The sequence below is a fragment of the Janthinobacterium foliorum genome, assembly GCF_978021625.1.
On sequence record NZ_CDXDQE010000012.1, the window covers coordinates 1 to 55,047 of the forward strand.

Genomic DNA, 55,047 nt, shown 5'->3' on the forward strand with positions numbered 1-55,047 from the left:
GTGCGGCCGCTGCCCTCGGCCATTAGGGGTTTGTAGCTGGGCGGGCAGTTGGCCACGGCGCACAGGTCGCCCGCCTCGTCGTAGATGCCGATTTCGCGTATCCACCAGCCGCCCACGTCTTCGGGCAGGACTTGCTCGACAATGATCTGGCTGGTGTTGGCCGGGTCGATGGTCAGCTGGTTCAGCCCGGCACGGCGCACTTCGCGCACCAGCGCCTTTTGCGTGCGCGCTGGCATGGGCAGATTGCCGTTGCCGTCGCCCACGGCCATGGTTTTCAATTTCAGGGTTTGGCCCAGGGCGATGGCGTTGGCCAGCTTGGCCTCGCCCACTTCGGTCAGGATGGCAAAGTATGTGCTCATGGATAGATGGTCAGGGTGTCGATGGTATGGGATGCGCCGGCTTGCAACAGCGTGCCGCGCACTTCGATGGTTTCCGCGATCCAGGGATACACGGTCATGGCGTCGCCGTGGTAGGCGCAAGCGCCCGCGTAGATGCTGCCGCGACTTTCCAGATAGATGGCCAGGCCCGTCATGTGCCGGCTGACGGGCTTGGCGTCAGCGATCAGGCGTTCCATTTCCTGAAACATGGCGTCGGTGATGCCCGAGTCCAGCACGCCGACGTCGAGGCGGAAGGTGCCCGGCACGCCGGCCGGCGTGGTCTGCCACCACTCGGTGATGCGGATCAGGTAGCCCAGGGATTCCACCACGCGGCGCACGGCGGCGATCGTGCCCTTGTGCTTGTGGATGAAATAGGATGCTTTGATGGTGCCGCGCTTGGTCGATTCGGGCCAGGCGTCATCCCAGCGGTCGACGGAACAGGCCCACGCCAGGAACGGCAGCAGGGCGACGGGGCAGCGGTCGGCGTTCCACAGGTCGCGCAGCGGCACGGGCACGTTGACCAGCTCCGCGCAGGCCACGGCAATGGCGCGTTCCAGCGCCGTGCTGTTGGGCGGCAGGGTGGGCACTAGCTTATTCATCGAGCACCACGACATTGAGCTTGATGGCCGTGCAGCGCGCGGCCTGGGTGGCGTTCAATTCCATATCCGCCGCCGGTTTGGTCAGCTCGACTTTGCGCACGCCCTCGACGTGCACGGCGGCGCTGCAGGCAGAGCGATAAATGCTGTGGCCCAGCGGGCGGCGCGGCTGCGACACGCGCACGGCGTTGGCGCGGGCAGCATCCAGCAGAATCGGCACTTCCGGGCCGACGCCGATAAACAGGGTGGCCTCGATCTGGTAGTCGATGACCTGGGCGGCCTGCACGCTCAAGCGGTCGCCCAGGGGGCGTACTTCGTCGGCGTTAAGCGCGCGCGCCACGGTGGCCAGCAATTCGGCGCTGGCGATGCCGGTCGCATCGTTGGCCAGCACCGTGACGGTGACGCTGGCCGGCGCGGGGCTGGTGGCGCTTGCGTCCTTGACGCGGCCGTCGCTGCTGCGGGCGTGGAATTCGTACGACGCCTTCGGGCCGGCGACGGACAAGCCGTCCGGCGCTTCCTGGATGCGCAGGCGGTAGGCGTCGTTGTCTTCCATGACGGCGGCCACCGGCGGCAGTGCGCTGGGATTGGCCGGCGTGATGACCAGGCGCGCAACGTTGACGTTGGCGCCCAGCTGATCCAGGTCGCCGTCTAATGCAAATGCCAGCATGACGGCCTTGCCGGCATCGTTGACGCGGTTGCGCAGGATGGTTTCCTGATACGCATTTTCTTCCAGCAGCTTGGTCGCCGGCTCCGATTCCAGTTCCAACAGGGCCGTGACGGCCGCGCGCTGGGCTTCCGGCAGCAGGCTGACCAAATGCGCTTTGCGCGTGGCGAGGATGGCCTCAAAGTCCAGCACTTCCACCACGCTGGGCGCCGGCAACTGGGTCAGGTCGATGGGCGCGCTCATACGGCACCGCCTTGCTTGACGGGCACGGCCAGGGTGATGCCTTGGCCATTCGCCGTGCCGTCGAGCAGCAGGGTGATGGCGCCGTCCGTGTCGCGCGTGAGCTGCACGCTGGCGAGCTGCAAACGCGGCTCCCAGCGGCGCAGGGCAAAGGCGGTGGCGGCATAGATGCGCAACTGCGTGGCGCTGTTCAGTGGCTGGTCGATCAGCTCGGGCACCTCGGAACCATAGCGGCGACGCCGGATGCGCGAACCCATGGGCGTCGTGATGATGTCGGCCACGGACTGGCGCAGGTGATCCAGGCCCGTCAGGCTGCGCCCGGTGGCGGCGTGCATGCCCATCATGCTTGCGGCCCGCCCGACTGGTCGCCGCCGGCCTTGACGCCGCTGTGCGGATGCTTGGCCAGGCTGATGGCGCCGGCCAGCACGTCCTCGCTGGCCTTGATCGTCCCTTGCACGGCCATGGCCACGCCGCCAGCGGCGCCGGCCTTGGCATTCACGCCTCCGTTCAGGGCGGTGGCGCCGTTGACGGTGGTCGATTGCTCGACCAACAGATTGCCCATGACGGTCAGGTCGCCCGTGCAAATGGTGCTGGGGGCGTTCGACGTCACCTTGTCGGCGGTAATGGTGGCCGTACCGCCGGGGAGCGTGGCCGTCAGTGCATGGGCCGCATGGTCGTACTGCACCACGGCGCCGTCGGGGTAATGCGTGGTGTGGATAGTGGCGCTGGATTCGGGCGCGTCAAATTCCTGCGAGTACAGCGCCGGCAGGATGATGCCGCGCGTCAGGTCGCCGCCAGGGGAAAAGACGATCACTTGTTCGCCGATGGTCGGCGCCGACCAGTTGCGCGTGCTGCCGGCGCGCCGTGTGGCCCATTTCAGCCATTCGGTGGTGAGTGTCGGCCCGAGCCGCACGCGCGCCTTGGCTCCTTTGACCTCGGCAATGGTGCCCAGGCGGATCAGGTTTTGCAGCAAGCGGAGGAGGTCGGACAGGTCGGCGTTCATGCAATGCATGTTGCCGAAGTCCGCGTGCGGATGCACGCGGGGGCGGGTTGATATACGACTTAGCGACTATAGCGGCCCATGATGCATAAACTCATATTTTCCAATTAGGGACGATGTGGCAATTGCCCGCTTCCGTCCCCGTTGCAAACGATAACTGGTAGGTCGAACGTTTAGCATAAGGCATTCTGGTAGGTTCACCCGGATCAAGGCTACTACTCCGAAAGGTAACGTTGACGTCACGTAGTTGTCGGAGGACGCAGGCTGGTGGCTGGCCGGTTTAACGATGAGTTAGTGCCTACTGGCGATAAGATGACAAGTCGCGCATCTATACTGCCAACTGTTGTGTCCAGTTGCTCCATCTCATTGGGGGTATCTGGCAAAAATAGAATAATGCCGCTCTTTACTCCGCCAATAAGTAAGTACTGCTCTACTTGAGCGACGGCATTCTCATAATTTTGAGGGTAGAGTCGCCGCTTGAGTTCGATTACTAGGCGATCCTCTCCGCGAGAAACCAATAGGTCAGCCCGGAATGGCTTGGCTGGGTCCAAGCGAGCTTCGGTTTCCACGTTGAGTTCTGGAGCTGCAGAGGCGAGGAAACCGTGGAGAGCACCAATTACTTGGGACTCCGTCAGCTTGGCATTTGGGGCCGTAGTAGGCGGCATATGAATTGCACAGAACTGCTTAAGCAAATCTGTCACGCGTGGCAAGAGTTCTGCATTCAGTGTCTGTGCCAAGTTAGCGGCTAGCTGCATTTTTTGCGCTTCAGCCTCAGCCTGCGACCGTTTAAACGCTAAACCCTCAGCGATTTGGTCGAGAAGCAGACACGCAAAGGCCGAAACGGAAACTATAGCGAGGAAAGCTTCACTTTCGTCGAAATCTAGCTTGTAGTCATGCGCCGAAGGATTTCGCCACTGAGTACGATATGTCGTCAGTTGGCTTAAAACCCGACTACGGAATGTGTTGCTCTGCTCTAGATAGCTCTCGATGTCATACGGTCGCTTCTTTGCCGGGTCTTGGTCGGCGAGTACGCGATATGCCTCTTTGACACTTCCTTCGAAGGCTTGATTAGTTCGATAGATAGCATCAGTAAAGGCTGTGTCGTCATCAGTTTCTTGGCCGCGCGAGAGATGGCGAAAAGCCGTCTCAATGTGTAAAAGAACCGCCTTCAGTCCCGGGATGTAGTCCCCCTCGTCAAGGACTAAAATCTTCTTTCTTAATGTTTCTACTAGGTCCATGTGTATTAAGATCTTTCGATTAGTTAACACTTTATTTGGCGGAAATTTATCCGGCGAAGAATTGCTTTCAATCATTGCACCGCAAGATTTTTTGTCGCCGTAAAATTCCAATGTCACCAACTTTCTGCTCCTGGTGGGTAGCGTCGTCGGCAAGTTGCTATAGGTTTCATACGACTCTAACTCATTTGATAACTAATGTCAGTTGAAGTTTGCATTGATGCATCTCAATTTTTATCCATGTGACGCAACAAGGATTCGCGTATCAACGTCCGATCCGGGTCACTCAAGCCCAGCAGCGGCCGCTCGGGGTACTTGTAGGCGGGCCCTTTTTTGGTAGCGCAGTCTTGCTGGCCAAACTGATGCACACGCGCCACGCGCGCCACCCAGCCAAAGAACCCGACTTCGATCCGGTCGCCAGTCGCCTTTACTTTCAGGTGCTTGGCGGTGCGAATCTTGGCGAACATCGCCACCTTCTGCCGTTTGATCCGTCCATTCTTCCCCTTGAATTCCTTGCGCCGCTTGCGCGCCGGGTACGCGGTACCATCCGGCCCCTGCTGCGCCTTGATGCGCTGCGCCTGGCTGCGGCGCAGGTCGATGGCCACCTTGTGATTGATGGCGCGGCGCTGGGCCGGCTGCAACTTGGCCAGCAGCGCCCCGGCCCAGGCTTTCAGGGCGTGCAGGTCGTCGCTCATGCTGTCGCCTCGGGCGTGCGCCATTCGGCCAGCAGGGTTTCACCGGCGTACAGTTTCCAGAACTCGTCGGCGTAGGCGGGCATGTGCTGTATCTCGGCCAGGTGCTTGATGTCCAGGCGGCCCGCCTCGCCGGCCTTGACAGCCACGCGCTCGGTCAGGTCCAGCTTGATCGAAATATCGACCGTTTCATGGTTATTAAAATCCACCTCGAAGGCGATGCCGTGCTTGCGGGTTTCTTCGTTGGCCATCAGGTCGGGCTGATGGACTTTGAGCCAGGCGATCAGAGCCACCATGATGGCGTCGGCGTCGCCCGCGTAATCGGTGACGATCAGGTTGAGCTTGAAGCGGTATTCGAAGGAGAGGGAGGCGGTGGCCGACGCCACCACGTTGCCCTCGTCGGCGAAGACCAGCAGGCGGTCGGGGTCGCGCTGCAGGTCGGGGATGGCGGCGGCTAGGTGCTGGCGCAGGCTATTCGGTTTGTACATGGTAGGTGTCGCGGATCAGGTTGTAGGCGTCGATACAGGCGTTCAGCTGGCGGGTGGCGTCGTCGCCATCGCCGGCAATGGCGTCAAGAGCTGCCGCAGTCGCTGCGTCAAGTTCGGCGCGCGCTTGGTGCCGATCGCCTGCGGTAGCGGCGGTATCTGCAGTTGTGGCGCACTGGGCACTGGCGATGGGGATTGACAGGCGGACAGCGCCGCTGCGCACGTCAGCATTGAAATGGTCACGCTCATTTTTCGCATGGCTTTGTTTCTGGGTGAGGTGATCGGCGCGCTGCGCCAGGGCACCGCCGGCCGCGCGTTCCAGTGTGAGCACGCGGGCCGTGGCCTGGGCCACTTCGGTGGCGGCGGTGGTTTTGTTGGTGGCGGCCGCCCGCTGCAGTGCGGCGATGCTGGCATCCTTGCGCCAGCCCTGCGCCGTCCAGCCCGCGATGGCGCCGCACAGGAGGACAGCGGCCAGCGAGCGCCAGGTGCTCCCGGTCACATGGCCACCCGTTCCTTGATCCAGCCGAACAGAAAACGGCGCTGGGTCTTATTGGCCTCGGTGATGTCCAGGTAGCGCGCTGCCTGCAGTCCGTTCAGGGCGCGCAGCAGCACGGTGGCGCCATCCTGGCTGCGCCATTTCAGGAAGGCGGCCAGCGCGCCCAGCGACTGCGCGCCCAGGCGGCCGTCGACAAACAGGGCGGGGTAGCGGGCGCCCGTGTCGTTGAAACCGTTCAGCCAGCGCTGCAGGAACTCGGCCGCGCGGTGCGGTCCCATGTTGACGCCCGTGTCGATCACTTCGGCGCCGATGCCGGCATGCAGTGCCAGTACCTGGTCGAATTTCGGTTCCGTGATGTAGCGGGCCGTGTAGATGGCGCGCGCCACCGTCACGGGCAGCTCGCGCATCGGCCCCGTGTAGCCGTTGGCGCGGGCCACGGCCACGGTGATGCCGAAGTTCGTTTCACCGCCTTTGTCCTGCGGGTCGTTCACATAGCCGCCTTCGGCGCGCAGGATGGCGTCGATGGTGCGCGCGATCAGGGGATTTTCCATGGTGGCCATCAGTGCTCCTTCGCGTCTTTGACCAGCTCGGCGATGTCCTTGTCGCTGCGGCGCTGGAACCACAGGGCCACGGCGCGCGATACCCACCAGCCGGGCGCGCCCACGATCAAGTCGATGGCGGAGGCGTTGACCATGGCGCCGATGCTGGGCAACTGGGCGCACAGCAGCTGGTACACGGTGCCGCCCAGCAGGCAGGAGAACACGCCGGCGCAGGCCAGGCGGGCGACGAATTCGCCCTTGTTGAAGGTGCCGTCGGCATTCAAAGGCGGCAGCACGATGTAGAGCATGGCCGCGCCGACCATGCCCAGAGCGGCCTTGAAGCCGTACAGTTTGACCAGGGTGGCGAAACCACCAAACGATTCTGCGGACATTGCTTGATACTCCGGGGTGAAGTTAGATAGATTTTTCATGAGGGTAAAAATGGTGGATTGCTGCGTTAATCCCATAGCTGCACAAGATTGGCTGCCGCCACTTGGCCCGTGCTGGGCACGGGCTCGGGCAGGGTGACGACCAAGCCGGCCGGCAGCACGGCGCCGTGGCGCGCCAACGCGGGATTCATTTCCAGGGTTTGTTCGACGTATCCCGCGCCGTCGCCCAGATAGCGCCACACCAGGGCGTCTATCGTGTCGTGCTGCCGCGTGCGCACCTGCATCAGATCAGTTCCACGGTCAGGTGCGTGCGCCCGACGATATCGGCGATGGCCCATTGCGCGTTGCGCCGCTGCGCGCCGGGCGCTTCGTCCAGCCACTCCATGCTTTTCTTGTCGCTGACGGACGTGGCCGTGCTGTCGTAGTCGCGGTAGCGCTCGATCAAGTCGGCTTTCGCCGTGCTGTAGACGGCGCGCCGGTACTGCGCCAGCAAGCGGGATTCGCGGTTGATGCGGGTGGCCGGCACGTCAACGAGGGCGGCGTTACCGGCTGCGGCCTGCTTGCGCTGCCAGTCGGCCAGCTCGCGGTTGACCTGCAGGATGGCATCGACCACGGCTTGCACCAGGCGCGCGTCGGTGACGGTGCCGTCCAGGCGCATGGCGTCGCGCATATCGGTGAGATGAATATCGGGAAACCAGCCGTCGTTCTCGATGATGCCAGGGGCAACCGCTGGCGGCGCCGGGGCGGTGCCGGGCGGGATGGACGGGGGCAGGGCCATGAAGGACATACGGGGCGCTTTCAAAATGGGGCGGTGGACGGGGTTCATCAGGCCGATGGTTCAGCCAGAATCCCCCCGTGCCGCCGTGCTGCGGGGGATGCTCTTTACGTGGAACCGGCCGCGCGCTTGATGCGCCGCTCTAGCCGTTCCATATCTTTCTTGACGCCGCAGGACTCCGACAGGGCGCGGGCACGTTTCAGGTGGCCCATGGCCGTTTCCGCCTGCGCCAGCAGCGCCGGGGCGATGTCCGTGTCGTCGGCCTGATCCAGCACGGCGATCATGGCCAGGCCGATGGCCTTGTGCAGCTTGGCGCGCGCCTGGTCGGGCGCGTCGCTGGCGGCCGTCAGCTGTTCCACCTGGCCCAGCACCTGCGCCGCATGCTGTGGATCGGCGGCCAGCTTGCCGTGCAAGTAGCCCTCGGCGAACTCGTCGAGCATCAGGGTGGCGATGTCGCGGCTGTAGGCCTCGGGCAGTGTGAGCTTGTGCGCCAGCGCGTATTCGGCCATGACCAGGGCGCGGTCATACTCGCCCGTGTCGATGTGCCACACCAGCAGGGTGGCGAAGACGTCATCCTGGGCGCCCTTGCCACCGGCCAGCACACCGTCGATCCACTGCGCGTAATCCGGCAACAAGGTGGCCTTGACCTCGATCTTGCGTTCGACGGATTGAATGGACTTCAGGCGGCGCCGGTCGTCGGCCAGCTTGTAGAGCATCATTTCGTAGGCCGTGCCGGTGGTGACGCCCTGCGGCGCGGCGGCGCCGGCCGTGCGCTCGGCCAGCATGCGCGCGCGGTGGCGCAGGGCGGGGGATTGGTTAGCCATTACTTGTCTTTCAGCTCGATGTTTTCCACCAGCGCGGCCAGGCCCAGGTCTTCGATCACGTAGGCGTCATTCGACGACTCGTAATTCTCGATGCGGTCGCGCTTGGGCACGTCCTCGACGCGGCGGCGGCGCGCACCTTCCTGGAAGTAGATCGACAGATTGTCGAAGCGCGTAATCAGGATGGCGTTGTCAGGGAAGAAGGGCACGCGCGCGGCCGGCAAGCCGCCGATGCGTTTCTGGCTGATGATGATGTCAGCCGCCAGGGTTTCCGTGGGCGCATGTTTGGTATTGACCAACGGGAAATACTTGTCGTTCAACAGCTTGCGGCCGACGATGGCCACCAGATTGGTGTCTTCCTGGTACCACGGGTCGAGCAAGTTGACGGCATCCGTCACGGCCGCGTCGAGGTTGGCATACTCGGCGCCGTCCACGTCGCCGATGATGACCTTGCCCGGCATGCCGGCGGCGACCAGGCCCAGCACGCGCTCGGGCGCCAGCTCGCGCAGGTGCTGCAGCCAGCCTTTATTGACGTCCTGCAGCAGCGGATTGGCATCCAGATCGGTGTCGGCCATGGCTTTCACGCCATTGAAGCCGATGACGATGCGGTCGAGCGCCTGGCGCGTCAGGATGGCATTGGCCACGCGCGACTGGAAGTCGGGGAACTTGGCCCAGGCGTCCAGCTTGGCATAGTTCAGATGAGTGTCGAAGTTGGTCTGCTCGCAGCGGTACTTGGTGCCGTCCAGGGTGGACAGGTCGCGCGTCTTGCGTTCCTTATCCTTGGTGTTGGTGCGGCCGGCAATCGGGCCGGACACGCCCAGGCCCAGCTTTTCGCCTTCCTGCTCGGTCACGCCGATGATGTTCACTTTCGACAGGAACTCGCTCGATTCCTGCATCTTCGTTTCCAGCTTTTGCTGCACGCTGGGCGTGACGCTGAAGGTCTTGGCCACGTTGTCTGTGTCGTTCAGTTGGCCCAGGCGGGTTTCATATTGGCCAAATACCTGGCGCGTTTGCTTTTTCATGAATCAGTGCTCCGTTGTTGAATGGGGTGTGGTGGATGGCGCGGGCGCTTAAAACTCGGTCTGCACGGCGCCGTCGTTGCCGGTGGCGGCCGGGCGGCGCGGGCCGATGCCGGGCGCCTCGTCCATCTGCGCCTTGAAGGTGGCCAGCTCGTCCTGCGTCGCTTTCTGCGCCTTTTCCGCGGCATCGAGGCGCTTGAGGGCATCGGCATAGTTGTCGTTGGCGGTGACGACGTAGCCGGCCAGCGCCTCGACTGCTTCGCTGATGTCGGCGAACTGCGCGGCATCGGCGCCGGATTTGTTCGAAAAGCGCGACAACAGGTTTTTCACGGCGTCAGCCAGCCTGGTGCCCTGTGGCTCTTCAAATTCCAGCGTCACCTCGACGGCCGATGTAAACAGGTTGGTGCTTTGCTGCTTGCGGCTGGCGGAGAATTGCAGCGCCTCGGTGCCCAGGCTGGCGGGGCTGTCGGTGACGCCCAGGCCTACCAGGTAGGGCTGCGCCGAGTCGGCAAAGTCCGGCTGAATTTCCAGGCTGGTGTACAGCTTCTGTTTCGCCTTGTTGATGGCCACCAGTTCCGGCGTGGGTTCGATCTGCGCAAACAGGGCCAGTTTCTTGCCGCTTTCGGTGTCCACCTCTTCGGCTTTCACGGCGATCACGTCGCCGTAGGCCTTGAATTGGCTGTCGGGCAGGATGCCGCGAATGTGTTCCAGCCAGATGCGCGCGCCGTAGGTTTTCGGGTTGTAGGTGGCGGCGATCTGCTCGATGGTGGAGCGGTCGATGTTGCGGCCGTCCGTGGTGGCACCTTCGGTGGCGACGCGGAAGAATTTCGATTTGGACATGGTGGGCGTTCTCGGTGGATCGGATAACGCCATGGTCAACGTCTTGGCGCCGCGATTCAATGCGCTGCGGGTTGCTATGGGCCATAGTGACTTTTGCCTTTCCCCGTTCCGCGCGCGCGCGGCCTACGCTGGCGGCATGTTAGGAATCCATCAAACCCCTGAAGAAAAAATCGCCGAACTGGCCGTGCCCGAGTCCGAGCCGCGCCGTGCCGCGCGCGCCCTGTACTGGAAGGGCTGGCGCATTTCGTCCATTGCCCGCCACCTGGGAATCAAGCGCAGCACGATCAATAGCTGGAAAGAGCGCGACGAATGGGACAAGGCGCAGGCCATCGAGCACGTGGAAGCGTCGGCCGAGCTGCGCCTGGTGAAACTGATCGAAAAAGAGGTCAAGAGCGGCAGCGATTACAAGGAAATTGACTTGCTGGCGCGCACCATCGTGCAGATGGCGCGCGTGCGCCGGTATGAACAGCCGGGCGGCAACGAGGTCGATCTCAACCCCAAGCTGGCGAACCGCAATGCCGGCCCGAAGAAGAAGCCGACCCGCAACGACTTCAGCGAAGAGCAGAAAATCCAGCTGCTCGACGCCTTTCAGGATTCGCTGTTCGACTATCAAAAGGTCTGGTATCGCAACGGCGACCAGCGCACGCGCGCCATCCTCAAGAGCCGCCAGATCGGCGCCACCTGGTATTTCGCCCGTGAAGCGCTGGCAGACGCCATGCAGACGGGCCGCAACCAGATTTTCCTCTCAGCGTCCAAGAGCCAGGCCCACGTCTTCAAGCAATACATCGTGCAATTCGCGCGCGAGGCGGCCGGCATCGAGCTGACGGGCGACCCCATCGTGCTGCCAAACGGCGCCCACCTGTATTTCCTGGGCACGAACGCGCGCACGGCGCAGGGCTACCACGGCAATTTCTACTTCGATGAATTCTTTTGGACACAGAATTTCCAGGAGTTGAACAAGGTGGCCTCGGGCATGGCCATCCACAAGAAATGGCGCAAGACCTACTTTTCCACGCCATCCTCGACCACGCACCAGGCTTACCCGTTCTGGACGGGCGAGCTGTTCAACAAGCGCCGCGCCAAGGCCGACCAGGTCAACATCGATGTGAGCCATGGCCGCCTGTCGTCGGGCTACACGGGTGAGGACAAAATATGGCGCCAGATCGTCACCATCCTGGACGCCGAGCGCGGCGGCTGCAACCTGTTCGACATCGACGAGCTGCGCAACTTCGAATACAGCCCCGACCAGTTCGACAACCTGCTGATGTGCAATTTTATCGACGACTCGGCCTCGGTCTTCCCGCTGGCCGAGCTGCAGCGCTGCATGGTCGATTCCTGGGTGGAGTGGGACGACTACAAGCCCTTGCTGGGCCTGCGCCCGTTCGGCAACCGGCCCGTATGGATCGGCTACGACCCAGCCTTGAACGGCGACAGCGCCGGCTGCGTCGTGCTGGCGCCGCCCATGACGGCCGGCGGCAAGTTCCGCATCCTGGAGCGCCACCAGTGGCGCGGGCAGAGCTTCGAAGACCACGCGGACGCCATCCGCCAGATGACCCAGCGCTACAACGTCGAATACATCGGCATCGACACCACGGGCATGGGCATCGGCGTGTTGCCCATCGTGCGCGGCTTCTTCCCGGGTGTGACGGCCCTGAATTACTCGCCCGAAGTCAAAACGCGCATGGTGTTGAAGGCGAAAAACATCATCAGCAAGGGCCGGCTGGAATTTGACGCCGGCTGGACCGACATCGCGCAGTCCTTCATGGCGATCCACAAGACCCTCACCCCCAGCGGGCGGCACGTGACCTATGTCGCCGGCCGCAGCGACGAAACTGGCCACGCCGACTTGGCGTGGGCTTGCATGCACGCCCTCGATCACGAGCCCTTCGAAGGCACTACTGAAAACAACCACTCTTTCATGGAGATTTATTCTTGAGAAAAGCACGACATTTGCGCGCGCGCGGCCAGCAGGCCGGGAGCGCACCACCAGCGGCCACGGCACCGGCCGCCGCCGGCATCGAGGCGTTTTCCTTCGGCGACCCCACGCCCGTGCTGGAGCACGCGGATATTCTCGACTGCTTCGAATGCTGGAAGAACGGCCATTGGTACGAGCCGCCCGTCAACCTGTCCGGCCTGGCCAAGTCCTTCAACGCTGGCGTGCACCACAGCAGCGCCATCCACTTCAAGGCCAACGTGCTGGCGTCCACCTTGATCCCCAGCAAATATCTGTCGCGGGACGCCTTCAAACGCATGGCGCTGGACTTCCTGACCTTCGGCAATGCCTACCTGGAAGACCGGCCCAGCCGCAGCGGCAAGGCGCTGGCGTACCAGCATGCGCTGGCCAAGTACATGCGGCGCGGCGTCGACCTGGACACATATTTCTTCGTGAACGGCTACCAGGCCGTGCATGAATTCGACAAGGGCCGGGTGTTTCACCTGATGGAGCCGGACGTGAACCAGGAGCTGTACGGCGTGCCGCAGTACCTGAGCGCACTGCAATCGGCCTGGCTCAATGAGGCGGCCACCCTGTTTCGCCGCAAGTACTACAAGAACGGCTCGCACGCCGGTTTCGTGTTCTACATGACGGACGCCGCGGCCAACACGCAGGACGTGGACAACCTGCGCCAGGCCATGCGCGACAGCAAGGGGCCGGGCAACTTCCGCAACCTGTTCATGTACGCGCCCAATGGCAAGAAGGACGGCATCCAGATTCTGCCCGTGTCGGACGTGGCCGCCAAGGACGAATTTTTCAATATCAAGAGCGTCACGCGCGACGACCAACTGGCCGCGCACCGCGTGCCGCCCCAGCTGATGGGCATCCTGCCGAACAATGCCGGCGGCTTCGGCGCCGTGGAACCGGCCGCACGCGTCTTCGCGCGTAACGAGCTGGTGCCGCTGCAGGCACAGTTCATGGCGATCAACGAGTGGGCGGGCGTGGAAGTGGTGCGCTTCGCCCCGTATGACCTGGCCACAGGTGGGGAGGGCGCGGCATGAGCGATCATATCGACAACACGGACAGGATCATCTTTGCCGAAGTGGCGCGCGGCCTGGCCGCCGTGCGGCGCCGGCCCGCCCTGGTGGCGCATGGCTGTTGCCACTACTGCGACGAGGCGCTGGCGCCTGCGCTGTTGTTCTGTGATGTGGATTGCCGCGACGATTACGAAAAGGAGCAGGCGGCCAAGGCCCGCGCCGGCCGCCCAGGATGACCGTCACGCCGCGATAGCCGGCAGGGCGGGGCCGCGACAGGCCAGCCGCGCCAGAGCGCCCCAGCCACCGTACAAGCCGCCCATGAGGCGGCTTTTTCACGTCCGGAAGAAAAATGTTGCACAAGAGGCAGGGAAATGCGTCATTTCTGCCCGGCACATGTATTGGACCACTGCCTCACACGTGCCTGTTATGCATGGGGCTTATGGCGCAAATTTGCGCTTTGGCCAAAAGCGCATGAAGAGTGTTGTGGCAGAGCGCATACGAGGGGGCGATGCAATTTGATGCACTTTTTGAGCGGTTTTTCTCGCAGGTTGTGCGATGGAGTGGAGACTGTGGTTTTAGTGAGTTAAAGCAAATGCATCGAAGCATCATAGTCTGATTGCTCTAGCACTCGCGGTCGATGGAAAAAATTTGCGAATGGCAGAGTTAGATGTATATTTTAAGTAACTTTTTTGCAATAAGTGCTAGTATTGAAAAGGGCTGTGGTGCTTTTCTGGCATCAAGCTATAGGTGTCTGACGACGCCCATAGGAGCAGACAATGATGTACGAATTTCTTATTAATAATCGAGAGAATCTCGCTGCTCGTTGCAGAGAGAAGGTTTCGGGGCGTCCAGGTCGACAAGCATCTAAAGTGCAGCTACAAAATGGCGTTCCAATGTTTCTAGATCAGTTGATCAGGACGCTTGCAATAGAGCGAACGTCTGATCCAGCTGTTAGCCAGAAAATCTCAGGTCCTGCGGGTGGTGGTTTAGCTTTATCAGAGATGGGCGTAACAGCGGCGGCGCACGGAAGGGAGTTGTTAGAACTAGGGTTCACGGTTGATCAGGTTGTTCATGACTATGGGGATCTTTGTCAGGCAATTACAGATTTGGCAATTGAGCGTGATGCGCCTTTTCAGGTTGAGGAGTTTCGAACGTTGAATCGGTGTTTGGACAATGCGATTGCAGATGCGGTAACGGAGTTTAGCTATCAACGTGACTTCATCTCTGCAGAAAAACTTGTGAAGGACAATAATGAACGCCTCGGATATTTCGTTCATGAACTTCGAAACCTATTGGGAACGACATCATTGGCATTTACTGCTGCAAAAATCGGCAACTTAAATCTTTCAGGGGCTACTGGGGCAATACTTGAGCGAAGTATATTGAGCTTAAGCAAATTAATAGATGAATCTTTGAGTGATATTAAGGGCGTAGGTAATTCAGAAGTCGTATTGAGCACCTTTAGTTTGTCTTCGTTTATTGCGGAAGCTCAGGCATCTGCAGAACTCTCGGTAGGGAACTATAGCTGTACTTTTAAAGTAATGCCAGTGGATGTTGATTTGGCAATCTCAGGTAATAGATCTTTACTGTTGGCTGCATTAGCTAATATTTTGCAGAATGCATTTAAATTCACACGTAAAAATACTCAAGTATTGCTTAGTGCATATGCGTCAGCTCAAAACATTAGAATTGACGTAAAAGACAATTGTGGAGGTTTACCCCAAGGCACTGAGGAATCGATTTTTCTGCCGTTTTCGCAAAGTGGGAAAAATAGAACTGGTGCTGGCCTAGGTCTCACGATAGCAAAGCAAAGCGTAGCGGCAAACGGAGGGGCGCTTTGCGTACATAGTATTCCAAATGTCGGTTGCATTTTTACGATCTCCCTTCCCAGGAGAATTGTTGCAACATAAATCAAGGTGCCGGGCGTGGAAGAAACTTGTTTTACACGAGTGGAAGACTCGCTATCGTCCCTTCAGCCAATGCATCAGCCCGTATCCCTCTAATAGCAGTTGGTTGCCATCCTGCCTTACACAGCCAGCGGCTTTGGGCCAGTGGGATCGGCTCTGCGCGTCTTAGTCAGTAACGAGCGGGTGCTCATGCCGGTGCAGTTCATGTTGATGATCGACTGAGCGAAAGTGTAAATGTCGCGTTTCGCTTCATATGATATGCCCTGGCCGCACAGGATGACCGCCACGCTGCGGTAGCGGGTAGGGTGGGGTGGGGTTGCGATAGCCCACTGCGCCGGAGCGCCTCAGCCGTTGCATAAGCCTCTCACGAGGTGGATTTTTCACTTACCGGTGAACGACGTTGCCTTAGATGCAAGAAAAAGCCCCGTTTCGGCCCGGCGCGCGCAGTTGTCCCCCCTCCACACCTGCCCGCTATATAGGGCTCTTTTGACTCAAATTTGCGCCATGGCCTAAGGCGCATGAGGACTGGCGCAGCGGGGTGAAGTGGGGACATGCGATTTGACGCATTTTGACGCACTTTGAGCGGTTTTTTCTGCGGCTGGCGTTGCGACGTGGGAACGGTTTTGTTTTCGCGCTGTGCCGCGTCCTGGCGCGCTTCTGCCCATGCATTGGTGTCTGTATTCTGCGCATGGTTCATCTTCACGCCCTCGCATCATTGCCAAGCATTGCGGCCTTAAGAACTCTTGATATACTGTATGCATGTACAGTGCATTACTCAGGTGTCACAATGATTGTTAAAATGTTAAAGATGCGCCTTGCTGGGGTAGAGGTGCCCAAGCGACGGCTGCATGACCGCTATAACTCGGCCCGGCCCGGAACGTTGGAAGTCGTTGAAACCACAGACCAAGGCTTGCACCGCTTGGTCAAGCTGGCCCGCTTCACTTACGGCGAAAGCGGAAACCACGTTGAGACACTTTTCGATGTGAATTTGCTCTGGTATCGGGATGGGCGCATGGTGTTGTCAGGGTTTGAACGCAGCAAAAAAGACATGCAGTTTTGCGACTATGCGCAGTCCTGGCTGTGTTTTGTCGGGACGGAGCCGCCATCGATACCAGAAGGCAGGTAGGTAAATTGTCATTTTTGCGATCTACACCGCGGCAATAGCGATCATACCCGACAGCATATGACTATTCGTTTCACTAATTGAATTGCCTATCGATGTTTGGCTAGGATACATAGCATCAATCATACATTTCGCTTGACGTGCTCGGTGAGCTGAAAGTCGAGAGTGTGTGATTCGGAACCATTCTTCAGTTGACAATATAGAGATGTTGCGTCATGCCTGCAACGCGCGGAAAGAAACTCTAAAGTAGAAACCATCATTCCGCAATGTCAAAATCCAGGGAGTTATGTGCGGTATGGAACATAAAATTTTATAATTTTTTTGGTTACAAATGGTGAGGATTTTTTTGGAAGGTCACGTTATGATTGAAAAATACTTCACTGCTGAATGTGTTCTAATGGCTTTTTTGCATCATTGCAATAATTGCATTATTTAATTAAATTTTAAATTCTTCGGGGTTAATTAATTATGAATGGTGAAATTGTCGCCGTTAGGGGAAATAAGCATGCTGATTTAATTTTTTGGATCGAAAAAAATGATAATCAATCTTTTAGATTGCTTTATGAATCATCGAACAAGCAATTGTTATTCTATGCATATAAAATTGTTAGGAACATGCAAATTGCTGAAGAGGTTGTGCAGGAAACATTTGCTTCGATTTGGCTTCATGCCAATCGTTACAATCCAAATATGGGAAGTCCAGTGACGTGGATGAGAAAGATTGTTAAAAACAAAGCTCTGGACGCATTGAGAGTAGCTGAAGTTTATCTTAGAAATGAAAATTTGAAAGAAATGGACGAAAAAAATACATCTAATGTTTTTTTCGAACCCGAGGCTATTTTAAGTGAAAAGCAGACCTCAGTCATTTTTATGAAATACTTAAAAAATCTTAATGGGTCTCAAATGGAAGTAATCTATCTGTCATACTACGGCGGTCTTAGTCACACAGAAGTTGCGAATTTGGTGGCGGAGCCATTGGGAACTGTAAAAAATCGTATTAGACTTGGAGTTTTAAGTTTAAAAAGGAAGCAATATATATTATTGAGGGATGTATGCAATTAATTTCATATGGCTATATTTTAACGCAAGTAAGAATTAATCAATTCTTCATTTGTTTTTCAGTTAATGTGTAATTGTAAACAATATTATTTTTTGAACGGATATTTTGAAAATAGATTAAAAAAAATCTTATATTAGAAGAGGGGGGTGTGGGAATGCTAAATTATTTGGAAAAATTGCTAGCCTTGTCAATGACTGGTGCGCATATGTCTCCTATGCCTGCAGGCTTGACAACAACATAATTGAAACCAACATTCAATGCTGTAGTGCGATAGGTAAGTCCCATATGTCCCGAAAGCGCCACGAAAAAAGTATTCGTAAGGTGACGTAATTTTTTAAGTTTTGCAACAAGTTCAAATGGTGCAATATTGTTTGATGAGCTACATATGTAAATAACTTCAAAGCTACGTTGTCTCGATATCGACAGTGCATCCGGTCCCGTATACACAGACACTACGTCGTGGCCGTAGATGTTTAATAGAGTAGCGAACATTTCGGCTTGGTCTTGACTAGCATCGACAATGAGGATGCTGACACTACGTTTAAATACAGGTTGATGATATCGTTTATCACTATGGGAACCTGGCCCAAGGCATTGAACATGAGCAAGTGCGGATTGTATATTTAGCAACATTTTTCAACCTTGCCTTAATATCGAATAGTAATGTGTAATAGCATAGATAAGTTTGCTGACTATGTCATTTGTTTTTGATAACTTTTTAAGGTTTTTGATGAGTGTTCCGAGGATTGCAGTTCTGCAGATTGGCTGGAGGAAAGTACGTAGATGAAGTATGAGACGGGTTATGAAGTTGACGGATTTGAGTTCCATATAGATGCCCGGCAAGATGAAGAGGGGAAGTATCAGGGGCGAATTTTTTTTACGACGAACGGTGAAACGCAACAGCGGTATGTGCCCCCATTCCTGCTATCCACCCTGACTGCTTTCAAAACTGTTCGAGGAGCGCGTATCGAAGCGGAAGCACTCGCTTATGAGCTAATAAAAACAAGAACGATCAAAGCGTTGCTACCTTAGATTTTGAGTGAAAAATTGTTGGTTGGGCCGCCGTACCCATATGAAGAGCTAGCTCTGTTGATGAGCGTCCATGCTACTGCCAGTGCATTTTCCGTGAACGAACTTGAGGCTTAGGCATGTTTAACTAAAAATTATGTATAATTCCTTTAATGCATACTTTTCTTTTCAGTCACAGCCACCGACTGGCCTACCCGTGCCGCCCCCAAATTTGCCGGCCCAACATGTGTCTAGTTACGTAGACACCACACTAATGGCGGATATATCATGGCAAGCCAGCACCCACCTCTACGTATCATGGTCGTCGATGACAATCGCGACGCAGCGGATCTGATCGCTGAATTTTTAGTCATGTGCGGCCACGATGCCCGGCCAGCCTATGGCGGCGCCGAAGCGTTGCAAACCGCAAATTCTTTCACCCCTGACGTAGTCTTCCTTGATCTTGGCATGCCAGACATTAGTGGTATCCAAGTCGCACAAATGCTGAGGCAGGAAGCACAGTCCCAGCATGTCAAAATTATTGCCCTCACAGCTTGGGGCGACGAAGCGACACGTGCTCAGACCAAAGCCAACGGTTTTAATTTTCATTTGACAAAACCTGCTGCCTTAGCCGAGATACTTGGTGCGCTAGATGTAACTGGCTAAGCGTATAATTGCTTGCTTGTTGCCAGCCTTTCGAAAATACACGCTGCATTTTTGTTGCCAATGATGAATCGCCAGCTCGCAAAACGGCTTTTTGTTAAAAGCTTGGCTCACTTTCGTCCCCAACTTCGAACACCGTGCAACAGAATTCTTCTTAGAGATAACGATAATTCATGAGTAATTTATCAACGGCTGGGGAATTAAAATTTAACGATGTTGTGTTGGTGCAATCGATTGCGGCCGTGCCAAAAATTATGCGTGTCATCGCAGAATCCACTGGCTTGCGTTTCGTGTGCATTGCGCGGATAACCGATAATACTTGGACATCGTGTGCTCTCCTCGACAGGTTGGGTTTTGGCCTGGTGCCGGGCTCTGAACTTGTGTTGTCGAGCACTCTTTGCGATACCGTCCGTGAGCAAAGAGCCTCTGTTTTTATCGACAACGTTAGCACCAGTGCTCTTTACCACGACCACCCAACACCCAAGCAATACGGGTTTGAAAGCTATTTCTCAGTACCCTTATATTGGCAAAATGGTGAGTTCTTTGGTACTCTGTGCGGCCTCGATCCTGCACCGAATGACCTTTCGACAGGAAAGGTAATCGATTCGTTGCATTTGTATGCTGAGCTAATCTCCTTACAACTGGATACTGAAAAGCGCGTTATTCTTAGTGAAGATGCTCTCCAGGAAGAGCGTGATACCGCGGAGTTGCGTGAACAGTTTATCGCGGTCCTCGGTCATGATTTGCGTACGCCCCTGTCTTCTATTCTCAATGGTGCTGAGCTGATCAAGCTTATGTCGCCTTTGGACAAAGTCAACAGTGTTGCAGACCGCATCTTGCGTAGCGGCAATCGTATAGCGCATTTGGTAGATGATTTAATGGATTTTGCTCGCGGCCGACTTGGCGGAGGAATTCCCCTCGCTATGACGATCGCTAGCGATTTAGACGCTCAATTACGCCATGTTGTTTCTGAACTTGAGAGCAATTATCCTGGCCGCGTCATTAATACCGATATTGACGTGCCACAGCAGCTACGTTGCGATCCGGGCAGACTGACACAATTACTGTCGAACCTGTTAGTGAACGCACTTATGCATGGTGATCCAGAGAAGGCTGTTGATGTGACAGCCCACTGTCATGCAAGTGTATTGCAGATATGCGTCAGCAACCAGGGCAACGCAATTCGGCCGGATATATTGGGGCGCCTTTTTCAGCCATTTTGGCGCGGTACGGAGACCGCCCCGGGAATTTCTGGCTTGGGTTTAGGTTTGTACATCGCGTCACAAATCGCCAAGTCCCATGAAGGCGAACTGATTGTTGACTCGACCGGGGAGCGTACAATTTTCACTTTTAGCATGGCGACAGGTTCGGCAGAGCAAACCTCCATATAGACAAAGTGATGAAGGCCTAGATAGCCTTGCGGCGGAGGCGTTGGCTTACAATAGAATTTTTACAAGGATATTCGTGGTGTAGGTAGAATGGTAGGTATGCTTTTTGTGTGTCTTGTAAGAGCCCCATGAATACTGGCTATTCGTATTACACCGCTTCCGCCAGGAAATAAAGAAACCGCCTTCGGGCGGTTTTTTATTGCCTGGCGGAAGCGAGCAGGGCGGCGCCCTGCGTGTGAGATTCGAAGGGCTGGGCTTACCGGCCCAGCCCGCCCCGAATCCTCCCCCTGCTGCCGCTGCGCGGCGGCCACGCGCGCCGTGGGCGCGCGTTCGTGGTTCTAATTAGATTTTCGACTGAACCAGTTACCACGACCGCCAACGCATCAGTCCGTGTCTGAATGGCAGACCTGACCCCGATGCCATTGACATAGCGGCCGGTCTTTGCAGACGAGACACCTGCCTGCTTGGCTCGCATGATTCGGTGGTACAAGACCATAGCCTGATGCCACCTGCCAGGTTCGCGCTCGCGGTAAGCCAGCGCTCTCGCTCGTACGCGACGGAGAGTGTTGCGCATGCTGCTGTCTCTGTCCACGATCAGCAGCACCAATTCACGCAGGTCCGACCGCAGCCGTACACTACAGAATGCGGTCCAGGATCAAGCGATTGAAAACTCTTGAAGTTGAGTATGGCGCGTTCAATGTGCGGGCATCGTAATCCACCGGATCGCTCTTCGGCTGGTTACCTGTGCGACAGAGCCGTTTAAGATTTTAGGGAGGAGACGATTGAATAACCTCGAGATATTGTGCATAGGACGACATACCCATGCTGAAGCGGCGGGCATCGATATTAGCAAAATCCTCGATCGGTTTGGGCTCGATGACGCCGTCCTCGCGCTTACGATACTGGGTGCCGTAGATTTGCATTTTATTGTCGTTGACAAGTACGCGATCGATCGACGTCGCGAGATTTGAAAGATTAATTTCATGTTTTCTTGCCGCTTTCTGCATCAACTCCAACCAGTGCCTTAATTGTTCAGCCGGTGAATGCTGAGCTATAAGCCAGGCTCCGCGCGCAGCCTGCGCCCCTACCATGGAATGCGTCGGCCAGCCTTTCTTTTCAATAATTTTCATCAATCGCTTTTGACGCAAACTATCATCAGTTTGCATCTGCTTCGTAGAGGTCGAATTCTGCCTCTCATTAGCCCAGGATCGCCGCATCACACTATCTTGCCGGCCCATTTCTAATAATTCGCGAGCAAGATTAGGTTCAGGTACCTGTCGTGGATAGACCAAAACTGGGAGTGGTATTGCGGTACGGGCATCGAATACAGGCTGAGGATCAGAATCCCACTCATACTCAGCAATCACAATACTGCAAGTGATGCCAGGCGGCAGATCGATATGATACCGACCACCTTCAATTTTACCTAGAATTCGCTCCCGTTGGTCTTGACAGTCGGCCAACACCGACAATTTCTCTGGAATCACTCCGGTCGAACTAAAAACCTGTCCGGAGAAATGGACTGAATCCACCAGCTCAAGTGATTTAGCACTTGTTGAAATTAAAATTAACGCTGCTGCGAGAGGGAAAATTATTTTATATATTCCAATTTTTTTTAAGTATGGTTTTTGTTGCATAAATATTCTCCAGTTTTTTACTATTTATGAATGGGAAACTGACTATAATATTTTAATCTGGCACGAGCGACCTGCTTTAAATGGGTTAGGCGGCGATTGAAGGTGTCGCGTCAGCCGGGCGCAGAATTTTTTCATCCTGTACCACTCGCCCCCCTACCAGCACAATTACCCGATCTGCCGATGCGATTGTTTCCGGGCGATGTGCGACAATTATTCGCGTTATATTGAGTGAACGCACTGCGGCGTTTACCTGACTCTCCTTACCAATATCAAGGTGACTAGTAGCCTCGTCAAGAACCAAGATGGTAGGACGTTTATACAAAGCTCGCGCAAGGAGGATCCGTTGCTTTTCCCCCCCCCCGATAGTACAGTACCCATGTCTCCTACCAAAGTATTGTACCCCATTGGCATTGCGTTAATTTCTTCTGCAATAGCAGCCATGGCAGCACATTCTGATATCCATGCTTGGTCTGGAAGTGGATCGAAAAAGCTGATATTTTCAGAAATAGAACCTGCAAACAATACGTCGTCTTGAAGAACTGTTCCAATCGTTCGGCGAAGTGCATTAATTCCGACCCGGCGAATGCTCGCCTTGCCTATAAGGACATCCCCTCCAGTTGGCGGCAGTATTCCTAAAAGAATATTTAATAGCGTACTTTTTCCGCAACCGGATGGTCCCGAAAGGGCAACAGATTCTCCAGGGTAAACGCCCGTGACCACGTCGCCATTATCGCAACCGATCTCGAAGCCGTCAGAACACCAGCGTCGATTCGATTCCTGCACAGCCACCACGCCGTCATGCACGCGCGCGCTCACGACCCGCTTAGGCGCTTTCGGGAGCAACAGCCGGTAAGCCTTCATGACACGGTAGAAGCGTTTGTGGTTGAACAGCGTGAGGCCAGCAGCCAGACGGCGACGATTGACCAGCGCGCCAGCGCGCCGATAACCGTACGTCGGCAATTGGCCAATCTCCGCACGTACAGCCTCCACCAAGGCAAGATCGGCAAGCACGTCGATCTGGCGCACGGTACGGCCATCAATCCAGTCCGAAGACCGCGTCATCAAATCCATAATGTGCGAGCGCGCCACGCCCAAGGCCTGGCAGACCGGCTTCACTGGTCGTCCTTTGGCAACAAGGGCGCGCGCGCAATCCACTTTTTTTCGCGAGCGAAGTCCACGGCTTCTTTCAAGATTTCCGCCTCCATGGTCTTCTTGCCCAGCATGCGCTGCAGCTGCGCGATTTGGGCCCGGGCAGCCGCCAGTTCGCTGGCCGGCACCACCGATTCGCCAGCATGGACCGCCACCAGGGCACCTTCCCGCTCCAGCTTGCGCCAGTTAAACAGCTGGCTCGCACTGATACCATGCTTACGCGCCACCAGCGAAACGCTCATCCCAGGCTCGTACGTTTCACGCACCAGCGCCGCCTTTTCAGCTGCGGACCACCGACGACGCTTCTCGTCGCTGACCGTTACCACCTCGATTGTTTGCTTGCTCTTAGTCATATGCCTAGTCCTATTCCTAGTCGTAAGGACAATGCATAGACTGTGTCCGGCGATTCAGGGGGCTATCTCACGACGTGTATGTTCAGGGTTCGTTTCGCTTGGGTACACCTATCCGTCCGGTGAATGACGACGAGCATTACGACATCGATTTGGTGTGCGAGCTGTCGTTTGGTAAGCATCAGGTAACGCAAAAAGAGCTTAAAAAAAAGCTTGGCGTCGAGATGAAGCTCTATGCTAAGCAACATGGTATGAAGGAGGTTTCTGAAGGGCGCCGATGCTGGACCCTCGATTATTCTGAAGGTGCGCAAGTTCACCTTGACGCGTTACCTGCTATTCCTGATGGCGAGGGAAGAAAAATTGCTCTGGAATCCTTGAGTCTTAGTTCTGATTGGTCGCAAACTGCAATCCCAATTACTGACACTGATTCTGCTAACTTCAGTGAACGGGCGGAAAGCTGGCCTCATAGCAACCCTCGTGGTTTTACCGAATGGTTCAAGTCAAGAATGGTTGTTGCTTTTAACGAGGAGCGGGCACAGCTTGCTCTTGAGGCTTGCGCAAACGTTGAAGACGTTCCTGAGCATGGCGTAAAAACGCCCCTGCAGCGTGTCATCCAGATTTTGAAGAGGCATCGCGACATCCGTTTTTCGTCAAGACCGGATGTTAAGCCAATCTCAGTGATTATCACGACGTTGGCTGCGAGAGCGTACGGAAATCAGCGTAATCTATCGGAGGCCTTAGCGCATATTTTGGATAATATGCATTTGCATATTAAAAAGCGTAACGGCATATGGTGGATAGAAAATCCGACTGACTCGGCTGAAAATTTCGCAGACAAATGGGAATCAAATCCTGAACGAGGCGAAGCATTTTTTGAATGGCTTGAATACGCTCATGAAGATTTTAAGGAAATCGCTTGCGAAAATAATCTGCACTTAATCTTAGAGTCGGCAACTGAGTCTTTCGGTGCTAGTGTTGCATCGGGGGCTGTTGGCAGGGTAGGCTTACCCTGTTACTACCCTGTTACCACAGTTCGACTGAGCTAGCTTCCAAGGCGGCCAATGCATCAGTTCGTGCCTTGATGGCAGACCTGCCCCCGTGACTGCGTGACTGACTGAGTGTCGTGACTGTGACCCTGTGACGGCGCTCGCGACTCTAGCGACCCTCTTGCGACTTTATGTATGGAACGATGGACTGCCTTTGGCACTCTAATGTTCTGCCGCTAGATATTGAAACTGCATGGTGCAATGGGGACGACACACAAGCTCCTAAATTCTCCCAATCGTAATATAATTTCACAATGGAAATTATTTTTCCTATTGAGTAATTTATTTGGTATAGACAAATTGAAGGCATGCATGGCTATTATTAATTCATAAGCGAAGTTCGCCAAGTACAGTCTCGTTGGGGCATGGGGATTTTTTATTATATCTTTATTAATTTTAATAATTTGCAAGAATTTCGCTGTTGCAGGACGGGTTACATCATCCTTGAGCGTACTGTGCGCCGCCTTGGGGATGCCATTGCTCATCACTGTTCAGTATTTTTATGATGCTGTTGAAAAGATATCTAGAGATCTCCATATTACTTTTGGCAACGAAGTAAGTGAGAGAATTGCGCCCTTGGTAGCACATTTGGATGAGGAAGTGCGAATCGGATCGTATCGTAGTGATGAAGCCAATGCTTTTACAATTTCTTCTGTATTTGGTAAAAAGGCATTAATTGCTTTTTCTTCCTGTTTGCTGGAAGCAGCTGATGATCGACAACTAATGGCGATTGCTGCGCACGAGATCGCCCATCTAAAAAATGGGGATTCGAAAAATAAAACCTATATTCTTGCTTTTAGTCACGCTGTTCGAATTTATCCGCACCTGCTGTCGGAATTGTCGAAGAGCGTGCTGAAAAGTGTAGCGATGGTACTGGCGGGAATGGCAGCTATTACTGTGCTGCTTGTGATTATATTTCCTGAAATTTCCGAGGAACTAAAAAGGGTGCCGTCGGCATTGAGAGGGTTTCTCCCCATATTAGTCTGGCCCGCTGGCGTAATTCTCGCTTACTTTTCGTTAAATCATGTCTTGAATCGCGCGTTCTTTGCCTACAGTCGGGAGCGTGAGTTTGTTGCCGACGCTGACGGTGCACTAATGACATCGTATCAAGATATGATGTCTGCGCTTTCTCTACTAGCTGAGAGTGAGGAGGGAGTCATCAGCGTATTCGACACTCACCCGGCATTTGAGAAGCGCCAGAAGCGACTTAATTCGTTAAAGGCACGTGGGTAAGTAGTAATACAGCCAGTTCTGCGGGGGCGAAGTCTACTGTTCAAATCCAGATTTTTACTGCATGAGCTATTCTGACCATTTTCAGGAACTTCTGCGCATTATAAGATCCGTGTACACCCTCGCCGAATCTCCGGCCCAAGACCTTGGGCGCGTCGCCAAGATCCGGGCGCTCAGCCTCGACCATTTCAAGCCCCACGTGGGCCTGAAAGGCAGCCACGGTCTGTTCGCCTTCGAAGAGTCGTGGGCAAGCATAAGGCCGGCGACTGCGGACGCTGACGGGCAGCATTGAGCGGACATATTTCGCGGGCCAAGATAGGCGCAGCAGTGACCGGGTCAACAGCCTCACCCTGCACTTGGCTGACGGGTCGACAGCGGAAGAAAGCATTTATGCGCGGCATAAGCAGGGCAGCAAGCTGCTCAGCCTATATCCGGTGCGACGGTGACAATGGTGTATGCGCTGGACGAGCTGAAGGCGCAGCAGGCGGCGTACGGCAGCATTCACTATACGCGGACCGTGCTGGGAGTTCCACATCTACCAGGAACGCGCAGGAATAACGTACGGTGTGCCATGCCGAAGTTCCACAATCCGTACAACCTTGACCCTGGACAAATTCCCCGCCGAAATTCGTTTGACCGCCTCCCCGCGCCCGGTCTAGAGTCGTCGCAGTGACTTCAACCGATCCCATTCGACGCCCATGGCCAAACCCTTTCCCTTGAACCCCAGGAACCCCGAGCGCATCTGCTGGGGCTGCGACAAGTATTGTCCGCCGGATGCCATGCGCTGCGGTAATGGTTCCGAGCGCACGCAGCATCCCATCGAGCTGTTTGGCGAAGGCTGGAATGACTGGGGGCTGGCGGCAACAGACAAGGAAGACATGGCAGGCGAGGAAGAGGATAAAAAGCAGTCTTGACGGCGATGGCAATGGCAATGGCAATGGCAAACTCACCGCCCGCCGCGGCGCGCCGCTACAATTGCCTTATCGTTCACCCATTCCAGGCAATTGCCATGCACCACACACTGTCCCGCTGGCTGGAAAGCAGCGCCGGCGATGATACGCTCGTCGAGCATCCGGCCGTGCACACCATCGAGGAAGCGCTGCGGCACGTACCGCCCATGCCCGGGCTGATGGTGAAAAACCTGTTCGTGCGCGATGAAAAGGGACGCCGGCATGTGCTCGTCATCGTGCCGTTCGACAAGCGCGTCGACCTGGTGGCGCTGGGGCGGCTGTTGCCGGCCAGTAAGCTGAGCATGGCTTCGCCCGAGCGCCTGCTGCGGTACCTGGGCATCGCGCCCGGTTCCGTCAGCCTGTTTGCGCTGTTGCACGACAGCGCGCAGGCGGTGGAGCTGGTGCTGGACCAGGGCGTGTGGGATGCGGATGCTGTGCAAGCCCATCCGCTGCGCAACACGGCGACAGTCGCGCTATCGCATGCCAGCTTGATTCGTTTCCTGGCGCATACGGGGCACGTGCCCCGCATCGTGAACGTGCCAGCCGCTAATTAAGAGCATTCAACCAAGCGCATCGGGCTAAGCGCATCGAGCTTCAATGCCCCGAGACGGGCGCGCCGCCGCTGCGCCGTCCCGGCCGGAAGCCATGCTCGCGCGCCGACCAGGCGATCACGAACGCCAGCAAGATCAATGCCGCCATGGCCCAGGGAAAGGCGGCCACGCCCCATGCTTGCAGCAGGGCGCCGCCCACCACGCCGGCGGCGGCGATGGCCCCATTCCACGCCACCACGTTCATCGACAGGGCCACGTCCGCGCCGCTGCCGGCCGTGTCGGCCAGCGCCGTTTGCAGCAAGGTGGCCGCGCCGCCGAACGTGAGGCCCCAGACGGCCACGGCAAGGTAGATCACGGCAGGCAGGTGCGATGCCACGCCCAGCACGAGCGCGGTGGCGGCGAACACGGCCAGGCTGACCAGCACGCTGCTGCGCAAATGGCGCTCGACCAGCTTGCCCGTGATCCAGATGCCGGCCAGGGCGGCGGCGCCGAAGACGAGCAGCACCAGGTCGACCCTGCCCGCCAGGCCGGCAGGCGCGACGAACGGGGCGATGTAGGTGTAGAGAATGTTATGCGCCAGCATCCAGGCGATGACGACGGCCAGCACGGCGCGCACGCCCGGCGTGGCGAAGACGCGGCGCAAGGGCATGCGCTCGTGCGCGGACTGGCCCGGGTAATCCGGCACTTTCGCCAGCACCCAGGCAATGAGGATCAGTGTCAGGCCGGAAATGATCCAGAAGGCGGCACGCCAGCCCACGAGCGAGCCGAGCAGGGTGCCCAGCGGCACGCCCAGCGACAGGGCGACAGGCGTGCCCACCATGGCCAGCGCCAGGGCGCGTCCTTGCTGCTGCGGCGTCACCATGCGCCGCGCGTAGCCGGCCAGCAAGCTCCAGGCCAGCCCGGCCGCCATGCCGGCAAAGAAGCGGGCCGCCAGGGTCAGCCAGTAGTGCGACGACAGCGCCGTGATGGTGTTGAACACGAGAAAGCCCACGATGGTGAGCAGCAGCACGTTGCGGCGGCGCCAGCCGCGCGTGGCAATCGTCAGCGGTATGGCCGCCAGCAATGATCCCAGCGCATATGCGGTGACCATTTGCCCGGCCAGCGCGGCGTTCACGGCCAATCCGGCGCTGATTTGCGGCAGCAAGCCGGCGGGCAAGGTTTCCGTGACGATGCAGATAAACCCCGTCATGGCCAGGGCCAGCAGGCCGGCGACGGGGAGGCGGTCGGCCAGCACAGGGCTGGCTCCGGTGGTGAGGGTGGCGTGATTCACGGCAAACATCCTTGTAAGGTGGCCAGGCGCAAGCGTGCCCCGGGCCGTTGTGGCGATATATATGTATCGATCGGTATAAATATAGGCGAGGGCGGGATGCGTTGTCAATGACTTCTGTATCGAGTAGTATGTAAGTGACGAAAAAAAGGAGTGGGTGATGGCGCAAATGGGACGGCCGCGCACGTTCGACCGGCAGGCGGCGGTGGAGCAGGCCATGTTTTTATTCTGGCAGCAAGGGTATGAATCGACTTCATTGAGCCAGCTCAAGGCGGCCCTGGGCGGCGGCATCTCCGCGCCCAGTTTTTATGCGGCATTCGGCTCGAAGGAAGCGCTGTTCCGCGAGTCGGCGCAATGCTATCTGGATACTTACGCGCGCGTGACGGAGTGCCTGTGGGACGATGGCCTGGCGCCGCGCGATGCCATCGAACTGGCCTTGCGCCAGTCGGCCAAAATGCAGTCCGAGCCGGGACATCCGCCCGGCTGCATGGTGGCGCTGGGCTGCATGAGCGCGCCGACGGCCGAGCACGCGGCCGTGGCTGAACCGCTCACGCAATCGCGCGCCCGCACGCGGGCCGGCTTCGTGCGCTGCGTCGCGCGCGGCATTGCCAGCGGAACCTTGTCTGCCGCGACGGATGCCGCGGCGCTGGCGGCCGTCTTCGACAGTTTCTTATCGGGCGTGTCCATCCAGGCGCGAGATGGCGTCGGCTACGCCGTGCATGACGCGGCCATTACACAGGTCTTGCGCGTGTGGGATGCCAGCCGCGCGACTGCTTAGGACGTAAAGCGGAACTCCAGTACTTCATCGCCATAGTGGTCCGTCTCGCCCGTGGAAGTCCAGCCCAGGTAGCGGTAAAAGCCGTACGAGCGCGAAGCGGGATCGTCGGAGCAGCCGAGGAACAGCCGTGCATGGCCTTGCGCGCGCAGCTCGGCCATGACCAGTTCCAGCAAGGTTTTTCCTGCGCCCAAGCCCTCGAACGGGGGCAAGAGCGCCAGCACGACAATTTCGCCCGTCGTGCGGTCGCCAAAGCAGTAGCCGGCCAGCTGGCTGTCTTGCAGGCAAACAAAGCCGGGCAGGTTGCCCGAGTCGATCATCGCGGCCCAGCTGCCGGCCGTGATGCCCGCTTCCGCCAGGCGTTCTTCGGAAACGGCGTTTTCCCGCGTCTGGCCGCGCATGGCGATAAACGCGGCCGTGTCGTCAGCACTGGCGGCGTGGAAGGTGAACGCTGCAGGATGTGTTGTCATGTGTCGTGTTCGATGGTGTCGAGTCAGTAGGAAGGATGGCCGGGGATGAACATCATTCCCAGGGCTTGCGCATGACTTGTGCGTGGCGCTGCCAGTCATAAATGGTTTTATTCTCCATTGCCTGCTGGCCGGGCTTGCTGGCATCGATGACTTCGTCCTTGACGAGTATCAAGGCCTGCTGGTCATTCAGGCGATATTCCCGGTAGCGCTCGCAATCCTGTTCCCGCCGCGCGATGGCGATCAATTTGCTGGCCTGCCACGCATAGCGGTCTTCATAGTAGCATTGCGCCGCGCAACCGCAATTGGCGATGCCGCCTTCGATGGTTTTCTGCGCCATGCTGATGTCCAGGTTCGGGATGGCCGACAGGGGCTTGTTGAAACGGTAGCGCTTTGCTTGCGCATCCCACAGCCACACATCGGAACAGCGGATGCGCCCCTGGCTATCCGTATACCCCGTGACCCACAGGTCGGCATGGCCGTCGAAATTCATGTCGGCCAGCAGCGCGTGCAAATTGCCCGTGCCGCCGCTGCTGCAGCGGCCGTTCACCCAGGCATTGCCGATCTTCAGCCGGTAAGTCTGTTGTTCAGCGTGGTTCGCGTAGCGGATATCGGCCGCTTGCCGCACGGTGCCCGATCCGGCTTTCTCCAGATGCAAGGTGCCGCAGCTGGCGGCAGTGGAAATCAATGACAGGAACAAGGCGATCAGTTTCATGGGGATATTTCGGGAAAACATAGGCACCTTGCGTGGATGGCATCATGCGGGGAACGCTCAGACGGCCCGAGCCGGCTCATGGGGCGGGACGCCCGCTTGCGCCGGGCATTCGCGGCAGACGGCGCGTTCCCGTGCGTGGGCGCGCAGTGCGATGCTGCAGGCGGGGTCATGCGCTGTCGGCTTGCTTGCTTTCCATTTCGGCCAGCAACTCATTGAGCACCGCGATGGCGCCGCTGATGCGCAGCAAGGTGTGTTCCAGCTCGCCCTTCTTCCGCTCCAGTTCCGCCAGCTGCCGTTGGCCGGCATCATGGTTGGCCTGCAATTCGCGTATGCGGCCCTGTATCAGTTGCTTGTCCATCCTGCTTCCTCCTTGTCAATGACTTGCCGCGACGCGGACCCTGCCATCGGCCGCCGCCAATTTGCTCAGTTTGCCTGTTGCATCAAGCTCATACGTATCAAAGTCGCGCGCCAGGAATAGCGTGCCCGTGTAATGCAGGCGGGCTTCCGCTTCCAGTTCGGCCATGCCGTCCGCGTTGTGATAGCGGGCGCTGAAGTGCGTGAGGATCAGCTTGGGCAGGCGCGCGGATTCCGCGAACTGTGCCACGCGCTGCACGGAACTGTGCGTGGGGCCGGGGCCTACTTTTTGCAGCATGGCTTCCGTGTAGGTGGCTTCATGCACGAGCAGCTGCGCATCGGCGCAGGCATCGGCCAGCAAGGAGGGCGTATCGTTGTCGCCGCCGATCACCACCGTGGCGCGCTCCGTGTCGACCTGGCGGAAGGTGGCGGCGGACAAGACCGTCCCATCGTCGAGCGTGGCATCCTGGCCAGCCTGTAATACGCCCCAGGCGGGACCGGGCGGCACGCCGGCCGCCAGCAGGGCCGCCTTGTCCATCTTCCATTTCGTCGTTTCCAATGCGAAGCGATACGCGACGCTGGGCGCGCGGTGCGACAGCGCGTGGCGCGAGACGGTCAAGCCCGCCTCCTGGTGAACGACCTGGGCGCTGTCGACGTCGATGTGGATCAGCGGATACGTCAGGAACAGTTCCGTATGCAGCAGGGTCGCGTCGATCCACGCCTTGACGGCGGCCGGGGCGATCAGCAGCAGGGGCTTCTTGCGGCCCGTCATGGAGGCGCTGGCCAGCAGGCCCGGCAGGCCATAGCTGTGGTCGCCATGCACGTGGGTGATGCAGATGCCGACCAGGTCGTGCACGGACAGGGCGATGCGCTGCAGCTGGTGCTGCGTCGCTTCGCCGCAATCGATCATCCACCAGTCGCGGTTGTGCGTGGTTTGCAGGGCCAGCGACGTGACGTTGCGGTGGCGCGTGGGCACGCCGGAAGAGGTGCCGAGAAAAGTCAGTTTGAACATCCGCGCATTATGCTGCAGCCACGTCCGCTTGCCAACGCCATTGCTTAGCCGGCAGCCAGCGGCGCACCCAGCTTGTCCTTGTAGATGCGGCCGTTTTTCATGATCAGCAGCAGATTTTCCTCCGGCTGGGCGAGGAAATCGAGGTTTTTCGTGGGGTCACCGTCGGCCACCAGCAAGTCGGCAAACGCGCCAGCGGCCAGCTTGCCCAGGGCGCCCGGATACGGCGAGCGCTGGCCGGACAGGGCCAGCAAGTCGCCGTTCTGCCCCGTCGCCTGCGCCAGCAGAACCAAGGGGTCGTAAAAGCGCGTGAGCTTGGCCAGCTGGCGCCCTTGCGTGGGCGTGTTTTTCGCGTTGAACAGGATGTCCGTGCCCCAGCCCGTGCGGATGCCGTATTTTTGCGCCAGCGCATAGGCTTTCACGGTGCCTTCGGCAACGATCTTCTGGCTGGCCCGGCGCGCCGCGTCGGGATACACATTGCTGTCTTCATCTTGCAGGAAGGGCTGCAAGCTCCACCAGGTGCCCGCGTCGCGCATCATGCGCACGGACTCGTCGTCGGCCAGCTGGCCGTGTTCGATGCTTTTCACGCCCGCGCGGATGGCCCGCCGTATGCCTTTCGGCGTGTAGACGTGGGCCATGACGTAGGTGCCCCAGTCGTCGGCCGCCTCCACGCCCGCGCGCAGTTCGCGCTCCGAGTACTGTGTGCTGTCGAGCGGGTCGTACAGGGAAGCGACGCCGCCGCCGGCCAGCATCTTGATCTGCGTCGCGCCCAGCATCAATTGCTCGCGCACGCGGCGCAGCACTTCCGCTTCGCCATCGGCGATCATGGCCATGCCCGCCGTTTCCGCCAGGCCCAGCGGCGCGTTGGCCGCGCGGGGAATGTCCGAGCGCAGGCGGAAGTCGCCGTGGCCCGAGGTTTGCGAGATCATGGCGCCCGACGGAAAGATGCGGGGGCCGTCGACGATGCCTTCATCGATGGCGCGTTTCAATGCAAAGGCCGGGCCGCCCGGATCGCGCACGGACGTAAAGCCGCGCAGCAGGGTGCGCCGCGCTTCCTGCGCCGCCACCAGGTACAGATAGCCGACGTCCGACGTCATGGCCGTCACCTGGCTGATGGCGGCCAGCATGGTGTGCCAGTGGGCGTCGATCAGGCCCGGCATCACCAGCTTGCCCTGGCAATCGATGACGCGCGCCCCTTCCACCTTCGCGCCGGCCGGCAGCAGGGCCGTGATCAGCGGTCCCGTCACCAGCACGTGGATGCCGGCGCGGGGGGGCTTGCCCGTGCCGTCGAAGAGGCGCAGGTTGGTCAGCAGCACGGGACGTTCGGCCGCCTGCGGCTGCTGGGCGATGGCGCCGCCGGCGGACAGGCCGATGAAGGGCGCCAGCATGGCGGCCGTGCCGCCGAGAAATTGCCGGCGCCGCATGTCCGCCATCACCCGCTGGTGCAGGATGGTGAAGACCGTGCCGCCGCAATCGCAGGCGCGCGGTTTCAAGCCGCCCGTCTGCCACCTGTCCGCCAGATGCTGCTCCTGTGCCAGTGCCATTGCGCCATCCTTTCATCGCTGCCGCGCCACCGTGCCGCGGACAAAAATTAATAATCGGAAACAATGATCATTGGAAGCCCGCAACGCAGGCAAGTCAAGCGTGCACTTGCTTTACGGCAAAGAATGTGGGATTCCCCCGAGCAGATCCATGCTGGCCCGCCTTTTGCCCATGCCCGCATTGCCCTGCCTAATCGAGCTGGTAGCGGGGGCAGGGCAGGATCCGTGGCGGCAGCGGCTGGCCATCCAGTTCCAGCAGCGAGCGCTCCGTTTCGCGCGTCATGGCGTTGAGTGCCAGGCAATTGGGCGCCAAGCCGAACGGTTCGGCGATCTGCTGCGCGATGGCTTCCAGCGCAAACAGGGTATACGCGACAAACACGGAGATGAGGGGCGTGGCCACGCCGATGGCATCGACCAGGCCCAGCGGCAGCAAAAAGCAATACATGTACACGGTGCGGTGCACCAGCACCCCGTACGGGTACGGGATCGGCGTGTTCTTGATGCGCTCGCAGCCGGCCACCGTGGCGGCCAGGTCGTTGAGCTGGGTATCGAGCATCCACAGCAGCTGCGCCTGGCCGCCCTGGCGCTGCGCGGCGTCGCGCAGCATGGCGCGCACCCAGTGCAGCAGGGCGATGGGCTGGTAGGCCATGGCTTGCAGGCGCCGCACGTCGTCGGGCGGCAGGTGGCGCGCCAGGTCTGGCAGCGCGTCCGTCTGGCGCAGCTGATGCTTGAGCGCATACGCGAAGGCAACGAGGCGGCGCAGCAGCAACTGGCGGTCCAGGCCGCTTGTTTCCTGCGGCAAATAGGTGATCGCCTGCGAGGCCAGCGCCCGCGCGGCGATCAGCAATTGTCCCCAGATATGCCGCGCCTCGGCAAAGCGCGCATAGCTGGCGTTGTTGCGAAAGCCGAGGAAGATCGCCAGGCTGATGCCGACCATGGGAAAGGGCGCCGTGTCGAGCGGAATCTTGACGCCGAAGATGCATCCGTCCGTCAGCAGGGCAAGCGAACTGATCACAAGCATCAGCAGCAATTGCGGCATGATGGCTTGCAGCACGGAGCCGTTCCAGACGAACAGCATGCGCAGCCAGTTCGAGGTGGAACGAACGATCACGCGCCGGCCCCGGCAGAGGGCGCCAGCAGCACGGGGATGGACTTGAACGTCGGCGTGCCCGAGCCGTGGCCCACGCTGTCGAGCGGCACCAGCGGATTGGTTTCCGGATAGTAGGCGCCGATGCAGCCACGGGGAATATCGTACTCGACGAGCAGGAAACGGTCGGCGCGGCGCTCGATGCCGTCATGCCACACGCCGATCAGGTCGACCCAGTCGCCGGCCGCAAAGCCCAGCATGGCCAGGTCGTCCCGGTTGATGAAGACGACCCGGCGCTGGCCGAACACGCCCCGGTAGCGGTCGTCCATGGCGTAGATGGTCGTGTTGTACTGGTCGTGCGAGCGCGTGGTCATCAGCACCATCAGGCGCTCGCCATACTGCTGGCGCGCGCGGCGGATCGGCGTATCGAGTTCGATGCCATTGACGAGGAATTGCGCCTTGCCGCTCGGCGTTTTCCACACCCGTTCACGCGAGGCGATGTTCAGGTGGAAGCCGCCCGGCTTGGCCACGCGCAGGTTGTAGTCGAAAAAGTCGTCGAATACCTGTTCGATGGAATCGCGCAGCAGCGCGTAGTCGCCGCCATAGCGCAGCCAGGCTATCTTCTCGCTGCCCAGGGTGGCGTGGGCCATGCCGGCCACGATGGCGATTTCCGAGCGCAAATTGGGCGAAGCGGGCTGGTTCATGCCGAACGAGATGTGCACCATGCTCATCGAATCTTCCACCGTCACGCCCTGCGCCACGCCGCCCTGCAGGTCGATTTCCGTGCGCCCCAGCGTCGGCAGGATCAGCGCATCCCTGCCATGCACCAGGTGGCTGCGGTTGAGCTTGGTGGCGATCTGCACGGTCAGGTCGCACGAGCGCAGCGCCTCCCAGGTGCGCGGCGTGTCCGGCGTGGCCATCAAGAAATTGCCGCCCAGCGCGACAAACACTTTCACTTTCTTTTCCAGCATGGCCTCGATGGTGCCGACGGCATCGTAGCCGTGGTGGCGCGGCGGCGCGAAACCGAACACCAGGCCCAGGCGGTCGAGGAAGGCCCCGGTGGGGCGCTCTTCGATGCCCATGGTGCGGTCGCCCTGCACGTTCGAGTGGCCGCGCACGGGGCACAGGCCAGCGCCGCGTTTGCCGATATTGCCGCGCATCATCATCAAGTTCGACAGGATCTGCACGGTGGCCACGGAATTTTTGTGCTGGGTCACGCCCATGCCCCAGGTGGCAATGACGGCCTTGCCTTTCACATAGATCTGCGTGAGTTCTTCGACCTTGTCGCGCGCCACGCCCGATTCGGCCAGCAGCAAGTCCCAGCTTTCGGCGCGCAGGTCGGCCGCGAAGGCCGCGAAGCCGCTCGTGTGCTCGGCGATGAAAGCGCAGTCGAGCACGCGCTCCTGGCCATGCGCGATGGCCTCGTCGTCCAGTTCCAGCACGCGCTTGGCCATGGCCTTGATCAGCGCGAAATCGCCGCCCAGGGTCGGGCAGATGAACAGCGAGCAAATGTTCGTGCTGCCGCCCGTGAGCATTTCCAGCGGATGCTGCGGGCTGGTGAAGCGTTCCAGGCCCCGCTCGTGCAGCGGGTTGATGGAGACGATGACGGCGCCGCGGCGCGACGCGTCGCGCAATTCGCCCAGCATGCGCGGATGGTTGGTGGCCGGATTCTGGCCGAACAGCAGCAGGGTGTCGGCATGCTCGAAGTCGTCGAGCACCACCGTGCCCTTGCCGACGCCGACGGTGTCCGGCAAGCCGCGGCTGGTGGCTTCATGGCACAGGTTGGAACAGTCGGGGAAGTTGTTGGTGCCGTAGGCGCGCACGAAGAGCTGATACAGGAAGGCTGCCTCGTTGCTGGCGCGTCCCGACGTATAGAAGGCGGCCTGGTCCGGGTCGTCCAGCGCCTGCAGGTGATGCGCCACCAGCGCGTACGCGGCGTCCCAGGAAATGGGCAGGTATTTGTCGCTGGCGGCGTCGTATACCACGGGGTCCGTCAGGCGGCCATGCTGTTCCAGCGCATAGTCCGATTGCAGCATCAGTTCCGTGACGGTATGTTGCTGGAAAAATGCGGGACGCACGCGCTTGCTCGTCGATTCGGCGGCCACGGCCTTGACGCCGTTTTCGCAGAATTCAAACGTCGACGCATGCTCGCGGTCGGGCCAGGCGCAGCCGGGGCAGTCGAAGCCGTCGGGCTGGTTCTGCTCGAACAGCGCGCGGTAGTTGCCGGCGCCGACTTTTTCCTTGAGCAGGTTGATGGCCACGTACTTGAGCGCCCCCCAGCCGGCGGCAGGATGGGTGTAGGGCGCGATGCGCGCGTCGGACTTTGGCTTGCTCATGCTGACTCTCCTGATGATATGCGATGGGACACCCACATGGTAAGCGTGGCGCGCTGCCCCGCAGGCGCACAGTTCCGGGCAAAAAAACAGAGTACAGATGGCAAAACGCGGACCTGCGCCACGCCAGCCCCGGCCGTGATCTATGATGCGGGCAAGGGAAGTGTATCGCGCATTTCCCGTCTTGAACGGGGGAAGAACATGCAACAGGAAGACGGGGTGGACGCGGCCCTGGTAGCGCTGCTGGCGCTGCTGTGGGAAGCGCGGCAGGCTGCGCCGGACAAGCCCTGGTCGCTGGCCAAGCTGGCCAAGCGGGCAGGGGTACAGATGAGCACTCTGCTGCGCCAGCTCAATGCGCTGTCCAGCGCGGGGCTGGCCATCGTGGCCACGGCGGAGAACGGCGGCGGCAGCGCCTTCCTCAGCCCGGCAGGTGCCCAGCTGTGCGCCACGGTGCTTGCCGCGCCGCCGGCGCCGTAGATGCGCGGTCCGGCCCGTCTGTACTCCATCGGCGGGCGCCGGACTGTACCTCCCTGACGGTCCGCATCCCGCTTATGCTGGGCACCGACGCATGCACACATCAAGGGGAAGTACAGTGAACACCATCGGGTATCCGCAGCCAGTCATCTGGCAGCCAGACAATGTTGCGCCATGCGTGGACCTGCTGGGCCGTCCATTGACGGACTTGCGCATTTCCGTCATCGACCGGTGCAACTTCCGCTGCACCTATTGCATGCCGGCCGAGCTGTACCCCGGCGACTACCCGTTCCTGCCATCGGGCCAGCGCCTGTCCTTCGAGCAGATCGTGGCCATGGCGCGCGCCTTCGTGCGCCTCGGCGTGGATAAAATCCGCATCACGGGCGGCGAGCCGCTGCTGCGCAAGAACCTGGAGCAGTTGATTGAGCGCCTGGCGCGCCTGACCACGCCGGACGGGCGCGCCGTCAGCATTGCCCTGACGACGAACGGCAGCTTGCTGGCGGCCAAGGCGCGCGCGCTGAAGGATGCGGGACTGGAACGGGTCACCGTCAGCCTCGACAGCCTGGACAATGCGATTTTCCAGCGCATGAACGGCGTCGGCTTTCCCGTCGAAAAAGTGCTGCAGGGGATCGCGGCCGCGCAGGCGGCAGGATTGCATCCCGTGAAGGTCAACATGGTGGTGCAAAAAGGCGTCAACGACAGCCAGATCCTGCCGCTGGCGCGCTACTTCCGCCATACGGGCGCGATCCTGCGCCTGATCGAATTCATGGACGTGGGCGGCATCGGCGCCTGGTCGCGCACGCATGTGCTCACGTCGGAGGCGGCGCGCGCGCGGATTGCCGCCGAATTTCCCCTCGCGCCGCTGGGCGAAGGCAAGCCTGTCATGCACGAGACGGCCAGCCGCTACCGTTATGTGGATGGCGGCGGCGAAGTGGGCTTCATTTCCAGCGTGTCGCAGCCGTTCTGCGGCGACTGCAGCCGCGTGCGCGTATCGTCGGATGGCCAGCTGTTTAGCTGTCTGTTCGCCCGCGACGGACTCGACCTGCGGCCGCACCTTGACACAGCGCAAGGGCTGGAAACCGTGCTGCGCCAGCACTGGCAGCGGCGTGGCGACCGCTATTCGGAATTGCGCGGCGCCGTGCCGCAGGGCGCGCGCAAGGCTTATCCCACCGTGCGCATGTCGCTGGTGGGCGGGTAGGCGTGATTACAGGAATTCGGTGATCAGCTTGCCCAGCAAAATGATGGCCTGCTCCATCTCCACGCTCCACGGGTAGCTGTAATTGAGACGGATACAGTGCTTGTAGGCATGGCTGACGGAAAACATGCGCCCCGGCCCCACCGTGATGCGGCATTCCAGCGCGCGCCGGTACAGCTGCATGGCGTCGACCTTGGCGGGCAATTCCACCCACAGCACATAGCCGCCCTGCGGGTGCGAGATCCTGGTGCCGGCAGGGAAGAAGCGCTGCACGGCGGCGGCCATGATGCGCGCCTGTTGCGCATACGCCTTGCGCACGCGGCGCAAGTGCTGCTCGTAGCCATCGTTTTGCAGGTACTCGGCAATGGCCAGCTGCGGAAACGAGGAGGTGGCCAGGGTATTGAGGAATTTGAGTTCCTCCACCTTGCCGCGATAGCGGCCGGCCAGCGCCCAGCCTATGCGCTGCGCCGAACTGAGGCTCTTGGAAAACGAGGAGCAATGCAGCACCATGCCCTTGCGGTCGAACGATTTGAGCGACGACGGGTGGGCGTCGCCGAAATACAGTTCGTTGTAGACGCCGTTTTCGACGGCGGGCACGTCGTGCTGCTCCAGCAGCTGGTACAAGGCCCGCTTGCGCTGGTCCGACATCTGGAAGCCCAGGGGATTCTGGAAGTTCGGCATCACCATGACGGCGGCGATCGGCTGGCGGGCCATGATGTCCGCCAGCGCCTCGATGCTGATGCCGTCATACGGATCCGTGGACACTTCCACCACCTTCATGCCCAGGCGCTCGACGGCCATCAGCATGGCATAGAAGGCGGGCGATTCGACGGCGATGGTGTCGCCCGGCCTGGCCACGGCTTGCAGGCACAGGTTGATGGCTTCGGTGGCGCCCACGGTGACGATGATTTCGTCGGGATCGACGGCCAGGCCGTTTTCCAGGTAGCGGCGGGCGATCTCGCGTATCAGCTGCGGGTTGCCTGGCGGCAGGTCGTCCGTCATGTTCCAGTCCCGGTTGCGGCGCGCCACGGCGCTCGCATACTGATTGATGCGTTCCCAGGGGAACAGGGCCGGATCGGGGTAGGGCGAGCCCAGCGGGATGGCGTCGTGCAAGCCGATCGAGCGCAGCGTCGACAGCACCAGGCGGCTCACGTGCACCTCGGCCGGCACGGGGCTGGGCTGCGATGCCTGCATGCACAGGTCGGCGGTTTGCGCCTCGCCCGCGCGGGGGCGCACGAAATAGCCGGACTGCGGGCGGCTTTCGATCACGCCCATGCTTTCCAGCTTGACGTAGGCGCGCAGCACCGTGGTGATGCTCAGCTTGTGCTGCTGGCTGGTCTGGCGCACGGAAGGAATGCGTTCGCCGGGCAAGAGCACGCCCTTGGCTACCAGTTGCTCGATATCGTCAACGAGCTTTTCATACAGTTTCATGCAACGCCACCCATTCTTTGATTCTTGCTCTACGTCATTGCATTATCTTCCAATTCACGGCGTGCATGGCGTCCAACATGGCATGTTGCCGGAATGAAACCGGCATGTGGCGCGACCTGGTTTAATATCGAGACAGAAAATGGAAAAGGAACATCTGCCATGGCAATTCCACAAAGCATGCTGTCCGTCGTCGCGCGCGACGAAGTGCATTTGCAGCTCACTATCAAGGCGGGCATCGAACCGCGGCAGCTGTTCGGGGTGCTGGGCAAGCTGTGGGAGTCCGGGCTGACGGGCATCCTGGATCCCACCCTGAACCGCCACCATCAGTTGACGGGTGGCACGGCCAATGTGGTGCTGGGCTTCAGGCCCGAGCTGTGGCGCGCGACCTGTCCGGGCGGCGTGCCCGACAACATGGCGTCATTCGGACAGGACCTGGTGGGCGCCAACGGCAAGACGGCGCCGGCCAGCCAGCATGATTTCTGGGTCTGGATCACGCAGACGAACGCCGCCACCCTGTACGACAGCATGCGCGCGGCGCTCACCTTGCTGGGTCCCTTTGCGGAACTGGCCAGCGAGCAGGTGTGTTTTCCCTACCATAATAATGTGACGTTCGACGGCTTTGCCGACGGCGTCGCCAACCCGAATCCGTTCCGCGCCAACGCCGTGGCCATCATTCCGGATGGCGAGGCGGGCGCGGGCGGGTCCACCGTGCTGCTGCAGAAATGGCGCATGGACGTGGAACGCCTGCGCGCCTTGCCCGTGCGCGCGGCCGAGCAGGTATGGGGCCGCACCAAGGCGGGCAGCCATGAATTGTCGCCCTTGCCCGTGGATTCCCACGTGGGGCGCAACCAGTTTCTGCGCGATGGCGAGGAAGTCGATATCGTGCGCCGCAATGCCAATTATGCCAATGCCAGCGAGGCGGGCATCATGTTCGTCGGTTTTTGCAAGGACATCACGGTGACGATGGGCATGCTGCGGCAAATGTATGGCGTAGGCTATGATGGCGTATTGAAAACAGACAGGCTGCTGGAGTTTTCCACGGCCTTGTCGTCGGCTATCTATTTTGTCCCCAGCATCGATGCATTGTTGAAAATGGGCATTTCGCCGCACGATCCCGGCTGAGGGCCTGGCCAGCAGTTCCCAATTACCACCTTACAAGGAGCATTCCATGCGCATTCACCCCAGCAAATTGTTGTCCGCCCTGATCCTCGGCAGCGCCGTCTTCAGCGCCAGCGCCTCGGCCGTCGGCCTGGGTTTCCTGGCCGATACGCCGATGGCCTACCTGAACAAGAACGACAAGCCCGTCTTCGTGAAAGCCGTCACCGACGTGCTGAACGAGAAAAAAGATGGCGAAACGACGCAATGGAGCAATGAAGGCTTGCGCAATTCCGTGCGCATCAATGCCGAGATCACTGCCAGCGATACGGAAAAGACGGATGCGCAAACCTGCCGCAAGGTGCACGTGGCCTTGAATGCCAAGGGCCAGGAACAATCCCTGAAGCTGAAAGTGTGCAAGGCCGGCACGCAGGGCTGGAAAGTGGCAAAGACGTAAATTGTAAATTTCGCATGTTTTTCGTGCCGGGGAAATCCCCGGCACGTTGACGACTTTCTCATGGGGAAGCCGCACAAGCGGTAGAATCACGCTTTCCCTTATTCTTTCCCCCCATCTACATGCAGCAAAGTCGCCTCCTGTTTTTCCGCCTGGTCGGCCAGTTTCGCCGCTATGGCGCCATCGTTGCCGCCACTTTGCTGGCGGTGGGCGTGGCGTCCGCCACTGATGTGTTGCTGATCCGCCAGTTGCAAAGCGTTGTCGATGCCATGCGCGAGACGGCCAGCGCGCAGGTCGCGCCCACCTCCGGCATGATGGGCATGTTGCAGGGCTGGGTGGACCGCTTCCTGCCGGCCCAGGCGGGACAGGTGGACTTGTGGGTGATTCCCGCCACCATCCTTGGCCTGGCGGCGCTGCGCATGGTTTCGAGTTTTTCCGGTGATTACGGCTCCGTATGGCTGTCGAGCCGGGTGCAGGCCGACCTGCGCGAACAGATGTTCGCCACCATCATGCGCCTGCCCAGCCGCTTTTTCGATACCACCACCACCAGTCTGACGCAGTCGCGCGTGGCCTTCGACGCCAGCCAGGTGTCGCAGGCGGGCTTGAACGTGCTCAACGTGATGGTGCGCGATTCCGTCGCCACCCTGGGCTATTTGATCCTGCTGTTCAGCATCGATGTGAAACTGGCCCTGTTCTGCATGGCCTCCATGCCCATCGTGGCCATCGTCGTGACCCTGGCGGGGCGGCGCATGCGCCACCTGAGCAAGAGTTCGCAGCAAGCCGTGGGCGAGCTGACGTCCGTGCTGGACGAAAGCATCGGCGGCCAGCGCGTGGTGAAGATTTTTGGCGGACAGGCGTATGAGCAGGCGCGTTTCGTCGACGTGGTCAAGCGCAACCGCCAGCTGGCCGTCAAGCATGCGGCCACCTCGGCCATGAATTCCGGCTTCATCATGATGCTGGTCGGCATTACCTTGTCGTCCGTGATTTATTTCGCCATGCTGCGCGCGCAAAGCGGCGCCATCACGCCGGGCGCCTTCGTCGCCTTCATGGGCGCGCTGATGGCCATGCAGTCGCCGATCAAGAACCTGACCAAGATCAATGAGCCCCTGCAGCGGGGCCTGGCGGCTGCCGAGTCCGTCTTCAGCCTGATCGACACGCCGCTGGAACCGGACCCGGGCACGGTGGCGCCGGCCACGGTCGAGGGCAACCTGTCGCTGCAAAACGTGAGTTTCCGCTACAACAGCGACGATCCCGACGCGCCCACGGCCTTGAGCAATATCTCGCTCGACATCCGCGCCGGCGAAACGGTGGCCCTGGTGGGCGGTTCCGGCGGCGGCAAGACCACCTTGCTGGGCTTGCTGCCGCGCTTCTATGACGTCAGCAGCGGCCAGATCCTGCTTGACGGCGTGGACTTGCGCGACTATTCCCTGCTGGCCTTGCGGCGCCAGTTCGCCCTCGTCAGCCAGGATGTGATCCTCTTCAACGACACCATGGCGGCGAACATCGCGTATGGCGACCCGGCGCCGGACCAGGCCCGCATCGAAGCGTCGGCGCGCGCCGCCTACGCCCACGATTTCATCATGCAATTGCCGCAAGGCTATGCGACCCAGGCGGGCCAGAACGGTTCGCGCCTGTCGGGCGGACAGCGCCAGCGCCTGGCCATCGCGCGCGCCCTGTACAAGGATGCGCCGATTCTGCTGCTGGACGAAGCCACCAGCGCGCTGGACACGGAATCGGAGCGTTCGGTGCAGGCGGCGCTGGAAGTGCTGATGCGCAACCGCACCACCATCGTCATCGCCCACCGTTTGTCGACCATCGAGAGCGCCGACCGCATCGTCGTCATGCAGGGCGGCCGCCTGGTGGAATCGGGCAGCCATGCGGCCTTGCTGCAGCAGGCCGGCGCGTATGCGCGCCTGCATGCGAGCCAGCTGTCGCCGCACAAGGAAAGCGTGGGCTGACGGGCGGCGCGCCTGCCGCGTCAAGACAACTCCCCAGGCCGGGGCCGGACCAGCAGGTGCGGTCCCGGTTTTTCATTGCGGGCGCGGCAATCGTGCCCGTGGCGCAGGGCGCCTGCCTTTATCATGTCACCCGCAAGGCAACATTTCCAATGGATTAAGATGAAGAATCAACACACGCCGCGCTGGCTGCTGGCCGCCGCGCTGGGCACGAGCGCGGCCTTGCCGCTGGCGGCGCAGGCCCACGCGCCGTTGCCGGCAACGGCATCCGGGCAGGCGCAACAGGAAGAGCAGACCATGTACCTGGATGAAAATTTCGTACCCAGCAGCCAGGGCCGCGCCGCGTATGCGCTGCGCACGCCGCCCGTGCGCGACGCGGCGCTGGGCGCCTGGCATGTGCGGCTCGAATTTCCCGGCACGCCGGGCGTGCTGGCCTTTGAAACCTATGCCACGGACCTGGACCTGAGCCAGGTCAAGTTCGTGAAGTTCCGCAAGTACTACTACGAAAATGGCCAGCTGCTGCGCGAAACCTGTTTCGATGCCCGGGGCGAGAAGCTGCCCGGCGGCAGCGTGTACTACGAGAATGGCCAGCTCAAGCAGAAGGTGACGCCGCTGCCGAACGGGCGCGACAGCATCTCGGAAACGTATCACGAGAATGGCCGGCTGATGAACCGCACGCTATATCACGGCGACGCGATGGCCGATGGCGAACAGGTGTCCTATGGCGCGAACGGGGCCGTCAGCAGCCGCTCGTATCAACGCAATGGCCAGCTGGACGGCGTGGAAGAATCGTTTTATGCCGACGGCAAGCCGTTCCGGCGGGGGCAGTTTGTCGATGGCAAGCGCGAGGGCGAGTTTGTCATGCTGGCCAGGGATGGCAGCGTGCTGGCCCGCACCGTGTGGGTGCACGGCCAGCCCGACGGCTGGTCGTTTGAAAGCCATGGCAATGGGGTGTTGTCGAACAAGACCCTGTACCAGAAAGGTGCCGTGCTCAGCTTGCAAACGTGGGGGCCGGATGGCCAGCCCAAATTTGCATGGCAGAAAGACGCGCAGGGGCGCGACCATGGCGATACGACTGATTGGCATGCCAACGGCGTGCGCGCCAGCGTGACCCCGTTTGTCGACGGCCAGCGCCACGGCTTGCTGCAGACTTGGTACAGCGATGGCAGTCTGCGGCAGATCGTGCCGTACGAACACGGCAGCAAGCATGGCATCGAGCGGCAGTGGGACAAGGCCGGCAAGCTGGTGCTGGAGCAGGCGTGGCGCGAGGGTCAGGCCATCAGCGGCAGTTAGTGGGGCGCCGCCATTGCAGGTATCATGTACGGATTCCGGTCCGCCAGCAGGCGTGATGCCGGAGCAGATAAGTGGAGGCAATGGTGGTGGAAGCGGAAGTCGTGGAAGTAACGGCGGTGGCCAGGGCGCAAAGCCTGGCCTTGCAAAACATGCGCGTGGTCATGCGCGCGGCGCAGCGGCACTCGGCGCAGATCGAGAAGCAGTGCGGGGTGTCGGGCGCGCAATTGTGGGTGATGCAGGAATTGCTGGAGCGGCCAGGCTTGCGCATGGGCGAGCTGGCAAGCAAGATGTCTATCCACCAGACGACGGCCAGCAACCTGGTCGAGGCGCTGGTGAAAAAAACCTTCGTGCGCAAGGCGCGCGACCAGCCCGACCAGCGCGTGGTCACCTTGACCCTGACGGCGCAAGGCCAGGCCGTGATCGCCGGCGCGCCGCAGCCGGCGCGCGGTTTGCTGCCCAGTGCCCTGGCCCAGCTGGACGCCGCCAGCCTGGCGCAGCTGAACCAGGGCTTGAGCGCCCTGCTGGCCGTCGTCGCTCCCGGCGACCGGCAAGGCGGCATGCAGCCGTTTCCCTTTACGATGTAAGGTCGCGCCCCGCTTGCGGCAAACGCTGCAGCTGCAGCTGCGCCAGCGCGCCGTACAGCGGTTCGCTGAGCACGCGCGAGACGGTGCTGGCCACCACGGCGCAGGCCATCAGGCTGAGCACCATGCCGTGGCCGTCGACCATTTCCATGACAATGATGAAGGCCGTCAGCGGCGCCTGCGTGGCGGCCGCCAGGAAGCCCACCATGCCCAGCGCGATCAGGGCGGGCGCATGCGGATAGTGCAGCAGCACGGCGATATCGTGGCCGATGCCGGCACCGATGGCCAGCGACGGGGCGAAAATGCCTGCCGGCACGCCCGACCAGACGGTCAGCCACGTCGCCACATACTTGAAAGCGACAAAGGCGGGCGCCACGTCGGACGCGCCTTCCAGCATGGCGCGCGTGGCCACGGTGCCGCTGCCGAATGTGGCGCCATGGCTGGCGATGCCGATGGCCGCCACAAGCAGGCCGCAGACGGCGGCGAACAGCACGGGACGGTGCTTTCGCCACGCGGACAGCCTGCCCAGCGGATTGCCCCTGCTCGACGCCAGCAGCAGGCGCGCGAAGAGGCCGCCCGCCACGCCCGCCACCAGAGTCACGAGCAGCCCGGGCAGGGCCAGCGCCAGGCCGATGGGGCCCGGATGGATGATGCCGAAGTGGGTGGCGTTGCCGTGGATGGAGACGGCCATCATGCCGGCCAGCACGATGCCGGCGACGATGAGGCCGCTGTTCCGCTGCTCGGGCGAGCGCGACAGTTCTTCGATGGCGAACATGACGCCCGCCAGCGGCGTGTTGAAGGCGGCCGCGATGCCGGCCGCGCCGCCGGCCACCAGCAGCGAATGGGCGCTCACTTGCGAGTGGCGCGGCAGCCAGCGCCGCGCGGCCAGCATCACGCCGGCGGCGATTTGCACGGAGGGGCCTTCGCGTCCCAGCGACAAGCCGCCCAGCAAGCCGCCCGCCGTCAGCAGGATCTTCGCGGCGCTGAGTCTCAGGGAGACGAACAGCGGGCGCTGCTCGGGCGCCACGGCCGGGTCCAGCGTGGCCATCACTTGCGGAATGCCGGAGCCGGCCGCGCCCATGGCGTAGCGGCGTGTCAGCCATACCAGCACGGCGGCGCAGACGGGCGTCCACAGCAGGGCGAACCACCAGGCCTTGCCGTTAAAAAACAGGAACAGGTCGAGCGCTTCCTCCGCCAGCCATGTAAATCCCACGACGACGAGGCCGGCGATGGCGGCCATGCCGACCACGACGGCGCGCGACCACCACAGGCGCGGGTTGGCAAATTCATGCTTGAAAGCAGAGGGGATGTCGTGCAAATGCTTCATTGCGGCAAGTCCTGAGTAGGGCGCGCAGGGCGTCGGGGAGGCTTGCCATTATAGCGATATATTTGCTCGAATGTTTTACTCTGCCTTATTTGTGGGCAATGGACGACAGCAGGTCCGGTCCGCTTCGGCCAGGAAATCGACCAGCGCCCGCACCTTGGGCGCCAGGCGCGGCCCGGACGGCCGCCGCCGCCAGCAACCGCGGGCAAGGCGGTTGTCAGGGCCGGCCAGGGTGGCGGCCTAAGCGAACAGCTCGCGCCGCGCGCTGTGGCTGATGGCGACGGTGGCCGGGTGGCGCAGGCGGCGTTCCGTGGTGATGGCATAGACTTGTTCCACCAGGCTGTCGACGCGGCCCAGTTCCACCACGGCGTATTGCTGGCAGACCTGGCGCGCGATGACGGTGGGGGCGAAGAACAGGCCGGCGCCGGACTGGCCGAAGGCCTTCATCATGGCGCTGTCGTCGAACTCGCCAACGATGCGCGGGTGCAGATTGTTTTCACTGAGCCACTGCAGCAGCCGGCCGTAGATGGCGTAGTCCTCGCCCGGCAGCAGCAGCGGGGCACGGTCCAGGCAGCGGGGGAAATCGCCTTGCAGGGTGGCGGCCAGCGCGGGCGTGCCCAGCAGGGTCATGCCGCTTTCGCCCAGCAGGTGGTTGAAGCCGCGCACGCTCAGGTGGGCCGGCATGGGGCGGTCGGCGATGATCAGGTCGAGCCGGTGCACGGCCAGGTCCGCCAGCAGGCTGGCCAATCGGCCCTCGCGGCAAATGATGCGCAGCGGCTCCTCCAGGCCCAGGGCCGGTTCGACCAGGCGGCAGGCGATCAGTTTCGAGACGGAATCGGCGCAGCCCACGCGAAACGCCGTCGTCGTCGTGCGGGACTGGTCGCGCACGATTTCCAGCAATTCATCGCCGGCGCTGAAAATTTCTTCGGCGTGGCTGAGGATGCGCCGGCCCGTGTCCGTCAACTCCAGCTGGCGCCCGCTGCGGCGGAACAGTTCCACGCCCAGGGTATCGGCAAAGTCGCCCAGCTGGCCGGAAATCGATTGCGGCGTCAGGTGCAGCTGCTCGGCCGCCCTGGCGATGCTGCCCGTCTTCGCCACCATCCAGAAATAGCGCAAGTGCTTGAAGTTGAGATTTGACATCGTTCACTCCTGGTCATCAATGCATCGAATTTTTCGATGTATATTGTAATTATATTCGATTTGTTCGATGTGTTAATTGGGCATATGATGGTTGCTTGTTATTCAAGCGAGGAGAACGCCATGTGCTGCAAGGTAGACGGAATGAGTCAGGGAGGCCGCCGATGAACGGCCTGGAAAGCATTGCCACGGCACCCATGTGGGCCGGCTTCATCGTGTTCGTCCTGTTCATGCTGGCGCTCGACCTGTTCGTCTTCGGCGGCAACAAGGCGCACAAGGTGGGCGTCAAGGAAGCGGCGACCTGGTCGCTGGTATGGGTCAGCCTGGCCCTGCTGTTCAATGGCGGCCTGTGGTGGTATCTGAACGGCACGGCCGGTCCCGAGATCGCCAACCAGAAGGCGCTGGAATTCTTTTCCGGCTACCTGATCGAAAAGGCGCTGTCGGTCGATAACGTGTTCGTCTTCCTGCTGATCTTCAGCGCCTTCCAGGTACCGATCCAGTACCAGCGCCGCGTGCTGATTTACGGCGTGCTGGGCGCGATCGTCATGCGTGCCGTGATGATCATGGCCGGCGCATGGGTGGTGAGCGAGTTCAGCTGGGTGCTGTACCTGTTCGGCGCCTTCTTGTTGATTACCGGCATGCGCATGCTGGTGGCGGCCGATGCCGAGCCGGACGTGGCGAACAACCCGGTGCTGCGCTTTGCCCGCCGCCACTTGCGGGTGGCGGACGGCGACCACGGCGAACGTTTCTTCGTCGCCAAGAATGGCTTGCGCTATGTGACGCCCTTGTTCCTCGTGCTGATCCTGATCGAGGTGACGGACCTGGTGTTTGCGGTGGACTCGATCCCGGCGATTTTCGCCATCACGACGGACCCGTTCATCGTCTTCACGTCGAACCTGTTCGCCATCATGGGATTGCGCGCCCTGTACTTCCTGCTGGTGGACGTGGCTGACCGATTCCACATGCTCAAGTACGGCCTGGCGATGGTGCTTGTGTTCATCGGCGCCAAGATGCTGATCATGCCGTGGTACCACGTGCCCGTCGAAGCATCGTTGCTGGTGGTGGCAGTGCTGATCGTGTCCAGCTGCGTGGCCAGCGTGTTCATCACCCGCAGCGACAAGCAATAAACGCCGTACCGCGCGCCCTGCAATGGCGGGGCGCGCTTGTCAACCAACAATGAAAGAGAAATGATGCGTACCTATGAAGTGAACAGTCCCCAGGCAGCGGGACGTATTCTGGCCCTGATGATGGTGGTCGATGGCAATTTGGCCAGCGCCGAGCTGCAAGCGATGCACCGCAGCAAGATCCTCGAGCATATCGAGCTGGAGCCGGCCGCCTTCCAGCAATTGCTGCAAGACCTGTGCGACGACATGCTGACGTCCACCGTGCATGGCGCCATCCAGCTGGGCAATGGCGTGATCGACAGCTTGCTGGAGGAAATTGCCGACCCGGACTTGCGCCGCAAGCTGCTGCAAGCCATGTGGAAGATCGCCGATGCCGATGACTGGCTGGCCGATGGCGAAGCCGTGTTGCTGGCCCGCGCCAGTGCGGCTTGGTCGGCGGAAACGAACTTTCGCCGGCACGCCGCCTGATCGTGCCTGATCCTGCCTACGCCGCCTTGTGCCCCATGGCGATGACGGCGGCGCCGGCCAGGGCCAGGCCTACGCCCGTGAAATCCGTCCAGGCGGGCGTGACGCCGTCCACCAGCCAGAGCCAGCCCAAGGCCGTGGCGATATAAATGGCGCCATATGTGGCGTACACCCGGCCGCTGGCGGCGGGATGCAGGGTCAGCAGCCAGACGAAGACCAGCAGGCTGGCGGCGGCCGGCAACAGCAGCCAGGCGCTGCCCTTGTTGCTCAGCCACAGCATGGGCAGGTAGCAGCCCAGCAGCTCGGCCACGGCGGTGACGGTAAACAGGCCGAAGGTGCGGGCAAGTGAGGTCCATTCGATGGCGTCGTTCATTTCATTCCTGTGAGTAATCTTGCCGCCATTGTAGCTGCCAGGCGGCACCGGCACTGCTATGATCGGGGTCGGAGACCCGAGGAGAAAACAATGACGACGACCCCGGCGCCGCGCGCCTTGCTGCAAGCCATGTTCCACGCCGCCATCGCAGCGGCGCAACCGTCGCACTGCGTGCCGCCCCATCTGCCGCCCGTGCCGCAAGGCCGATTGATCGTCATCGGCGCGGGCAAGGCGTCCGCCGCCATGGCCCACGCCGTGGAACAACATTGGCCGGGGCCGCTGTCGGGCCTGGTGGTCACGCGCTACGGCTATGGCGTGCCGTGCGAGCGCATCGAGATTGCCGAAGCGTCGCATCCCGTGCCCGACCAGGCAGGCATGGACGCGGCACGCCGCATGCTGGAACTGGTGGGCAACTTGCAGGCGGACGACACGGTGCTGTGCCTGATTTCAGGCGGCGGCTCGTCCCTGCTGGCCTTGCCGCTGGACGGCATCACCCTGGCCGACAAGCAAGCCTTGAACCGCGCGCTGCTGGCGTCGGGCGCCACCATCGGCGAAATGAATTGCGTGCGCCGCCATTTGTCCGCCATCAAGGGCGGGCGCCTGGCGGCCGCCTGCCATCCGGCCCAGGTCATCACCCTGGCGATCTCCGACGTGCCCGGCGACAAGCTGGGCGATATCGCCTCGGGACCCACGGTGGCGGACGCCACCACCTGCGACGATGCGCTGGCCATCGTGCGCCGCTATGGCATCGCTCTGCCGGACAGCCTGCGAACAACACTGGAGAGCGGGCGCGGCGAATCCGTGAAACCCGGTGATCCGCGCCTGGCGCGCACGCAGACGACCCTGGTGGCCACGCCGCAACTGGCCCTGGAGGCGGCGGCCCAGGTGGCGAGGGCGGCCGGCGTCACGCCGTATATCTTGGGCGACAGCCTGGAAGGCGAGGCGCGCGACGTGGGCACGGTGCTGGCCGGCATCGCACTGCAAACGGCGCAGCGGGGGCAGCCCTTTCCCGCGCCCTGCGTGCTGCTGTCGGGCGGCGAAACGACGGTAAGCGTGCGCGGCAATGGACGGGGCGGGCGCAACGTGGAATTCCTGCTGGCGCTGGGCATCGCCCTGCAAGGCCAGGCAGGCATCCATGCGCTGGCGGGCGACACGGACGGCGTCGACGGGCAGGAAGAGATCGCGGGAGCGTACCTGGCGCCCGATACCCTGCAGCGCGCCTGGGCGCTGGGCATCAAGCCGCGCGACAGCCTGGACAACAACGATGGCCACGGCTTCTTCCAGGCGTTGGGAGACAGCGTGGTGACGGGCCCGACACTGACCAATGTCAATGATTTCCGGGCCATCCTGATTACCTGAATTTAGAACCCGTCAAGGACGATCTTGCCCTTGGCCGTATTGCTTTCCAATAAGGCATGCGCGCGCTTCAAGTTCGCCGCGTTGATTGTGCCGAAGCGCTCGGCCACGGTGGTCTTGATGACGCCCGCGTCCACCAGTTGCGCCAGTTCATCGAGCAACGCATGCTGCTTGACCATGTCCGGCGTCTGGAACAGCGAACGGGTAAACATCAGTTCCCAGTGCAGCGACACGCTCTTGCCCTTGAGCTTGCGCACGTCGATCTGCTCGGGGTCGTCGATCAGGGCAAACTTGCCCTGCGGCGCGATCAGTTCGACGATCTGCTCGAAATGCCGGTCCGTCTGGTTCAGGCTGATCACGTAATCGACGGGCGGCAAGCCCAGGCGCGTGACTTCCTGCGCCAGCGGCAAGCGGTGGTCGATCACGTGGTGGGCGCCCAGTTCCTGCACCCAGGCCGCCGTTTCCGGACGCGAGGCCGTGCCGATGATGGTCACGCCCGTCAATTGCCGCGCCAGTTGCACCAGCACGGAGCCGACGCCGCCGGCCGCGCCGATCACCAGCAGGGACTTGCCCGTCAGACTCTTGTCGCGGCTGATCTGCAAACGGTCGAACAGCAATTCCCAGGCCGTAATGGCCGTCAGGGGCAGGGCGGCGGCGGGAGCGAAATCGAGACTGGCCGGCATGTGGCCGACGATGCGCTCGTCGACCAGCTGGAACTCGCTGTTGCTGCCGGGGCGGTTGATGGCGCCCGCATACCAGACCTTGTCGCCCGCCTTGAACAGGCTTACGTCAGGACCGACGGCGGTGACGACGCCGGCCGCATCCCAGCCCAGCACTTCCGGCTGGCCGTCTTTCGGGGCGCGGTTCCTGCGCACCTTGGTATCGACGGGGTTGACGGAAATGGCGTGCACGGCGACGAGCAGGTCGCGGCCCGTGGCGACGGGCGTGGGCAACTCGATGTCGAGCAGGGCGTTGGCATCCGTGATAGGCAGGCTGTGGTGGTAGGCGATGGCTTTCATGTGCTTCCTCGTTGAGTGGATACCGTATGATGGCCGTATTGTCGCCCTGGAAAAAGAGGGCGCGTACCGAAACACTTTCAAAGGAATGCTGAAAATTGCTGCGCCTCGATGACTTGCAGGTATTTGTGCGCACGGCCGACCGGGGCAGCTTGTCGGCGGCCGCGCGCGAGCTTGGCATTTCTCCCGCGCTGGCCAGCGCCGCCGTCAAGCGCCTGGAAGGGGAATTGGGCCTGCGCCTGCTGGCCCGCACGACCCGTTCGCTGAGCCTGACGCCGGAAGGCACGCAATACCTGGAACACGCGCGCGAAGCTTTGCGCTTGCTGCGCGCAGGCCATGACGCGCTGCTGGCGGGCAAGGACACTTTCGGCGGAACTTTGAAAATTGCCATGCCCTCCGACCTGGGCCGCAACCTGATGCTGGGCTGGCTCGATGCCTTCCAGCAGCGCCACCCGAAACTGCATTACCAGCTCAGCGTCAGCGACCGCGTGGCCGACATGGTGCGCCAGCAAGTCGACGTGGCCCTGCGTTACGGCCAGCAAGACGATTCGAGCATGGTCGCCATGCCCATCGCGCCGGCGAATGACCGGGTGCTGGTGGCCTCGCCTGCCTATCTGCGCGAGCACGGTCCCCTGCTGGCGCTGGAAGAATTGTCGCGCCACAATTGTTTGCGCTTCGCGCTGGAAGACGGCTTGCATGACCGCTGGACCTTTTACCGGCTGCCGCAGCGCGAGCAGGTGACGATCCAGGTGAGCGGCAACCGCAGCGCCGATGATGCGGAGCTGGTGCGCCGCTGGGCCGTGGCCGGCCTGGGCATCGCCTACAAGTCGCGGCTCGATGTGTGCGGCGACGTGGCGGCCGGCCGTTTGCAACTGCTGTTGCCCGAGGTGGCGGGCGAGGCCACGCCCTTGCATCTGGTCTGCACGCACCGGGCGCAAGTGACGCCGCTGGTGCTGCAACTGCGCGACTTCCTGCGGGAACAGTGCGCGGCCTTGGCATAAAAGCATTCTTCATTACAACTCGTTGCAAATGGCAATCATGCGCGGGTCAACCAGGGCGTACCCTCATGCATTCTGGTTGACACCGCCTGAAGGACTGCCATGCCCCCCAACCGACTGCTGCCAACGACCCTCATTGCCCTGCTGTTGCTGGCGGGCTGTGCCACGCCTGAACCCGGACCCGGATCTGCGCCGGGGAATGTCGCCAAGGCCGAGAATCCCGCGCAGGAGCTTGCCATGCTCGAGCGCATCAGCTGGGGCGTGAACGGGAGCAGCGCGCGCCAGTTGCAGCAGGAGGGCTGGCAGCGCTACCTGCAGGCGCAATTGCACCCGGGCAAAGCCAGCCTGCCGCCCGCCGTGCAGGCGCAGATCGACGCCATGACCATCAGCCAGGTGCCGCTCGACCAGCTGGTCCTGTCCATGGAGCAAAAGCGCAAGGAATCGGCCGCCGTCCTGGATGATGCGGCCAAGCAGCAGGCGCAAAAGGATTACCAGCAGGAACTCAACCGCCTGGCGCGCGAGGCGGCCACGCGCTCGCTGCTGCTCGACGTGTATTCGCCCAATCAGCTGCAGCAGCAGTTGAGCTGGTTCTGGCTCAACCATTTCAGCGTGCACCAGGGCAAGCACAACTTGCGCGCCATGGTCGGCGATTACGAGGCGAACGCCATCGCGCCGCACGCCTTGGGGAAATTTCGCGACTTGCTGGGCGCCACCGTGCACCATCCGGCCATGCTGCGCTACCTGGACAATGAAGCCAACGCCGTCAAGCGCATCAATGAAAACTATGCGCGCGAGCTGATGGAGCTGCATACCCTGGGCGTGAACGGCGGCTACAGCCAGGCCGACGTGCAGGAACTGGCGCGCATCCTGACGGGCGTGGGCGTGAACCTGGGCACGGATGCGCCGAAGGTGAAGCCGGCGCTGCAGGGGCAGTACGTGCGCCGGGGCCTGTTCGAGTTCAATCCGAACCGCCACGATTACGGCGATAAACAGTTTCTCGGACACACGGTAAAGGGCCGGGGCCTGGCCGAGCTGGATGAAGCGCTCGATCGCCTGAGCCGCAGTCCCGCCACGGCCCGCTTTATCAGCGGCAAGCTGGCCCTGTATTTTGTCGGCGACAATCCACCCGAAGCGCTGGTGGCGCGCATGGCGGCCACCTTCGAGCACAGCGATGGCATGATCGCCGACGTGCTGCAGACCATGTTCAACAGCCCCGAGTTCCGCCAATCGCTGGGCAAGAAATTCAAGGACCCCATGCATTATGTGGTGTCGGCCGTGCGCCTCAGCTATGACGACAAGCCCATCCTGAACGCGGGACCCATGCTGAACTGGCTGTCGCGCATGGGCGAGCCGCTGTACGGGCGCCAGACGCCGGATGGCTATCCGCTGACGGACGCTTCCTGGGCCAGCCCCGGCCAGATGACGACGCGTTTCGATATCGCCCGCACCATCGGCGCGGGCAGCGCCGGCCTGTTCAAGACGGATGGCCCGCAGCCACAGGAAAAAGTCGCGTTCCCGCAATTGGCCAATGCCCTGTATTACCAGTCGCTGCAAGCCACCCTGAGCCCGGCCACGCGCCAGGCACTGGAACAGGCCGCCTCGCCGCAGGAGTGGAATACCTTTTTTCTGTCGTCGCCTGAAATGATGCACCGCTAAGTTGACATCGGAGGACTGCCATGAATCGCCGTGACCTGTTGAAAGCCCTGGCCGCCGCGCCCCTGCTGGCGCATGCGGGCAATTTGCTGGCCGCGCCGGCCGCGCCGGCGAAGCTGTTGTTCGTCTTCCTGCGCGGCGGCTATGACGCGAACAACTTGCTGGTGCCGGTCGGCAGCGATTTCTATTACGCGGCACGGCCGAATATCGCCATTGCCAGGCCGGGCGCGGAAAATGGCGCGCTGGCCCTGAACGGCGATTGGGCACTGCATCCGGCCTTGCGCGAGACCATCTATCCCATGTTCAACAGCGGCGAGGCAGCCTTCATTCCGTTTGCCGGCACGACGGATCTGACGCGCAGCCATTTCGAGACGC

58 protein-coding genes and 2 pseudogenes (1 of these 60 only partly in view) are annotated in these 55,047 nt (G+C 60.7%); 27 read left to right on the forward strand and 33 right to left on the reverse strand.

All coding sequences use genetic code 11. The features are described 5' to 3' along the window. The 16 genes from ACZ92H_RS21615 to ACZ92H_RS21690 form a co-directional block, all read right to left on the reverse strand. The coding region (locus ACZ92H_RS21615) for a phage tail protein (protein WP_465052373.1) at window positions 1-359 on the reverse strand (359 nt) is incomplete at its 3' end. Then, window positions 356-976, reverse strand: a complete 621-nt coding sequence (locus ACZ92H_RS21620; protein ID WP_465050968.1) for a phage tail protein I — start codon at window positions 974-976, stop codon at window positions 356-358. The genes ACZ92H_RS21620 and ACZ92H_RS21615, both read right to left, overlap by 4 nt. Further along, window positions 969-1,880, reverse strand: coding sequence for a baseplate assembly protein (locus ACZ92H_RS21625; protein ID WP_465050969.1), 912 nt, complete (start codon window positions 1,878-1,880; stop codon window positions 969-971). The genes ACZ92H_RS21620 and ACZ92H_RS21625 overlap by 8 nt, the downstream gene beginning before the upstream one ends. Beyond that, complete coding sequence (locus tag ACZ92H_RS21630) at window positions 1,877-2,212, reverse strand: GPW/gp25 family protein (protein ID WP_465050970.1); 336 nt, start codon at window positions 2,210-2,212, stop codon at window positions 1,877-1,879. Before ACZ92H_RS21630 ends, ACZ92H_RS21625 begins: the two co-directional genes overlap by 4 nt. Window positions 2,213-2,217: 5 nt before the next feature. Beyond that, a complete protein-coding gene (locus ACZ92H_RS21635; protein WP_465050971.1) occupies window positions 2,218-2,880 on the reverse strand; it encodes a phage baseplate assembly protein V in 663 nt (220 codons plus the stop codon). Window positions 2,881-3,116: 236 nt separating this feature from the next. Next, entirely contained in the window at window positions 3,117-4,235 is a 1,119-nt protein-coding gene (locus ACZ92H_RS21640; protein WP_465050972.1) for a hypothetical protein, read from the reverse strand. A 104-nt stretch (window positions 4,236-4,339) separates the two neighbouring features. Beyond that, entirely contained in the window at window positions 4,340-4,807 is a 468-nt protein-coding gene (locus tag ACZ92H_RS21645) for a phage virion morphogenesis protein (protein WP_465050973.1), read from the reverse strand. Then, the gene (locus ACZ92H_RS21650; RefSeq protein WP_465050974.1) at window positions 4,804-5,292 is read right to left on the reverse strand and encodes a phage tail protein; all 489 of its coding nucleotides are present in this window, start codon (window positions 5,290-5,292) and stop codon (window positions 4,804-4,806) included. Before ACZ92H_RS21650 ends, ACZ92H_RS21645 begins: the two co-directional genes overlap by 4 nt. Next, a complete protein-coding gene (locus ACZ92H_RS21655; RefSeq protein ID WP_465050975.1) occupies window positions 5,276-5,788 on the reverse strand; it encodes a lysis system i-spanin subunit Rz in 513 nt (170 codons plus the stop codon). Before ACZ92H_RS21655 ends, ACZ92H_RS21650 begins: the two co-directional genes overlap by 17 nt. Then, the gene (locus ACZ92H_RS21660) at window positions 5,785-6,345 is read right to left on the reverse strand and encodes a glycoside hydrolase family 108 protein (protein WP_465050976.1); all 561 of its coding nucleotides are present in this window, start codon (window positions 6,343-6,345) and stop codon (window positions 5,785-5,787) included. Before ACZ92H_RS21660 ends, ACZ92H_RS21655 begins: the two co-directional genes overlap by 4 nt. Beyond that, window positions 6,345-6,716 (reverse strand): hypothetical protein, encoded by a 372-nt coding sequence (locus tag ACZ92H_RS21665; RefSeq protein WP_282406127.1) that lies wholly within the window; start codon window positions 6,714-6,716, stop codon window positions 6,345-6,347. The genes ACZ92H_RS21660 and ACZ92H_RS21665 overlap by 1 nt, the downstream gene beginning before the upstream one ends. A 65-nt stretch (window positions 6,717-6,781) precedes the next feature. Next, the gene (locus ACZ92H_RS21670; protein ID WP_465050977.1) at window positions 6,782-6,997 is read right to left on the reverse strand and encodes a tail protein X; all 216 of its coding nucleotides are present in this window, start codon (window positions 6,995-6,997) and stop codon (window positions 6,782-6,784) included. Continuing rightward, the gene (locus ACZ92H_RS21675; protein WP_465050978.1) at window positions 6,997-7,500 is read right to left on the reverse strand and encodes a head completion/stabilization protein; all 504 of its coding nucleotides are present in this window, start codon (window positions 7,498-7,500) and stop codon (window positions 6,997-6,999) included. Before ACZ92H_RS21675 ends, ACZ92H_RS21670 begins: the two co-directional genes overlap by 1 nt. A gap of 95 nt (window positions 7,501-7,595) precedes the next feature. Continuing rightward, entirely contained in the window at window positions 7,596-8,312 is a 717-nt protein-coding gene (gene gpM, locus ACZ92H_RS21680; protein WP_465050979.1) for a phage terminase small subunit, read from the reverse strand. Then, window positions 8,312-9,331, reverse strand: a complete 1,020-nt coding sequence (locus ACZ92H_RS21685) for a phage major capsid protein, P2 family (RefSeq protein WP_465050980.1) — start codon at window positions 9,329-9,331, stop codon at window positions 8,312-8,314. Before ACZ92H_RS21685 ends, gpM begins: the two co-directional genes overlap by 1 nt. A 48-nt stretch (window positions 9,332-9,379) precedes the next feature. Then, on the reverse strand, window positions 9,380-10,168 hold the full coding sequence (locus ACZ92H_RS21690; protein ID WP_465050981.1) for a GPO family capsid scaffolding protein: 789 nt from the start codon (window positions 10,166-10,168) through the stop codon (window positions 9,380-9,382). Between the two features lie 136 nt (window positions 10,169-10,304). Between ACZ92H_RS21690 and ACZ92H_RS21695 the strand changes: the two genes are divergently transcribed. From ACZ92H_RS21695 to ACZ92H_RS21720, 6 genes are all read left to right on the forward strand, one after another. Beyond that, window positions 10,305-12,104, forward strand: coding sequence for a terminase ATPase subunit family protein (locus ACZ92H_RS21695; protein WP_465050982.1), 1,800 nt, complete (start codon window positions 10,305-10,307; stop codon window positions 12,102-12,104). Continuing rightward, window positions 12,101-13,162 (forward strand): phage portal protein, encoded by a 1,062-nt coding sequence (locus tag ACZ92H_RS21700; RefSeq protein WP_465050983.1) that lies wholly within the window; start codon window positions 12,101-12,103, stop codon window positions 13,160-13,162. Before ACZ92H_RS21695 ends, ACZ92H_RS21700 begins: the two co-directional genes overlap by 4 nt. Beyond that, window positions 13,159-13,374, forward strand: coding sequence for a hypothetical protein (locus ACZ92H_RS21705; RefSeq protein ID WP_465050984.1), 216 nt, complete (start codon window positions 13,159-13,161; stop codon window positions 13,372-13,374). Before ACZ92H_RS21700 ends, ACZ92H_RS21705 begins: the two co-directional genes overlap by 4 nt. A gap of 540 nt (window positions 13,375-13,914) precedes the next feature. After that, complete coding sequence (locus ACZ92H_RS21710) at window positions 13,915-15,048, forward strand: sensor histidine kinase (RefSeq protein WP_465050985.1); 1,134 nt, start codon at window positions 13,915-13,917, stop codon at window positions 15,046-15,048. A 784-nt stretch (window positions 15,049-15,832) separates the two neighbouring features. Continuing rightward, window positions 15,833-16,171: a hypothetical protein gene (locus ACZ92H_RS21715; protein WP_465050986.1), complete on the forward strand. Its 339-nt coding sequence runs from the start codon at window positions 15,833-15,835 to the stop codon at window positions 16,169-16,171. A gap of 465 nt (window positions 16,172-16,636) precedes the next feature. After that, window positions 16,637-17,230: an RNA polymerase sigma factor gene (locus ACZ92H_RS21720; RefSeq protein WP_465050987.1), complete on the forward strand. Its 594-nt coding sequence runs from the start codon at window positions 16,637-16,639 to the stop codon at window positions 17,228-17,230. A 160-nt stretch (window positions 17,231-17,390) separates the two neighbouring features. On the opposite strand, the gene ACZ92H_RS21725 is transcribed toward ACZ92H_RS21720, so the two are convergent. Then, window positions 17,391-17,861, reverse strand: a complete 471-nt coding sequence (locus tag ACZ92H_RS21725; protein WP_465050988.1) for a response regulator — start codon at window positions 17,859-17,861, stop codon at window positions 17,391-17,393. 150 nt (window positions 17,862-18,011) lie between these two features. On the opposite strand from ACZ92H_RS21725, the gene ACZ92H_RS21730 reads away from it, so the two are divergent. The 3 genes from ACZ92H_RS21730 (at window position 18,012) to ACZ92H_RS21740 (ending at window position 20,290) form a co-directional block, all read left to right on the forward strand. Beyond that, the gene (locus ACZ92H_RS21730; RefSeq protein ID WP_465050989.1) at window positions 18,012-18,260 is read left to right on the forward strand and encodes a hypothetical protein; all 249 of its coding nucleotides are present in this window, start codon (window positions 18,012-18,014) and stop codon (window positions 18,258-18,260) included. 264 nt (window positions 18,261-18,524) lie between these two features. Next, on the forward strand, window positions 18,525-18,902 hold the full coding sequence (locus ACZ92H_RS21735; RefSeq protein WP_465050990.1) for a response regulator: 378 nt from the start codon (window positions 18,525-18,527) through the stop codon (window positions 18,900-18,902). Window positions 18,903-19,072: 170 nt separating this feature from the next. Further along, a complete protein-coding gene (locus ACZ92H_RS21740; protein WP_465050991.1) occupies window positions 19,073-20,290 on the forward strand; it encodes a GAF domain-containing sensor histidine kinase in 1,218 nt (405 codons plus the stop codon). A 764-nt stretch (window positions 20,291-21,054) separates the two neighbouring features. On the opposite strand, the gene ACZ92H_RS21745 is transcribed toward ACZ92H_RS21740, so the two are convergent. The 3 genes and pseudogenes from ACZ92H_RS21745 to ACZ92H_RS21755 form a co-directional block, all read right to left on the reverse strand. Further along, on the reverse strand, window positions 21,055-21,924 hold the full coding sequence (locus tag ACZ92H_RS21745; RefSeq protein WP_465050992.1) for a DUF6624 domain-containing protein: 870 nt from the start codon (window positions 21,922-21,924) through the stop codon (window positions 21,055-21,057). A gap of 85 nt (window positions 21,925-22,009) precedes the next feature. Then, window positions 22,010-22,632: pseudogene (locus ACZ92H_RS21750) on the reverse strand (ATP-binding cassette domain-containing protein); the annotation flags it as partial. Continuing rightward, a pseudogene (locus tag ACZ92H_RS21755) lies at window positions 22,627-23,426 on the reverse strand (transposase); the annotation flags it as partial. The pseudogenes ACZ92H_RS21755 and ACZ92H_RS21750, both read right to left, overlap by 6 nt. A gap of 74 nt (window positions 23,427-23,500) precedes the next feature. On the opposite strand from ACZ92H_RS21755, the gene ACZ92H_RS21760 reads away from it, so the two are divergent. From ACZ92H_RS21760 to ACZ92H_RS21775, 4 genes are all read left to right on the forward strand, one after another. Beyond that, window positions 23,501-24,469, forward strand: a complete 969-nt coding sequence (locus ACZ92H_RS21760) for a cyclic GMP-AMP synthase DncV-like nucleotidyltransferase (protein ID WP_465050993.1) — start codon at window positions 23,501-23,503, stop codon at window positions 24,467-24,469. A 444-nt stretch (window positions 24,470-24,913) separates the two neighbouring features. Continuing rightward, window positions 24,914-25,702 (forward strand): M48 family metalloprotease, encoded by a 789-nt coding sequence (locus ACZ92H_RS21765; RefSeq protein WP_465050994.1) that lies wholly within the window; start codon window positions 24,914-24,916, stop codon window positions 25,700-25,702. Between the two features lie 695 nt (window positions 25,703-26,397). Next, window positions 26,398-26,613 carry a DUF3079 domain-containing protein gene (locus ACZ92H_RS21770; protein ID WP_465050995.1) on the forward strand — a complete coding sequence of 72 codons (216 nt, stop codon included), beginning with the start codon at window positions 26,398-26,400 and terminating at the stop codon, window positions 26,611-26,613. 95 nt (window positions 26,614-26,708) lie between these two features. Then, window positions 26,709-27,203 carry a prolyl-tRNA synthetase associated domain-containing protein gene (locus tag ACZ92H_RS21775; RefSeq protein ID WP_465050996.1) on the forward strand — a complete coding sequence of 165 codons (495 nt, stop codon included), beginning with the start codon at window positions 26,709-26,711 and terminating at the stop codon, window positions 27,201-27,203. Between the two features lie 40 nt (window positions 27,204-27,243). On the opposite strand, the gene ACZ92H_RS21780 is transcribed toward ACZ92H_RS21775, so the two are convergent. Then, window positions 27,244-28,389, reverse strand: a complete 1,146-nt coding sequence (locus tag ACZ92H_RS21780; protein WP_465051107.1) for an MFS transporter — start codon at window positions 28,387-28,389, stop codon at window positions 27,244-27,246. A gap of 238 nt (window positions 28,390-28,627) precedes the next feature. Here ACZ92H_RS21780 and ACZ92H_RS21785 point away from each other — a divergent pair, with 238 nt between their 5' ends. Continuing rightward, window positions 28,628-29,245, forward strand: a complete 618-nt coding sequence (locus ACZ92H_RS21785; RefSeq protein ID WP_131377897.1) for a TetR/AcrR family transcriptional regulator — start codon at window positions 28,628-28,630, stop codon at window positions 29,243-29,245. On the opposite strand, the gene ACZ92H_RS21790 is transcribed toward ACZ92H_RS21785, so the two are convergent. From ACZ92H_RS21790 to ACZ92H_RS21820, 7 genes are all read right to left on the reverse strand, one after another. Beyond that, complete coding sequence (locus tag ACZ92H_RS21790; protein ID WP_465050997.1) at window positions 29,242-29,712, reverse strand: GNAT family N-acetyltransferase; 471 nt, start codon at window positions 29,710-29,712, stop codon at window positions 29,242-29,244. The two genes, ACZ92H_RS21785 and ACZ92H_RS21790, sit on opposite strands and share 4 nt — an antisense overlap. Before the next feature lie 52 nt (window positions 29,713-29,764). After that, entirely contained in the window at window positions 29,765-30,424 is a 660-nt protein-coding gene (locus ACZ92H_RS21795; RefSeq protein WP_465050998.1) for an XAC2610-related protein, read from the reverse strand. 166 nt (window positions 30,425-30,590) lie between these two features. Next, complete coding sequence (locus ACZ92H_RS21800; protein WP_465050999.1) at window positions 30,591-30,782, reverse strand: hypothetical protein; 192 nt, start codon at window positions 30,780-30,782, stop codon at window positions 30,591-30,593. Window positions 30,783-30,797: 15 nt separating this feature from the next. Then, window positions 30,798-31,790 (reverse strand): ribonuclease Z, encoded by a 993-nt coding sequence (locus tag ACZ92H_RS21805; protein WP_465051000.1) that lies wholly within the window; start codon window positions 31,788-31,790, stop codon window positions 30,798-30,800. Between the two features lie 44 nt (window positions 31,791-31,834). After that, window positions 31,835-33,331, reverse strand: coding sequence for a metal-dependent hydrolase family protein (locus ACZ92H_RS21810; protein ID WP_465051001.1), 1,497 nt, complete (start codon window positions 33,329-33,331; stop codon window positions 31,835-31,837). 187 nt (window positions 33,332-33,518) lie between these two features. After that, window positions 33,519-34,439 carry a bestrophin family protein gene (locus ACZ92H_RS21815; RefSeq protein WP_465051002.1) on the reverse strand — a complete coding sequence of 307 codons (921 nt, stop codon included), beginning with the start codon at window positions 34,437-34,439 and terminating at the stop codon, window positions 33,519-33,521. Continuing rightward, a complete protein-coding gene (locus ACZ92H_RS21820) occupies window positions 34,436-36,751 on the reverse strand; it encodes an FdhF/YdeP family oxidoreductase (protein ID WP_465051003.1) in 2,316 nt (771 codons plus the stop codon). The genes ACZ92H_RS21815 and ACZ92H_RS21820 overlap by 4 nt, the downstream gene beginning before the upstream one ends. A gap of 198 nt (window positions 36,752-36,949) precedes the next feature. Between ACZ92H_RS21820 and ACZ92H_RS21825 the strand changes: the two genes are divergently transcribed. Further along, on the forward strand, window positions 36,950-37,225 hold the full coding sequence (locus tag ACZ92H_RS21825) for a helix-turn-helix domain-containing protein (RefSeq protein WP_465051004.1): 276 nt from the start codon (window positions 36,950-36,952) through the stop codon (window positions 37,223-37,225). A 91-nt stretch (window positions 37,226-37,316) separates the two neighbouring features. Next, a complete protein-coding gene (gene moaA / locus ACZ92H_RS21830) occupies window positions 37,317-38,420 on the forward strand; it encodes a GTP 3',8-cyclase MoaA (protein ID WP_465051005.1) in 1,104 nt (367 codons plus the stop codon). A gap of 6 nt (window positions 38,421-38,426) precedes the next feature. Here moaA and ACZ92H_RS21835 read toward each other — a convergent pair whose 3' ends face one another. Continuing rightward, window positions 38,427-39,848 (reverse strand): aminotransferase-like domain-containing protein, encoded by a 1,422-nt coding sequence (locus ACZ92H_RS21835; protein ID WP_465051006.1) that lies wholly within the window; start codon window positions 39,846-39,848, stop codon window positions 38,427-38,429. Window positions 39,849-40,007: 159 nt separating this feature from the next. On the opposite strand from ACZ92H_RS21835, the gene ACZ92H_RS21840 reads away from it, so the two are divergent. The 5 genes from ACZ92H_RS21840 to ACZ92H_RS21860 all read left to right on the forward strand — a co-directional run bounded on the left by ACZ92H_RS21840 (window position 40,008) and on the right by ACZ92H_RS21860 (window position 45,229). Further along, window positions 40,008-40,970, forward strand: coding sequence for a Dyp-type peroxidase (locus ACZ92H_RS21840; protein ID WP_465051007.1), 963 nt, complete (start codon window positions 40,008-40,010; stop codon window positions 40,968-40,970). Window positions 40,971-41,016: 46 nt separating this feature from the next. Next, window positions 41,017-41,400 (forward strand): hypothetical protein, encoded by a 384-nt coding sequence (locus tag ACZ92H_RS21845; protein WP_131377875.1) that lies wholly within the window; start codon window positions 41,017-41,019, stop codon window positions 41,398-41,400. A 119-nt stretch (window positions 41,401-41,519) separates the two neighbouring features. Next, a complete protein-coding gene (gene msbA, locus ACZ92H_RS21850; protein WP_465051008.1) occupies window positions 41,520-43,355 on the forward strand; it encodes a lipid A export permease/ATP-binding protein MsbA in 1,836 nt (611 codons plus the stop codon). A 159-nt stretch (window positions 43,356-43,514) separates the two neighbouring features. After that, window positions 43,515-44,645 carry a toxin-antitoxin system YwqK family antitoxin gene (locus ACZ92H_RS21855; RefSeq protein ID WP_465051009.1) on the forward strand — a complete coding sequence of 377 codons (1,131 nt, stop codon included), beginning with the start codon at window positions 43,515-43,517 and terminating at the stop codon, window positions 44,643-44,645. A gap of 80 nt (window positions 44,646-44,725) precedes the next feature. Beyond that, the gene (locus ACZ92H_RS21860; protein WP_465051108.1) at window positions 44,726-45,229 is read left to right on the forward strand and encodes a MarR family winged helix-turn-helix transcriptional regulator; all 504 of its coding nucleotides are present in this window, start codon (window positions 44,726-44,728) and stop codon (window positions 45,227-45,229) included. Here the strand turns inward: ACZ92H_RS21860 and ACZ92H_RS21865 are convergent. Next, window positions 45,219-46,553, reverse strand: coding sequence for a chloride channel protein (locus ACZ92H_RS21865; protein WP_131377869.1), 1,335 nt, complete (start codon window positions 46,551-46,553; stop codon window positions 45,219-45,221). The genes ACZ92H_RS21860 and ACZ92H_RS21865 overlap by 11 nt on opposite strands. A 237-nt stretch (window positions 46,554-46,790) precedes the next feature. Continuing rightward, complete coding sequence (gene nhaR / locus ACZ92H_RS21870) at window positions 46,791-47,690, reverse strand: transcriptional activator NhaR (RefSeq protein WP_131377867.1); 900 nt, start codon at window positions 47,688-47,690, stop codon at window positions 46,791-46,793. Between the two features lie 161 nt (window positions 47,691-47,851). Between nhaR and ACZ92H_RS21875 the strand changes: the two genes are divergently transcribed. Both ACZ92H_RS21875 and ACZ92H_RS21880 read left to right on the forward strand, forming a co-directional pair. Further along, window positions 47,852-48,814, forward strand: coding sequence for a TerC family protein (locus ACZ92H_RS21875; RefSeq protein ID WP_131377865.1), 963 nt, complete (start codon window positions 47,852-47,854; stop codon window positions 48,812-48,814). 60 nt (window positions 48,815-48,874) lie between these two features. After that, complete coding sequence (locus ACZ92H_RS21880) at window positions 48,875-49,279, forward strand: tellurite resistance TerB family protein (RefSeq protein WP_465051010.1); 405 nt, start codon at window positions 48,875-48,877, stop codon at window positions 49,277-49,279. Window positions 49,280-49,295: 16 nt separating this feature from the next. Here ACZ92H_RS21880 and ACZ92H_RS21885 read toward each other — a convergent pair whose 3' ends face one another. Further along, on the reverse strand, window positions 49,296-49,649 hold the full coding sequence (locus ACZ92H_RS21885; RefSeq protein WP_465051011.1) for a YnfA family protein: 354 nt from the start codon (window positions 49,647-49,649) through the stop codon (window positions 49,296-49,298). Window positions 49,650-49,739: 90 nt separating this feature from the next. Here ACZ92H_RS21885 and ACZ92H_RS21890 point away from each other — a divergent pair, with 90 nt between their 5' ends. Continuing rightward, window positions 49,740-51,008 (forward strand): glycerate kinase type-2 family protein, encoded by a 1,269-nt coding sequence (locus ACZ92H_RS21890; protein WP_465051012.1) that lies wholly within the window; start codon window positions 49,740-49,742, stop codon window positions 51,006-51,008. Between the two features lie 2 nt (window positions 51,009-51,010). Here the strand turns inward: ACZ92H_RS21890 and ACZ92H_RS21895 are convergent, their stop codons facing one another. Further along, window positions 51,011-52,024 (reverse strand): zinc-binding alcohol dehydrogenase family protein, encoded by a 1,014-nt coding sequence (locus ACZ92H_RS21895; protein ID WP_131377859.1) that lies wholly within the window; start codon window positions 52,022-52,024, stop codon window positions 51,011-51,013. 95 nt (window positions 52,025-52,119) lie between these two features. Between ACZ92H_RS21895 and ACZ92H_RS21900 the strand changes: the two genes are divergently transcribed. The 3 genes from ACZ92H_RS21900 to ACZ92H_RS21910 form a co-directional block, all read left to right on the forward strand. Beyond that, the gene (locus ACZ92H_RS21900; RefSeq protein WP_131377857.1) at window positions 52,120-53,022 is read left to right on the forward strand and encodes a LysR family transcriptional regulator; all 903 of its coding nucleotides are present in this window, start codon (window positions 52,120-52,122) and stop codon (window positions 53,020-53,022) included. Window positions 53,023-53,121: 99 nt separating this feature from the next. After that, window positions 53,122-54,675, forward strand: a complete 1,554-nt coding sequence (locus ACZ92H_RS21905) for a DUF1800 domain-containing protein (protein WP_465051013.1) — start codon at window positions 53,122-53,124, stop codon at window positions 54,673-54,675. Window positions 54,676-54,695: 20 nt separating this feature from the next. Continuing rightward, window positions 54,696-55,047: the start of a DUF1501 domain-containing protein gene (locus tag ACZ92H_RS21910; protein ID WP_465051014.1), read on the forward strand. 839 nt of this gene lie beyond the right edge of the window; the window shows 352 of its 1,191 coding nt (coding positions 1-352); its start codon is at window positions 54,696-54,698; its stop codon lies off the right edge, out of view.

Excerpts from the sequence above, each read along its gene's own strand:
- ACZ92H_RS21650 (WP_465050974.1), bottom strand. The coding sequence starts at position 5,292 with ATGTACAAACCGAATAGCCTGCGCCAGCACCTAGCCGCCGCCATCCCC.
- ACZ92H_RS21780 (WP_465051107.1), bottom strand. The coding sequence starts at position 28,389 with ATGACGGGGTTTATCTGCATCGTCACGGAAACCTTGCCCGCCGGCTTG.
- ACZ92H_RS21785 (WP_131377897.1), top strand. The coding sequence starts at position 28,628 with ATGGCGCAAATGGGACGGCCGCGCACGTTCGACCGGCAGGCGGCGGTG.
- ACZ92H_RS21875 (WP_131377865.1), top strand. The coding sequence starts at position 47,852 with ATGAACGGCCTGGAAAGCATTGCCACGGCACCCATGTGGGCCGGCTTC.
- ACZ92H_RS21715 (WP_465050986.1), top strand. The coding sequence starts at position 15,833 with ATGATTGTTAAAATGTTAAAGATGCGCCTTGCTGGGGTAGAGGTGCCC.
- ACZ92H_RS21805 (WP_465051000.1), bottom strand. The coding sequence starts at position 31,790 with ATGTTCAAACTGACTTTTCTCGGCACCTCTTCCGGCGTGCCCACGCGC.
- ACZ92H_RS21895 (WP_131377859.1), bottom strand. The coding sequence starts at position 52,024 with ATGAAAGCCATCGCCTACCACCACAGCCTGCCTATCACGGATGCCAAC.
- ACZ92H_RS21775 (WP_465050996.1), top strand. The coding sequence starts at position 26,709 with ATGCACCACACACTGTCCCGCTGGCTGGAAAGCAGCGCCGGCGATGAT.
- ACZ92H_RS21625 (WP_465050969.1), bottom strand. The coding sequence starts at position 1,880 with ATGAGCGCGCCCATCGACCTGACCCAGTTGCCGGCGCCCAGCGTGGTG.
- ACZ92H_RS21860 (WP_465051108.1), top strand. The coding sequence starts at position 44,726 with ATGGTGGTGGAAGCGGAAGTCGTGGAAGTAACGGCGGTGGCCAGGGCG.
- nhaR (WP_131377867.1), bottom strand. The coding sequence starts at position 47,690 with ATGTCAAATCTCAACTTCAAGCACTTGCGCTATTTCTGGATGGTGGCG.
- ACZ92H_RS21890 (WP_465051012.1), top strand. The coding sequence starts at position 49,740 with ATGACGACGACCCCGGCGCCGCGCGCCTTGCTGCAAGCCATGTTCCAC.
- ACZ92H_RS21840 (WP_465051007.1), top strand. The coding sequence starts at position 40,008 with ATGGCAATTCCACAAAGCATGCTGTCCGTCGTCGCGCGCGACGAAGTG.
- ACZ92H_RS21630 (WP_465050970.1), bottom strand. The coding sequence starts at position 2,212 with ATGCACGCCGCCACCGGGCGCAGCCTGACGGGCCTGGATCACCTGCGC.
- ACZ92H_RS21720 (WP_465050987.1), top strand. The coding sequence starts at position 16,637 with ATGAATGGTGAAATTGTCGCCGTTAGGGGAAATAAGCATGCTGATTTA.
- ACZ92H_RS21800 (WP_465050999.1), bottom strand. The coding sequence starts at position 30,782 with ATGGACAAGCAACTGATACAGGGCCGCATACGCGAATTGCAGGCCAAC.
- ACZ92H_RS21645 (WP_465050973.1), bottom strand. The coding sequence starts at position 4,807 with ATGAGCGACGACCTGCACGCCCTGAAAGCCTGGGCCGGGGCGCTGCTG.
- ACZ92H_RS21665 (WP_282406127.1), bottom strand. The coding sequence starts at position 6,716 with ATGTCCGCAGAATCGTTTGGTGGTTTCGCCACCCTGGTCAAACTGTAC.
- ACZ92H_RS21735 (WP_465050990.1), top strand. The coding sequence starts at position 18,525 with ATGGCAAGCCAGCACCCACCTCTACGTATCATGGTCGTCGATGACAAT.
- ACZ92H_RS21730 (WP_465050989.1), top strand. The coding sequence starts at position 18,012 with ATGAAGTATGAGACGGGTTATGAAGTTGACGGATTTGAGTTCCATATA.
- ACZ92H_RS21740 (WP_465050991.1), top strand. The coding sequence starts at position 19,073 with ATGAGTAATTTATCAACGGCTGGGGAATTAAAATTTAACGATGTTGTG.
- ACZ92H_RS21770 (WP_465050995.1), top strand. The coding sequence starts at position 26,398 with ATGGCCAAACCCTTTCCCTTGAACCCCAGGAACCCCGAGCGCATCTGC.
- gpM (WP_465050979.1), bottom strand. The coding sequence starts at position 8,312 with ATGGCTAACCAATCCCCCGCCCTGCGCCACCGCGCGCGCATGCTGGCC.
- ACZ92H_RS21690 (WP_465050981.1), bottom strand. The coding sequence starts at position 10,168 with ATGTCCAAATCGAAATTCTTCCGCGTCGCCACCGAAGGTGCCACCACG.
- ACZ92H_RS21695 (WP_465050982.1), top strand. The coding sequence starts at position 10,305 with ATGTTAGGAATCCATCAAACCCCTGAAGAAAAAATCGCCGAACTGGCC.
- ACZ92H_RS21620 (WP_465050968.1), bottom strand. The coding sequence starts at position 976 with ATGAATAAGCTAGTGCCCACCCTGCCGCCCAACAGCACGGCGCTGGAA.
- ACZ92H_RS21725 (WP_465050988.1), bottom strand. The coding sequence starts at position 17,861 with ATGTTGCTAAATATACAATCCGCACTTGCTCATGTTCAATGCCTTGGG.
- ACZ92H_RS21880 (WP_465051010.1), top strand. The coding sequence starts at position 48,875 with ATGATGCGTACCTATGAAGTGAACAGTCCCCAGGCAGCGGGACGTATT.
- ACZ92H_RS21710 (WP_465050985.1), top strand. The coding sequence starts at position 13,915 with ATGATGTACGAATTTCTTATTAATAATCGAGAGAATCTCGCTGCTCGT.
- ACZ92H_RS21675 (WP_465050978.1), bottom strand. The coding sequence starts at position 7,500 with ATGTCCTTCATGGCCCTGCCCCCGTCCATCCCGCCCGGCACCGCCCCG.
- msbA (WP_465051008.1), top strand. The coding sequence starts at position 41,520 with ATGCAGCAAAGTCGCCTCCTGTTTTTCCGCCTGGTCGGCCAGTTTCGC.
- ACZ92H_RS21835 (WP_465051006.1), bottom strand. The coding sequence starts at position 39,848 with ATGAAACTGTATGAAAAGCTCGTTGACGATATCGAGCAACTGGTAGCC.
- ACZ92H_RS21705 (WP_465050984.1), top strand. The coding sequence starts at position 13,159 with ATGAGCGATCATATCGACAACACGGACAGGATCATCTTTGCCGAAGTG.
- ACZ92H_RS21745 (WP_465050992.1), bottom strand. The coding sequence starts at position 21,924 with ATGCAACAAAAACCATACTTAAAAAAAATTGGAATATATAAAATAATT.
- ACZ92H_RS21825 (WP_465051004.1), top strand. The coding sequence starts at position 36,950 with ATGCAACAGGAAGACGGGGTGGACGCGGCCCTGGTAGCGCTGCTGGCG.
- ACZ92H_RS21855 (WP_465051009.1), top strand. The coding sequence starts at position 43,515 with ATGAAGAATCAACACACGCCGCGCTGGCTGCTGGCCGCCGCGCTGGGC.
- ACZ92H_RS21885 (WP_465051011.1), bottom strand. The coding sequence starts at position 49,649 with ATGAACGACGCCATCGAATGGACCTCACTTGCCCGCACCTTCGGCCTG.
- ACZ92H_RS21670 (WP_465050977.1), bottom strand. The coding sequence starts at position 6,997 with ATGCAGGTGCGCACGCGGCAGCACGACACGATAGACGCCCTGGTGTGG.
- ACZ92H_RS21660 (WP_465050976.1), bottom strand. The coding sequence starts at position 6,345 with ATGGCCACCATGGAAAATCCCCTGATCGCGCGCACCATCGACGCCATC.
- ACZ92H_RS21820 (WP_465051003.1), bottom strand. The coding sequence starts at position 36,751 with ATGAGCAAGCCAAAGTCCGACGCGCGCATCGCGCCCTACACCCATCCT.
- ACZ92H_RS21685 (WP_465050980.1), bottom strand. The coding sequence starts at position 9,331 with ATGAAAAAGCAAACGCGCCAGGTATTTGGCCAATATGAAACCCGCCTG.
- ACZ92H_RS21790 (WP_465050997.1), bottom strand. The coding sequence starts at position 29,712 with ATGACAACACATCCTGCAGCGTTCACCTTCCACGCCGCCAGTGCTGAC.
- ACZ92H_RS21635 (WP_465050971.1), bottom strand. The coding sequence starts at position 2,880 with ATGAACGCCGACCTGTCCGACCTCCTCCGCTTGCTGCAAAACCTGATC.
- ACZ92H_RS21865 (WP_131377869.1), bottom strand. The coding sequence starts at position 46,553 with ATGAAGCATTTGCACGACATCCCCTCTGCTTTCAAGCATGAATTTGCC.
- ACZ92H_RS21905 (WP_465051013.1), top strand. The coding sequence starts at position 53,122 with ATGCCCCCCAACCGACTGCTGCCAACGACCCTCATTGCCCTGCTGTTG.
- moaA (WP_465051005.1), top strand. The coding sequence starts at position 37,317 with ATGCACACATCAAGGGGAAGTACAGTGAACACCATCGGGTATCCGCAG.
- ACZ92H_RS21810 (WP_465051001.1), bottom strand. The coding sequence starts at position 33,331 with ATGGCACTGGCACAGGAGCAGCATCTGGCGGACAGGTGGCAGACGGGC.
- ACZ92H_RS21795 (WP_465050998.1), bottom strand. The coding sequence starts at position 30,424 with ATGAAACTGATCGCCTTGTTCCTGTCATTGATTTCCACTGCCGCCAGC.
- ACZ92H_RS21845 (WP_131377875.1), top strand. The coding sequence starts at position 41,017 with ATGCGCATTCACCCCAGCAAATTGTTGTCCGCCCTGATCCTCGGCAGC.